A 57671-nucleotide genomic window follows, 5' to 3' on the forward strand; every position below is an offset into this window, starting at 1 on the left:
AATGGTTCCGGAAGTTGAGGAGTTAATTGTTTGCGTTTGCGGGTTACCGTTAGCAAGATAATGTACTGTATGCGAAGTGGAAGCTGCAAGGCCGGTAATGGTAAAACTTCCATTGGCAGAACCACAGGTGGATGGGTTTACTGGTATTACTGTTCCAATGGTTGGTATGGGACGTATGATGACATCGATCCTCGATCTTACACTTTCGCAGGTGGTGCCCGTATTCACCTGGCTTACATAATAAGATGTAGTGCCTGCGGTGGTGGTTAACGGAACAGGCGCCGTGGTGCTTCCGGTTCCCCCTGCAGGTACCGAATACCACAGTAAGGTATTTGTGCCTGTGGCGGTGGCAGTTAAAGGCGATGCTGTAGCGTTGAGGCAATAAGATACCTGCGCAGTAACAACCGGGGCATTCGGCCGCGGGTTTACCGTGATATTAAATGATTGCTGGGCGCTGCAAAGCCCATTGGATCCGGTTACGGTGATCACGGCGGTTACAGGGGTGCTGCCGGCATTACTTACCGGGAATGCAGGAATATTTCCCGTTCCCGAAGCCGCCAGTCCGATAGAGGTATTGCTGTTTGTCCAGGTGAACGATGCGCCTGCAGGTACACTCGAAAAAGTAAAAGGGCCTGCCTGGTCGCCGGCGCATAAGGCCGGCGATGTTGGTACAGCAACAACCGGCACAGGGTTTACGGCCAGGTTGCGTGTTACAGTAGTAGTGCCACATTCATTGCTGACAGCAAGTGTAATGGTATACGTTCCTGGAGTATTGTAAAGTATAGTTCCGGGGTTGGCGGCAGTGGAGGTGGCGGGTGTACCTCCGGGAAAACTCCACACGTAAGACGTTGCGCCATTTATATAGCAACTAACATTTGCAACCGGGTTTATAGATTGATTCTGGCAAATGGTAGTAAATGGATTGAGTGTCACATTTGGCTTGTCTTTTACTACTACCGTTCGTGTAACTATTGTTGAAGAACAAGTACCACCAGGAGTAGTTGTTATCAAACCTACTATATAAGTTCCTGGGTTTGTAAATTGAAATTGAGGATTTACAGAATTTGCATTCGTACCATTTAGATAATTATAACCTGATGTGGCCGGAGTACATCCTGCCGCAGAAGTATAAGTAACAGACCACTGATACTTATTAACCCCGCAAAATGCAGCCGGAGAAATATTAGTTGTATTTACTGTTAAAGGGGCACAACCAATATTCTGATCAATATTAAATGCTGCAATTGGAGCGGCACTAACACAAACGGTTTTAGTAATAGAATCTCTTCCACAAGTCGGATTGCCTGTCAATAACTTTATTTCATAGTTACCGGGCGTATTAAAATTTATGATTAAAGCATTAGAACCGGATATCCAAATGCTGGTATTAGCCACTCCAAAATCATTTCCCAAAGTACCTGAAGCTACCGTCCAGCCTGTTACAGGCGTGATTTTCCAAACTGATTTGCCTGGCGTACAAATTCCATTATTGATATCACTATTAGAGCCTGTAGTATTTGTAAAAGTTACATTATTAGTGACACACACCGTATCCTTCGGAGATATGGTGAACGATGGACTTGCTTTTTGTGAAACGTAAATAGGCACTACAGAAGCAGTAGATGAAGCACAAGGATTACTTGCCTGAATGGATGCAGAAAATGAATTGGGATATCCTTGACTAGTCACTCCGCAACTTGTCAAATTGAACGTATGGCTAACAGACGCGGGTGCGGGATGAGTATAGGTTAAAGGTGGAGTATTGTCATTAAATGTCACTGTGTAACCAGTGCCTGGACTATTGGTGGCAGTACCGGTTATAGGAAATGTCAATACATTTCCGGTACATATTGCGGTATTTCCTGGGTTGCCAAGCCCCACTGCCGGATTGCTTCCCAAAAAAACAAAATATTCGGTAGTATCCTTGCAACCGTTTTGGCCAGTTACAATAAATTTCATCGCGGTTGTACCTACCGGATATGTATGTTGTAACGAGAAGGGAGGTGGAGGAAAAGTGTTTGAATTATAATCAGGACTTCCATCTCCCCAAATAATCTGGTAATTAGTGTTGGTTGTATTTGTAGTCGAAAAATTATAAAAGTCGAATACATCAGAACCAAGGTTACTACATTTTTTAAAAAATTCTTTGTTGTCATAAATCCCATATCCATCGCCATTCAGTTTGGCATCTGGCAGTTGGCGGGTAGTAACTATTGCGGTAAATATATCCGTACAATTCGCAGCTGTAGTAGCTGTAAGCGTAACGGTAAAATTCTGGGGACCGTTTCCGGGTGTGCCAATAAAAAAGTGAATTGGATTAGGCGCTGTTGATGAATTCGCCGCTCCCGAGTTCGGATCTCCGAAGTTCCAGGTATATGAAGTAGCCCCGCTAGACGTGTTCGTAAATTGGACAGGAATTGTACCACATTGATTCGTCGGTGATGAAGTAAAAGACGCTATTGGATTTGGATTTTGGATAACATGGACCGTATCGTAGTGAGTAACAGGCGTACTGCTCACCGAAACGGTATAAAATCCTGCATTGTTTACTGTAAGAGTATTGGTATTGCCCCCTGTATTGGTATATGGCCCTGCCAGTGAAGACGAAAACTGCCATTGGAAATTACCGGCAGGTGGGTTGCTGGCAGTTAACACGATTTGCCCACCGGCACAGAAACTTGGTAAAGTACCCGGATAGGTAATTATTGTTTGGGCGTTGAGCGCATTACTAAACAGAAATGCAGCTATCAGCACGCGAAGTAGTTTCCACATGAGTAGTTATTTGTTGGTTTTGGTTAGAAGGGCAACCGGCGCCGGCTTTACAGCCGTGTACCGGTTAGGCCAAATATATGAAAATTCCTCAATCTAAATCTTACGGGTATCAGTAACCAACGCCGGGGCTTTTAAAATACCTCACCGTTATAATCGCGATAGCACACGCCATTACTGTGTTTATTTTTTTAGCGAACTAAAGAAGCTGACAGAAACCGCAACGTACAAGTTTAAGCAAACGTTTTTGTACCTGACTAACCGGACCAGAAGACTACCATCATTTACCATGACATCTTCGTTTACCATTACCTGCCATGATCACACATAGTTTGCCTGCATATGAAGCGGGGGAGGGATTTATATGCGGATAATTTTGTGATCCTGTTAAGCATTCAACAGTCGTTGATCTGCAAACTGAGACCGTACCAATGAATTAACAGTAAACCATCCCATCCCTCCAAATAATGTTAACTTCACCTAATTGGTTAGATTGCCTTTCAACATACAACTACTAAAAATTTATGAAGACCTTTTTATTGATCGATGACCATACCATAGTACGTTCAGGAACAAAAAATATGCTGAAAGAATTGTATCTGTCCTGCGAGGTATACGAAGCTGCCAACGACAGGGAGGCCATTGATCTCCTGGAAGAAAGGGCTTACGACCTCGTGATGATGGACATCCAGATACCCGGTGCGGATATGCCCGCGCTGATGAAGTATATCCACCTTAATTATCCCCTTACAAACGTGCTGATGTTTTCCATGAGCGCCGAAAAAATATTTGCCCTGCAATTCATCAGGGCAGGCGCGAATGGGTTTTTACCAAAAGAATCACCGCTCGGGGAGATCCACCGGGCGATCGATATGGTACTCACCGGCCGTACCTATATGAGTTCATCTTTAGCAGAAACATTGGTGAGCGCTTCGTTTTCCCAAAAACCATTGAACAGCTTTGAAAAGCTCTCAGCCAGGGAACTGGAAATAGCGGAATTGTTGCTCTCTGGAGAGGCGCTGAAAGACATCGCCAAAACATTGAACCTTCATCCTTCTACGGTAGGTACCCATAAACTCAGGATATTTGAAAAGCTGGCCATCACCAGCTTACTAGAATTAAAAGAACACGCCGCTAATCACAGGCCCGGAGAAAGCAAAATATAAGTTGATCCTTTTCCTGATGATTGTTTTCAACGGGTTGAAACTAATTATAAGATGCACTATTCAGCAAAGGGCATGCGTATTATTTTGTGCCTGGCAGGCATCATATTATTCCATTGGATATCGGTATAAGGATATCGACCCGGCACCCTTTACCCGGTTCGCTCTTGATAGAGATATCGCCATAAAAAGATTCTACCCGGTTGATCATATTAGATAAACCTATCCCATGTCTTTTTTGATCCACATCAAACCCCCTCCCATCGTCGGTTATGGAAATTAAAAGTTCGCCGCCTGAGGATCTTATTGCCACGTGTATGATCGAGGCTTCGGCATATTTAAAAATATTATTCAGTTGTTCCTGTACTATCCTGTAGATATTGATCTTAAGGTCGTCGGAAATATTCTCCTCGACGTGATACCTAAACTCTTTCTTAATGCCAGGAAGGTCAAATTTTTGAAGCAGGTCGTCGATCATTAACCGGAGATCGATATTTTTCAGGGGGGTAACAAGGTTTTTACACAATATCCTGATTTCTTCAATCGAACTGTCAATTAATTCCAACGGGTACCTGATGAGCTCTTTAACTTCAGCATTTTTGTTGGCTGCGGAACTCAGGTACAATTTCGTTCCGGCAAGTATCTGGTTGATATTGTCGTGGAGCTCGCGACCGATGCGGTTCCGTTCCTTCTCTTGCCCGAGCAGCGTAGCCAGTGTTATTTTCTTTTGTTCATTTAGTTTGCCGGCAAGCCTTTCTTCTTCAAGCCGTTTAATTTCCGAAATATCCAGGTGCATCACTACTGCTCCCGAAAATTCTTTGTGTTTCAGCGGGGTAACCATCATACGGAACCATCTTTGGGAACCACGTGCATCACAGGCATATTCAAACACAAATTCATCGAGTAAATTGTGTAGTATCCCGGTAATCCCGGCGGCCAGTTTTTTGCCGTCGGCAATATCCTGTCTTCCGGCATTTTCAGCCATGGCCACGTAATTTTCCCCGATCCCATATTCTTCACCGGTGAAACAACTGGAGTCGCCGAAGTTTTTCCACGAATCATTTATCGCCATGATGCTTCCTTCCTGGTCGAGTAACGCAATATTAGCGGGCAGTGTATTGATGATGGCAGACAGCCTTGAAGCCAGTAAAAGGTTCTCTTCATGGCTTTGCCGGATAGTGAGTTGTGCCAACACACTATCGGTTATATTTCGTAAGAAGCAGGCTGTACCTACGATACTTGCTTTTTCAAAGATGGGATAGAACGATATCTCCGACCAGGTACCCTCTACCGTATCATCTATGCCGGTAAAAGTTTCTCCCAGCAGTGCCCGGGAATAAAACCGTGTATATAATTCCTGCTGTTTGGTATCAAACAGTTCAACCAACACAGGGTCACCCGGCACGGGACGTTTACCACTCGCCTGTTCAAACATCCTGTTGAATGGTTCATTGGAAGTAATAAGGTTGAAATCATGGTCGATACTCCAGATGAGGTCCCTTGTATTATTGATCAATGCGTGGAGGTTGCTGTGTGCAAATTCCCGTTCCTGTTGTGCCTTCTTCTTTTCGGTGATATCCCTTCCGGTGATACATAACCCGCGTATTTCCCCCCCTTCCCTTACCGGTGTTATAGAGAGGTCGATCCACCTGTTGTCTTCCCGGGGGTGTTCATAGAGGGACTCATACGATACCTCTTCGCCGGAAAGTACCCGCGACATGATCTTCCTAAAAAAGTTTTTCCTGGGCTTGGCTACAAAATCAAGTACAGGATCGCCAACCTTTATTTTTTTCTCCCTGATAAAAAAAGCATAACCTTCGGCTTTATTATTGAAAGCCCTTACCATACCCTCCCTGTCAGTGAGTAAAAACCCCTCCGATGCATTCTCAAAAATTGTCCGCAGGTTATTCTCTGAAATTTCTATCTGCTGCTCCGCATTTCTCTTATCTATTTGCGCCGCCTGGCTTTTCAATGCCGCTATTATTGCAGCGGGAAGCCGTGTAAGCCGGTCTTTCAGGATATAATCGGCCGCACCAAGTTTGATGATATCAGCAGCAAACTCTTCCGACACGGTAGACGTTACAAGGATAAAAGGGATATCTGCGGAAATGCTCCGGAGCAATTCCAATGCACCCACCGAATCGAACGAAGCCAGTGAATGATCTGACAATACAATGTCGGGTTGAAAATCAAGGATCGCCAATTCAAAATCCCGTTTATTATCTGCCACCTTCATTTCAAATGACAATGCAGCTTTCTGCAGTTCCCGTTCTACCATTTCCACATCGAAACGGGTATCTTCCAAATGAAGTATTTTGATGGTGTGTTTCATAGAGGTAAATTATTTTTGGGGCCTTTGGTTCAATATCATCCAGTATAACCCAAGTTCGCCGACTGCCTTGCTGAACCCTTCAAAATCAACTGGCTTTACGATATAACTGTTGGCGCCCAGCTCATAAGCCATTTTTATATCAGGATCTTCCTTCGACGAAGTAAGCACTACCACCGGGATGTTTTTGGTTAACGCATTGGACTTAATTTGCCGCAGCACTTCCAGGCCGTCAACTTTTGGCATCTTCAGATCCAGCAACACTACGCGGGGTATTTGCCGGATGTTCCGCTCCGAAAATTCGCCGGTACCGAATAAAAAATCCAATGCTGCTGCTCCATCCCGCAGATGCAGGATATTATTGACGATCTTATTTTTTTGGAGCGCACGGATGGTGAGTTCTGCATCATTGCGGCTGTCTTCCACGAGTAATAATTCAATTTCCGGAGTTGTCATGGTGTTGATGATTTTAAGGGCGGATATTGCGGCAAGCTGAAGTAAAAGGTAGTGCGTACACCTTCTTCGCTTTCCGCCCACACTTCGCCCCTGTGTTTTTGTATGATTCGTTTTACGATTGCCAGCCCTACACCCGTGCCTGTAAAATCTTCTTCCGAATGCAGGCGTTGAAAAACGCCAAAAAGTTTATGTACATATTTCATGTCAAACCCCGCCCCGTTATCAGTGACCGAATAAACAATGTTGTTTTTTTCGACCCTGCTCATCACCGAGATCACGGACTTTTCCCGTTTGGAGGAATATTTGAACGCGTTAGACAGCAGGTTGAACATTACCTGTTGCATCAACCCCCGGTCTCCCTTAACCGGCAATAAATCTGCCAGATTTATTGCGGCTTTGAACCCGGAGTGTTGTAGGATGTCCTGCACCACATCTGCTACCAGTACATTCATATCGATCCAGGACTTTTCCACCTTTTTGCGGCCAAGGCGGGAAAAAGACAACAGATCATCGATCAGCATGCCCATCTTTCTGGCATTTCCCTGCACTTCATGCAGTAACCGTTTTCCTTCCTCATCGAGTTTGTCCTGGTAATCCTCTTCCAGTATGTTGGCATATCCATACACTGCCCGCAGCGGGGCCCTCAGGTCATGCGATACAGAATAAGAAAATGCTTCCAGTTCCTCATTACTTTTTTTCAACTCCACCGTGCGCTCTTCGATCCTTTTTTCCAATACATGGTTCAGTTCTGAGATATTGCGGTGTGCAGCTTTGAGCGGGGTAACATCAATAGTTACGGTCATTATTGCATTTACGGCATCCTGCTCGTTTTTGAGAGGAATGTAACGCGAAATCACATCATATCCCTGCCTGCTGGATTCAACAGTTACAGTTTGGCCCTCGAGGACTTTCTGAAAATGCCCGGCTAGCGGGTCGGCTATATAGGCCGGAAGTGATTGATAGATATTCTTACCCAGCAGTTGTTCTTTTGAGAACCCCAGTTTTTCCATCATATCCCCTTCGATGAGCTGATAATTAAAATTGGTATCGAGCAAACAGATCACCGATCCCGGGATACTGGAGGCAATGGTTTTGTAGATTTTTTCACTCTGTACCAGTTTCCGCTCGGCATCTTTCTGCAAGGTTATATTCCGGCAGATCTTGGACGCACCCGAAATTTGGCCTGCCTGGTTTTTAATCGGCGATATGGTCAGCGACACATCTATGAGCTGTCCATCTTTACAAAGCCGTTTTGTTTCATAATGATCAATAATGCTCCCGCCCCTTATCCTGCCTACAATAACGGCTTCCTCCTCTTCAAATCCCGGGGGTACGAGTTTCAAAATATTTTGCCCGATGATTTCCGAACTTTTGTATTTAAATATTTTTTCCGCGCCCTTGTTCCAACTGGTGATGATCCCATCCAGGGTCTTACTGATAATGGCATCATCTGAAGAATTGATAATGGAAGCAGAAAGTTCCTGCTGTTCGCCAATTTTTTTACGTTCGGTTATGTCGGAATTTATGGCAACGTACTGGTATGGCTTCCCGGCATCGTTCAAAAAAGGAACGATACTGGTATCGACCCAAAAAACAGTACCGTCTTTTGCCTTATTCTTCAATTCACCTTTCCATACTTTACCTGTAGCGATAGTATTCCAGATAGCACTGATAAACTTTTTGGAATGGTACCCGGAACTGAGGATACTGTGGTCCCGGCCTATCAGTTCTTCCCTGCTAAAGCCCGATATCTTACAAAAATTATCATTTACATATTCAATCAGCCCGGCAGCATCGGTTATCGCCATAATAGAGGATTCATCGAGGGCATATTTATAATCCGACACTTCCTTGAGGCTTTTCGACAGTTGTAATTCCGCTCGCTTCACCCCTGTAATGTTCTTATAAAAAATGGTAAGGCCATCATCAGAGGGATAAACCTTCACCGAAAACCATGTATCCATAGGCTCATAGTAACCTTCTACTTCCTGTACTTTACCACTGGACATGGCCTCATGGAATTTGTCGTAGAAGATGGTTCCATGCATGGCGGGGTGTACATCCCACATCACCAGCCCAAGGGTTTGCTCCAGTGATAAGGGATGGGTAGAGAGTGCTGCGTCATTTAAAAAAGTATAACGCCATTGATTATCTACCGATACCACCGAATCCGTGATGCGGTGAAAAACATTGGCCAATTCTTTTTCTTTCAATAAACGTTGCTTTTTCTGGCGCAATAACCGGAAAGTTGTGAATAAGAGCAGCATCCCTGAGCCTGCCAGGAAGAACAATACCCACCTGCTTAATTTTTTTATCTCCGTGTTAAACTGCGTCTTTCGTAACTCTATCAACAACTTTGTACGGGATGTTCCACTGCTGATCAATGAATCGATTGACCTGTAATTTGCCAGATGCACCGCCGACTTACGCAATCGGATAGAATCGGGTACATTGCTGCTGTAGATCCAGGCAAACTCGCGCCTGACAAGGGGAATTAAAATGCCTGCAGTACGCATATTTTCAGTATCCCTGACAATGGTTTGCAGCACATCTAATTGCTGAAATATCGCCAGACTGTCGGTATAAAACATTTTTGCCTTGTCCTCACCCCTGCTGATCTCCACCAGCCTCGGGTCGAGTACTGCTGCATTGTTAACGTCCCGCGAAAGATTCAGAAAAGCGCTGAGTACACTGTTGTGGCGGTTGGCTAGTCCGGCATATTTCAGTACTTCCTGATATGCCCTGTACGAGAATACCGCTATGGACAAAAACAGCAACACAAGAACAGCATATATCAGTTTATTTTTATTCATGCCCACAACGGACTACATAATTTTATAATGTAATGATAATACCGTATAGTTCAGGCTGCCAAAAGCAATTGTTTGTGGCAAAGCAGCAAATATTTTGCAGGTGTAGATGAGTACGGATTTATTGACCTGTTGATAAATGCAGACAAGTATTACACAATATTGCGATAAAACACTAGACTGCAAAATATTTCCTGCAATTTTAAATCACGGGCGAACCACTTTGCTGGAAATTTTTACATGAAGCCACGGCGCAAACGCCCTTTGCTTCAACGAAGAAACAGAGCAGATAATTGAAGATCGTGTAAGATTTGTTTAATCTGGGGAAGTGTGTTGCGACGAATTACACACAAGTTTGCATTAAATTGCGGTAAAGCGAAATTATATCTTTCCATTATAACCTATACGGATCAGGCTATCCTGCAGTTGTACTTCTCTGCCGACACAGGTAGCTCCGGTTACTCCTTTAACTTATCCTGCCAGGCGTCGGACAGTTCACTCATCTGTGTCTTCGCCTGCGCCAGGTAGTGGATGGGTGATGGAAGTGCCTGGTGTGGCAGCATCACTTCCCTTTACACTATTCAATACCGCAGGATCAATACTGCCCGGTTTATTGATATCGCCCCCGTTAGTAGCCTGCGTAGAATGAAGTGGGTTACCCACTCCCCCGTTTTCGGGATCGTGTGTATTGGCAGCAGGTTTTTGCGGAACCGCATGATCGTTATTGTCAGGAGTGGTATACTGTTGATGATTGCTCATATTTTTTTAATATGCTACAATGCATGTGCCACAAAATTTACCACTGACCGGACCATGGGGATTGCTGTGAATATATGGTAAGAAATGAAAATGCCAGGTAACTTCAAACAACTATCAACTGCACGCCAATAACATCACTCATTTTCCCTGATATCCACGTCAAATATCTCAGAGATCTTTTCCACGATAAGCTTCCTGGATTTTTTAAGATCGCCGGAAGTAACGATGAGCATCTTATCCCCTTTTGAAGTAATACCGAGGCTACCGGACTGGCATTCATCTGTAACCAGCTTTTCGATGAGCTGTTTGAAATATTTTAAAAAAGTTTTTGGATACAGTTTATCCGGGTCGGACAGATCTGATTGAATGATCTTGCCATCTTTCAATACGATAGTGGCAACGAAAGTTCTGAAGGGCATTGCTGGTTGAAATTTTAGGGCTGCAAATATAGCCGCCAATACCATGCTGGACTTTTGATAATAGTCAAAATCTGGTCAGGTTCATCAACCGGGCTGAAGCAGGCAGCCGGTCCATCGGCATCATTTTGCACAACTCCACACCAGATCCTGTTTATTTAAACGCTCTTTCGGCCTTACAGGCCAATACATTCGTGTTGAAAATCTGTCGAATGAAAATTGCCTGCAACATAATAGTCTTTCTGCTCATTTTACTTTTTGCCTACACCGGCGCCTCCAAATTGGCAGGGCACGATAAATTTATTTACCAGCTGAGCAGGGTTCATTTCTTTGATGGATATGTGCGGCTCACCGGTTGGCTGATACCATTGGTGGAACTGATAACGGCGCTATTGCTATGTATCCGTTTTACCCGCACCGCCGGCCTGTGGTGCAGCCTGGTACTGATGTGCAGCTTTGTAGCATATGTGGCCACCGTACTTTCGGGCACTTCACTGCCCTGCTCCTGCGGAGGGGTAATAGCAGCCATGAGCTGGCAGCAGCACCTGTATTTCAACATCCTTTTCCTGGCGCTCAATATCATTGCCCTTGCGGGCAACACGGCATACATGTATAAGGGGAGTAAGCTGAAAACCCATATAGAGTAAGCATCATTTATTCATCAAACCACTTTCGCAAGAAAGACTGACCGACATCCATTTTCTAATTTTCAAAAATTAATTATCATGAAAACTTTAAAATTCCCTGCATTCCTGCTGGCATTTGTAATCGCCATCACCAGTGCATTCGCGTTCAACACCAAACCTGCTGATACCGAAAAATTCAGCAAGACGTATTATTTCATCGGTGGCAATTCACTGGCTGACGTAAAGAACCCTTCCATGTGGATCGAAGAAGCCGAAGAATGCGGTGAAGCCGGAAACCTGCCCTGCAAAAAAGTGTTTACCAGTAATGTACGTGCCGACTTCGACACGCATATTGCAGGCTACACTTCTGTAAATGCGGCCAAACTGGACGCTAATGAAACCAGGCAATAAGGAGGTGCTTAAGAGAAAAAGGCTACCGCACGGTAGCCTTTTTTTATGAACGTTACCAGTTATTGTTGAGGGTTTTGCGGCATCCCGCTCAATGCGATCACATCACCGGGGATCGGCCTTGCATATTTAGGGCTGTTGGGAGGCAACTCGAAAAACTGCCCGTTGATATAACGCTTTGGCGTGATCCCGGCCCCTTCCAGGTTCAACCGTCGGATATCCATCCATCGTGTAAACCGGTAGACCAGCTCTTTCCTTCTTTCCACCAATATCTTAGCTAACGCATCGGCTGCATCGGTAGCAGTGATAGGAACATAGGTACCGGTTTTGTACCGGGTCACCAGCAGCGTATTGAGGTCGTTTAATGCGGCATCTTTTTCTCCTGCCCGAGCAAGGCATTCGGCACGGGTGATGTACAACTCGTCGGTGGCAACGCCGCCATACAGCCCATCCGAACTGGCATAACTTCCGCGGAAGCTGTAATATCCATCGGGCCTCAACCGGAAGAAACGTGTTTTGCGAAGATCATCCGCGTGATAGCTGGCATACAACACCGTATCGATCCGTGCCGTGGTGATCAGGATCTGCCCGTTGCTGACCAGCGACATGTAGATAGATTCGGGATTGGAATTGCTAAAAGTATAAGCCGTGCTGGCCGACACAGGAATGCTGTTGTAATTCATCAACTGGCTGCGGATGGCCAGGGCGGAATCGGCATACAATTTGGCCGCGGTATAGTTGCGCATACTAAGATAGATCCTGCTCAGCAGCCCATACGCTGCAGGCTTGCTCGGGCGGGCAGGATGCATCACAAAGACTTTCAACAAGGGGACGGATGCCTGAAGATCGCTGATGACCTGCCGGTAAGTTTCGGTAAGACTGGCCCTCACCGAACGTTCGTTGAAATCGGGCGTAAGGCGCAGCGGTATGCCCATCGTAGCATCCGATGTAGCTGCATCGTAAGGCAGGGCAAAAAGATTGGCGATACGAAAAAAGGAAGCCCCCCGCTTGAAAAGTGCCTGCCCGGCAATATCGTTCCATTCAATGACATTGTCTGGAGTTTTCGGGATATCCTGCAACGACTGTAACGCCACATTGGAGTAGTATATATTGCCATAAGGCCTGCCCCATTCGCTTTGATAAGTATTTAAAAAAATATTGACGGTACCCCAGCTATATACTCCACGTTGCGCATCGGTGAGCCACCCGTTGTAAGTGGCATCCCGTACAAAATAATTATCGGCACTGGCTTCATCAGCACCATTGTCATATCCTGTATACACATAATAATCGAGCATGGATTGGATGCTACTGAGCGATTGTGGAGTAGATAATGATTTGTCCGGTTTTTCTTCCAGTTGTTTTTCGCAGGAGAGCAGTAGCATCCCCACGGTTATCACAAAAAAGAGCTGTTTCATCTTGTAAATTTTTTCATTGATTAAAAAATTGCTTTGATTCCTACGGCGATATTAGTGGCTGCAGGATACGTGTTGTTGTATTCGGGATCTATACCAAAACTGTTGGCTTTCCAGAGTAAACCCAGGTTATTGGCATTGATGTAACACTGTACTTTATTAAGCTGGTATTGCAGGGTGATATATTGCAGCCTGATATGATCGGCCTTTGTAGCCAGTATGCTGGAGTTGGCATAAAAGTAAGACCTGGCCTCGTCGATGGGGTAACGCATGGAAGGCACCTGCGTATACAATTCATCGCCGGGGTTTTGCCAGCGGTTGGCAAAATCCGCATGGCCCGTCCTGCTCTTGTAGAGCTGACTATAGTTGATGGAGGGCCTTTGGAAATAATGACCGAATTTCCCGGTAATGCGTACCGTTACAGACAGCCTTTTGTAAGATACAGTATTGCCCATCGACCATGTTGAAGTTGGCAAAGTAGGCCCTGAATAATGCAGCTCTTCCAGCTTCGTGCCGGTTCCCGCCAGTTCATTATAGTCCTTGCTCAGCACTCCTCCAAGGTATCCCTGCGGATCGCCATTGAGTGGATCGAGGCCGCCCCATTGATACGTATACAGTCCATATACCGGCGACCCTTCGATGGCGCTTACCTGTGCGCTACCGCCTACAAAGGCCGAACTGGTTTTGTCGAACAGGTAATATTTTTTCACCTTGTCTTTATTGAAGTTAATATTGAGTTGAGACGACCAGCTGACCTTCCCGGTGATATTGCGGGTTTGCAGATCGATGTCAACACCGCGGCCGGTAATCGTCGCTACATTTTTCGTGAGCCCATCAATGGGCACACTGGTGTAGTCCACCTGGGCATAACCAAAAAGGTTGGTAGCTTTTTTATGATAATATTCTACCGAGCCGCTTATTCGGTCGTTGCGGCTGGCGAAATCCACAGCAAGATTGGTCATGGCCACTCTTTCCCAACCCAGGCTTTTGTTTTCAAACTGTACGATCTGCGAAGAAGGTTGCTGCGTGAAAGGCGAAGGGGCCTGCAAACGAAGGGTGGTTACGGCAGCCCTTGCCGGATCGGCATTTCCGCTGATACCATACGTTGTCCTTATTTTCAACCGGGGTAACCAGTTGAGTTTATAAAAATATTCGTTGCTGATATCCCATGCCAGTCCGGCGGACCATAAGGGCGTCCAGCGGTTGTTCCTGGTGGCGCCAAATAAATTAGAAGCATCGCGGCGGGCACTCGCTGAGATGGTATATTTCCTCCGGAAAGTATAAGCGGCGTTACTAAAAAACGATACATAATTATTTACCGTAGCGCCGAAGCTGCCACCACCGGGCAGGTATTCGCCGGCACCCGTAAGGAAATTAGGATAAGGATGTACATAATCCAGCGCGGGCATGGGGCCCAGCAGGTCGGGATTGTACCCTACCGTGAATTGGGAACCCGTGTTGTACTGCCTCGTCCGCCATTCCCCACCGGCCAGCACGTTTACTTCATGCGCCGCCCATCTGCGGGAATAATTCACCTGTCCCCTGAAATTTTGTGTTTCCAGTGTGGCATTACTACTGCTGAAGATCCCACCCCGCGGAAGATTGTATTGAATATTGCCATCGCTATCCAACTCCGAAAACTTATTGATATAGTTTCGGGCTTCGTAACTGCCTTCACCGGCAAGCCTGCTTCCGGTGGTTACCTGTCGCCCATATTGATATTGTGCGCTCAGGCTTAATCCTTTCATCGGTTTGTAAGTAAGGGCCAGGTTGGCAAGAATGGCCTGCTCCTTTACTACATCCTCGATGTTATCTGCATCGGTGAGCGGATAGTAACTCCAGTCGAGCAGTTTGCCTTCACCCGCCGAGTCGGCATAACTCTGCAGGTAATCGATATTCACAGGAAGTGCGTTACCGTTATCATCTTTCAACCTCGTATATACCGGCAGGCTACCTGTATTGGTAGAAAAGCTGATGCCCCTTTTTCCCGCCGCTGACCGGCTTTGCGTATAGTCGATACTGGTGTTAAGATCGAGCCGCGAAGTGAGTTTAAAGGTTTGTGCGGTCTTGAAATTATACCGGTCGTACTTTGCCGAAAGCTGATCGGCATTGTGATCCCAGCCACCTCCTATGATCCATTGCATATTTTTGGTACCGCCACTGAGCGAGATCGCCTGCTGAAGGTTGACGCCTTTTTCGTACACATAATTCATGTACTCATCCGTAAGGTTATTGGCCGCGAGGGCATGGATACGGTTGTCGGCTTCGGCCGCAGAAATTTTTCCCTGGTCACGCAAATTCAATAACTCTATCACCGGCGATACGGCTTTCCACGGTGAGCCCGTAAGCTGTGCCTGGTAATAACCATTGTCGTACAAAAACTTTTCTACACCGATGAAATCGCCGGAGCTGATATTGCTGATGCTGCGAAGCTTTGGTTTATCGGCGATGCTCATATTGCTGGTAAACTCTGTTCTCATCGGCTGGTTATACCGGCCCCTCTTAGTGGTGATCACTATCACGCCATTGCCTGCCCGCGTACCCCATATAGAAGCGGCCGCGGCATCTTTTAGCACGGTGATACTTTCCACATCATTCGGATTGATATTATTGAGATCGCCTTCGTACGGAAAATCGTCGAGCACGATGAGCGGCGATGCCGGACCGTTGATGGTGCTTAGGCCACGGATGATGAACCGTGGCTGGCCAAGGCCTGAAGTCTGCCGGTCTACATACAGTCCATTAGTGATAGATTCCAGCCGGCTGAGAACAGTAGTGCCTACCTGTTGATTGAGCAATTTGTTGTCGACGGTTGTGAACGAACCCGTAGCCCTTTCTTTGGCGATCTTTTGATAGCCGGTATTCACGATCACTTCCTCCAATGCTTTGGCCGCGGCTGTCATATCTATCACCAATGGCTGCGGTATAGATACATCTATAGCTATCCGCATGGGTTGATAACCAGGTGCGATAATGATCAGCGTATCTGTGGCTGCTACCGGGATAGAAAAGTTTCCACCGATGGCCTGCACCTGGCTGCCTGGGTTGGTGGTAGTTTGTACAGATACGTTTCCGGACACACCGGTAACACGGCCTTTGAACAGCGTGGTTTGCGCAGCAGCGTTGCCCGCGTAGAGCAACAGTAAACTATAAAAGACGAATATTTTTTTCATAACAGGTTTAGTTTGGTAAATGGTGAATGAATAAAGTTGGCGCAGGATCATTGATGATCTCGGCGGATAGTTTCAGATACCGGGCAATATCTTCCCTGAACAAACGAAGCATTTCCTTTTCGGTGATGGGCGGGGTGATGAGCTCGTAACAAAACTCACCGGTAATGGGTATGCCCTCCCATTTAAACCGTAGTGTTTCCGGGGCATAATTATACGCACGCATCAATAGATCCTCTACGGACTTATTGGTAAGCAGCACCCGCGTAATGCCACCTGTACTATCAGTGGATCGCTGATTGGTGCTACCAATGCCATAGATATAATTACTGAATGTTGACCGGGCAATCAGTTGCTTGCCATCGCCGCCGTTACCGTTTGTAAAAAGTGGTTCCTGCTTATTAAATTGAACCAGTTCATCTTTTTCTGAAAAACTGATACGCCCGGAACGTAAAAAGTTAGCCAGCCTTTCCGCTGTAACCGAACTTCCCCCGGTAATGGCCATGACGTTGAAATTGCTGTCTACCCAGGCAAAGTGCGGCACAGCACTGTGCGGAAAAAGCGATTGCAATTCCGTATTCCCCAACACCATGGGTATGGTAAGCTTTAGCTGAAGGCGGGCCAGGAGTTTGTCCAGTCTTTCTTTTGTATCCGTCAGCGAATTGACGGCTACCACCGACAGTTGCCCGGGGAAACATTGCTTCAGCGAATCGAGCATGCTGATCTCACGGATGCAGGGCGCACAGGTAGTGGCCCACATGTCGATCAGCAATAGCCTGCTTTTAAAATCATATAACTTCGCGGTAGTTTTTTTATAATTGGTGATGTTCCTGAGCACCACATTGGGAACCTTGTCCCCTACTTTCAATCCGGGCGTTTGTCTTGCCATGCTCATATAGGGGCATAGCAGTAGCAGCAGCCATAAAAATCGTTTCATCGCAGTAGTTTTTGTAAGTGAATAAAATTTGAACACCTCAGAAAGCCGAAGGATCTTCTATTGGTGGCTGTGCAGAATGAAGAATTAATAATTAATAATTAATAATTGGGTAGGGGAAACTTCATCTTAAATAATGTTGCCTAAATAAAAGAGTTTCAACCCTTCCACCATTCTTAATTCTTAATTCTTAATTGTCTAAGTGGGTTGTTTGGGTTGCCGTGCATCCAGCACATTATCCTTCGCATCCATCCATGACCTGCATTTCTGCAGCGTAGTGGTATGAAGGAATTCCCGCACTTCATCTGCCTTTGAATCCTTCGCCTGCTTTTTGTACAACGCATTTACTTCATCCACGATAATGATGGCCACAAGCGGGTGCTGCACTATGCGGCGTGCGTAGCGGTAAAGCAGATCGTGGTAATGTGGTGAGAGTTGGTTCATGTGTGCGTGATAAGTTACGGGTGATGGGTTGCGGGTTAATATTGTCAGCGGCCACCTTCGCTTTTACATTCTTAATTCTTAATTGACTGTTTAGTTTGCTTGTGGGTTGGTATGCGGTGTGGCGAGGAAAGCAAGGCTTCGTTTGTAATGGTTGCATTTGCGGAGTACGCGGCTTTTGAGCCAGATGCGCAATACGTTGGGCGGCATGAGCACATTGGTTTCGTAGTATTCTTCAAATACTTCTATCACCAGGCGTTCGGCCACGCGTTGGCTTTTGGTCATCAGCCGGGCATACCGGCATAGTAAGGCATCGTACTGTACGGCAAGGGCCGTTACTTCTGTCATTTTCATAAAGCGTGGTTTTATAAATTAATTGGGATGTATGGTGTAGCAGGAACACGTCCGGATGGATGGTTCGGGTACTCGGGAGTCTTTTGGAGTGGAAGCGGCATCACCGGGCGACACCTGCTTTTTATATCCTGCACAGATGTGCGGGAGCACTACTTACCAGTTAGAAAAAAGGCAATAGCATAACACAAAGAAGGCAGGCCACGCCCAACACGTGGCCATCCTTATTGTCGTCTCTGTGCATTCAATTTACCAGATTTCAGAACGAGACTCAAAGCGGATGCAGCGAAGTATTTCATTGCGCAGACGCAGATTGTATACAATGCAGTTGATTAAAAAAACAATTGCGTCACAATATAATTAATATTTTGGATAACGGTATTTATGTACCGTGTAAATTTTCAAAAATAAAGTCACCTTGATTAGTCACAATTCAAGGAAACGATGACTAAGGAAGAATTACAATTATTGAAAGTGCAATTCGGTGAAAATCTTCAAAAGATCAGGGAAAGTAAAAAATTATCTCTTTTGAAATTATCGTATAACTGTGATTTGGATGAGAGTAATATTTCGAAGATAGAGCATGGGAAGAAGAATATAACGTTGGCTACGATTGTGGAGCTGGCGCGGGGATTGGAGGTACCACCGAAGAGGTTGCTGGATTTTTGAATGCCGTTGTTGCCGTTATCTCCGCTACGATAAGGGCTCCAACCCCCAAAGGGATATAATCCTATTACCCACATGCATCAGCATGGCAAAATAAATAGACTAACATTACATTGCCCTGGGTATGGCTAATACCTAATCAATACTTAAAAGCAAAACTTTCAATAACTCTTCTATTGAATAAAATGGAGTCTGTTCCGCAAATCCAAAAGTATTTTTCCGAGTACTCACAAAATATTCGTTAGTTATTCCATTGATGACATTAATAGTTTGAGCACTTTGGTCAGTGGTTTGTAAGTGGATATTTGTTCTTTCTATTAGCCATTCCATTGATTCATCGCTCAATAACCGAACTACCCCGATGTTGAGATTACTCGCATATGTAAACGCAGCAGCCTGCAAACTTGAAGTTGAAAAGAAAAGGCATTTACAATTAGCTCTGGCCACCTGCTCTTTTTTGGCATAGAATTCTTCCAAATTATCAATTGAAACAGGAGAATCATAATCTTTACATTCAATTAAAATTATCAAATTGGGACTAACCGCCCCTGGTCTATATGATTCTATTGCAAGATCAAAAATTATATCTTTTTCCCTGTCTTTCGAAAAATAACTCTTCTTTTTAAATATAAATGAGTGTGTGGGGGAAACAAAAAGTTCCTCATTCATCATGGCCTGCAATAAAACGTTGTATACCCTTTCTTCAAACAAATCACCCTTTTTAGTAGAATTCATCTTATTGCTATAATTTTGATTGTATGACAGTTGAAGGATTAGTAAAGATAAATTCAAATGATATTGAAAATAAAGCTACAAAGCTTTTACTACATTTCCATCCGTCTTACTTTAAACATTACCTTTCCACTCCACTCCTTTCAATTGTAGATTTTTTAAAAGAAAAACATAAAATAATTTTTGATTTTGATACTAGCTTGGGTTTCAATAATGATAACTACAAATTACTTGGCGCTTTTAATCCTGCAAAAAGAATTATACTGATAGACGTTTCTTTGAAAGACGATTTGGCAAAATTTAATTTTACACTTGCCCACGAATTAGGGCATCTGGCTCTCCATCGTAACTTGAAAATCAAATATGATGAAACGGATGAGGATATCCCTACAGAAACCGCAACAGCCCCTTTCTTTAAAAGAGATCTCAAAAGTGATATCGACTGGATGGAATGGCAAGCAAATACTTACGCCTCTTGCCTTTTATTGCCAACTGAAATCTTAAAAACTGCATTAGTGAGTTGTCAAAAACAGCTGGGCATCTCTCGTACGGGGGCCATTTTTGTGGACAACCAACCTTGCAATCAACAATCATTTTTCCAGTTAATCAATTTGCTGAGTTTGAAATTCGGGGTTTCGAAATCGGTAGTTGAATACCGGCTGCTTAAATTAAAATTGATTGATGATAGGAGGCAAGGGTACCAGTCTTTAAATGAAGTATTGCGAAATTCTAAATATTCATAAGGCATTCAAAAAAGTAGTTTGTTGTTAAGGTTTATCTGTGTGGTCAATAATCTTTGCTACTCATTAAACAAACTCGGAGCAAGTAACTGATTCCAATTAGCTTTTAGTCATATTGCCCTCAAATAAACGAAGCGAGTCTTTAAACATATTTTTTAGAAATAGGCAATTAGTCAAAGTTTACTTCCCCTTAAGTCTTTTTCTAAGTTTGAGATTCATCTCATCGATAAAGGTCTCATTACGCAATTGATTCACTATATTCATAAATTGATTTTCGAACTCTTCGTAATCGAAATCTGCCTTTGCCAAATCATAAAAGTCCACGTCAACAATGGCAAATACAGCCTCATAGAAATTTTCTAGCTTTTTGACAATCTCCGTAGGAAGAAAAAGTGAATGTTCAATCAAGGCGCCCCGGAATAAATCTGTTGCGTCATCCAAATCTTCTTCAACTTCCTCTATCATTTCATCATCGTAAACTTGAATTTCTTTTACAGCAGCAATATTTTCATCAATAACATCTAGCATTTCATAAGCAGCCACAACCAGAGGTTGAAAGTGATCTAGTTGATATTTATAAATGTGATTTTCATTTTCAAGAGTACGCGAATTTCTGTAAACCTTATAACTAACAAGTGCAGCAAATAATGCTACGAATGCCGAAATACAAGAGATTACAACTGATACATCGATTTTCATATTTTTTTATTTGATGAGTTGTAAACCGTAAGTAATTTAATGGAAAAGCTACAATTGCAAATATTTCGCCAACGTTGGTGTAAAATACATCATTGCCCAATCTGACCAGTATGGATACCGCCACCCAATACAGTATGACTTTCGTTCAAACAACCCCTCTCATGCGTAAACTCTCAAACCCCGAAGGGGTTAAATATATATTACCTACGGGCCGCAGCCCGTGGCAATTTCAATCTGTGCTGTCCATCCCCCTTTACACCTTCTTCACAAACTCCGATTTCAGCGCCATCGCACCAAACCCATCGATCTTGCAATCAATATTATGATCGCTATCTACCAGGCGGATGTTCTTTACTTTAGTGCCTGCTTTGATGCTCTGGGAAGCGCCCTTCACCGGTAAATTTTTGATAGTGATCACCGTATCGCCATTGGCAAGGATATGGCCATTGGCATCTTTTACCACAAACCCTTCTTCTTCCGCTACTTCAGTTTGCAGAGACCATTCGTGGCCACATTCGGGGCATACCAGCAATTCATCCATCTCGTAAGTATACGTGGATTTACACAAGGGACAGGGAGGAAGAAGATTCATGTGAAATGAGTTTAAGTGTTAAAAGGCCGCAAAGATAAAGTTCTTTTTAAATATACGTGGCATATCTAGCCGCCGAGAAACAGAGTGGCTTTTTTTTGCCGGGAAGACGGGAAGAAGTCAAGTAAATTATCCTGGCCTCTTCCCGTCTTCCCGGCAAACTTTTCCTCCCACTATTACAAAAGAAATAATTCGTGCATTCGTGGCATATCTAGCTACTGCTGCCCAGAAACAGAGTGGCTTTTTTTTTTGCCGGGAAGACGGGAAGAAGTCAAGTAAATTACCCTGGCTTCTTCCCGTCTTCCCAGCAAACTTTTCCTCCCACTATTACAAAAGAAATAATTCGTGCATTCGTGGCATATCTAGCTACTGCTGCCCAGAAACAGAGTGGCTTTTTTTGCCGGGAAGATGGGAAGAAGTCAAGTAAACTATCCTGACTTCTTCCCGTCTTCCCGGCAACTTTTCCTCCCTCATTGCAAAAGAACTAATTCGTGCATTCGTGGCATACCTAGCCGCTGCCGCCGAGAAACGCCGTTGATCCGGAAACAACATGTCTAATTTTTAATTTTCAACTACCCTGCCAACCCCTTCTTCACCGCTTCCATCACCATCCCCGCCCTTGTTTGTACTTTGAGTTTCCGGAACACATTCTCCCTCAGCGTTTGCACCGAACGCAACGATATTTTCATTTCTGAAGCGATAAATTCATACGTATCATCGCTGCAAGCCAGTTTGGTAAATTGTTTTTCCTGTTCGGTAAAATTGTGAAAGTCTTTATCCAGCTGTATCAACCGTTTAAAGTTGACCGTTTGATCGGACTGGTAGTAGCCTTTTTTTGCGATGGATAACAGGGCCTGTTCCAGTTCGTTTTGATGGGTTTCTTTGAGCAGGTAGGCACAGCAACCTGCATGGATCATATTTACTACGTCCTGGTCGGAAGCCTGCATGGTAACGGCCGCTACTTTAATGGCGGGATAATGTTCCTGCAACCAGAGGGCGGTTTCCACACCGTTTATACCCGGCATCTTGATATCGAGCAAAATAATATCGGGCAAACGTTTCAGGAGCGGAAGCTGCTGTTGCAGCGCTTCCCCGCTATTTACTTCCAACGTGACTTTAAATCCGGGAAAGGTTTCGATGAGGGCGGTGAGGGCTCCGGTAAAAAGCAGGTGATCGTCTACAACGCCAATTTCGCAGGTCATGGTAACAATTGTTTGATGGGTAAAATGAGTTGGATGGAAGTGCCTTCCGAATCAGAACGGATGGATATATTGCCACCAAGGGTTTGCATCCGGTGGCGCATGATACCCAGCCCGAGCCCTTTGCTGTGGGCATGTGTATTGAAACCGATGCCATCGTCGTTGAGGCGAAGATGGATGATACGTTCATTGTATTTGATATGTATGAGCAGCTTTTTGGCTTTTGCATGCTTGAGTACATTCTGGATGGCTTCCTGCATGACACGGTACAGGATGAATTGCTGTGCCGGCACAATGGGCAGTGAATGGCTGGTACGCCGGAGAATGATGCTGAGTTCGCCCGCGGCATTTATCCTGTCGGTTTCAGTAGCCAATTCCTGGTAAAGATCGAACTGCGACAGCCAGTCGGGATCCAGGAATTTGGCCATGTTGCGGATCTCCACCATCGCTTTTGAAATGGCTTCTCCCGCAGCGGCGATCGCCGGGACAGGAGTGGCCACCGCCCTTTCCGCCACGCCGAGAAACATCTTGGAAGTACTGAGCAACTGCCCTACATTATCATGCAGCTCGTTGGCGATCCTTTCGAGCGTAGCCGATTGTACATCAATGCGGGTCTGCATCAGCTCTTTTTCAAAATTCTGGGAGAGCTGCTGGTTGGCCGCCAGCAGCCTGTTCTTTTTCATACGGCTGTACACGGCCTGTATGATCACAAACAGCGAAAAAGCCAGCACGAGTATACCTGCCCCGGCTACGTACGAGGGGAAGGAATTTGTTCCGGCCTGTAACGTGACGAAATAAATGCGATGCATATGAATAAATAATGGATGATGATGGCAAGTGATTGAAACGTATGAAAAATACGGGTGGTGTTGGGATAACTCCAATACAACGGATCGATGACAGTAAGCAGGTTGATGAAAAACACCGAATGAAAACAAACTGCTGCAGCACAAAGCCAGATGGCATAATCCTTCTGCAGGTTGTGAAGGGATTCCTTGTGCTGCAGGTTTAAAAAATATACTGCAGAAAATAAAAGCATGGCTCCGCTGAAACATAAAAAAGAACGGCTATGGAAAATGCTCCAGTTATAAATAAAAAAAAGTTCGGCAAGGCTATAACAAAGAACGCCGATGCCTGTAGTGAAAATGATATACCGTATGCCGGGTACCCTGTAAAAAACAGTATAAAAAACGAGGAACCACACCAACATATCTATCAATGAATAAAGATTATAAAATACATTGGGCTGTATATGCCACCAGTGCCAGCAATATTCGGTAAGCAGTTGTTCATTGATGATGCTGATGATATTGAGAGCGAGTAATATCCATAAAATAACCGGCCCGTTTTTCCGCAGAAAAACAAAGCCGGTTAAAACTGTAAGTAGTCCAAATATCAATATTGCAGTAAACATATCTTAATCACCTACATCGTGATTACAATAAGGCGGGCAGATCTTACTGTAATTGAAATACGCATCTTCTATATCCGTTTCAGCTTCGGTTGGCACAATAATGACGGTGTCGGTATTGGCGCTGAACCTGCCCTGCGGGTCATCCTCGCTGTACCTGGCCATGTAAACCCTCACCCCATCGAGTTGATGGGTTTGTTCCAATGCCAGGATAGCATCGATGAAATCGCGATCGAGCCAGGCACTTTTGAGAGCGCCCGGCGGAAGCCCCTGCCTGTAATTGTTAATGTAAACTTTTGCCTTGTCGGCTGAAATTTTTGAGCTCATTGGTTTAAGTTTTTAGTGAGCTCTAAATTGCTGCGGATCACGTGGATAAAGTTCGTGTAAATTTTCGTTTGTACCACGTGGAGTTGTGCAGGAAAATGTGAGAAAAAAAACGTATGGAGAATGTATGATTTATGATGTATGATCTGTGATATCTAGTAATTCGTGAAGATTATCATTATGGGAACTAACTTCGCCCCGGAAGAAATCATACATCATACATCATACATCATACATTAGGGATCCGAAAAGGGATATGGTGCGCTGGTGCAATGGCTCACAGAAGAATTGCTGAAGTCTGGCGTAAAAATTATTTACGATACGAAAGTGAAGCCTGTCGACTGGTACAACCACCAGGTTCAGGTAAGTACGGATAACGGGATGCACCTGGAAGCATCCAAAATACTGATCACCCTTCCGGTCAGTTTGTTATCGGGCAACAAACATGAAAACAGCATCCGCTTCACGCCTGCCCTCCCCTCTTACCGGCAGGCAGCAGACAACATAGGTTTTGGAAACGTGGTAAAATTGTTTGTTGGTTTGCAGAAAAATGCAGGCCCGAAGATGCGGGCTTCCTCATCGGTCATCATCCATAACACAGAAGAAGAAATACTGGCGAAAGCACTGCGCTCCTTTAATACCCCGGAATGTTTTGAAGCCCCTGTTTACCGGCTTACTTCAGCAAAGTCAACGTTAAGGGATTCAACGCTTCCCATCTTATCCTTGTACAACAACTTCAGGATGGGTACTTCTTCCATAACATATTCTTTCATGTCGTCGGGAAGCAGGTCCTTATCCCAAAGTTCGATGAGGTATTCCAGTGTTTTTACGTGGAGATTGGCGGCGGTGATAACAGGTGTATTCATGATGTGGTGTGGGATGTAAAAATAGTACGAAGCAGAATAACGAACATTATAAAATATTGATAAAATGTTGCAGGATATAATGTTTAACAACCCGGGAGTGAAGTTTAAAAAAGCCGAAGCAGGAACCTGTACGTACCGGGGGAAAGTGTAGATGAACAGTAGACACCATTACTTCTGCACACATTGTTGCCGCATGAAACAAAAATTTTACCTTGTATCCAATTTGTCCCCCATACCAGTAAATTTGAAACAAACACCGATAGCAGATCCCGCCATAGCAGCCGTAAGTAACATTCCCCTGATAGATACATTACTTGAAGTGGTGTGCCACAGCACCGGTATGGGCTTTGCCGCCGTAGCCAAGGTAACGGAAGACAGGTGGATGGCCTGTTGCGTACGCGACGAGATATCGTTCGGCCTGGGGCCTGGTGGAGAACTGCCGGTGAAGACCACCATCTGTGATGAGATAAGACAGAGCCGTGAACCGGTGGTGATAGACCATGTGGCAAAAGATGCGCAGTTTGCCATGCATCATACTCCCGCGATGTATGGGTTGCAGAGTTACATTTCGTTCCCCATTATACTTCGCAACGGGGAGTTCTTCGGCACGCTCTGCGCCATCGACCCCAATCCCCATGTTGTAAAAACGGATGAAACAATGGGGCTCTTCCGTCTCTTCAGCGACCTTATCTCCTTTCACCTGAGTGCCGGGGAAGAACTGCAGGTAGCCGAAAGCTTGCTGCAGAACGAACAGAAACAATCGCGGATGCGGGAACAGTTCATTGCCATACTCGGGCACGACCTGCGCAACCCGGTTACGGCCATCTCTACCAGCGCTCAATTCCTGCTGCAACTTTCGCCGGATGAACACGTTACCAGGATGGCTTCATTGATCCACAACAGTACCAAACGCATCAATATACTCATCGATAACATGCTCGATTTCGCCATGGGCCACCTGGGCGACGGCATCGTGCTCAATGCCACTTCCAATACCAGCCTGCGCAAACACTGCTGCAGGTGATAGCAGAAATAGAAGTATCGAAGCCGGAGCAACTCATACAGACACAATTTGACTTATCGCTGCCTGTATATTGCGATGCCAACAGGGTGGCGCAATTGTTTTCTAACCTGCTGCGCAACGCGGTATCTTATGGCAAACCCGGCGAGCCGGTAATAGTGAAAGCCATTACCACCAACGATACGTTCACTCTTTCTGTGATCAATAAGGGCGAGCCGATACCTGCGGAAAAAATGGCGAAATTATTTCAGCCGTTTTCGCGTAGCGAAGAAAACAAGGGGCAGCAAGGCCTGGGGCTGGGGCTTTACATTGCCGCAGAAATAGCCAAGGCGCATGGCGGTACTTTGACGAGTTCCTCTGACAACAAATCCACGAAGTTTACATTGGAAATGCCTGTGCGATGAAATCCTAAAGAGCATCTCCTTATCTATATCACCGAGTAAGTTCATGGGTAGTTTCTATCGTCCTCATTTTTTGAAATTTCCACCGGGATGAACCTTTTTTTTGAAACCCACAATACTTCATTGTCACATGAACAAAGAGCTGAATACATAGTTTAGAAGCTGTACATTCACCCTACACCCGTTTGGGCTGATAATATAAAATGATCGCCCCGCCTGCAAAGGGTTTGGTTTTTACAAGTTGAAGGTTGATCGTTTCGGTGATATCTCTAAACAGCGGCAATCCGCTCCCGGTCACAACGGGATGTATGCAGAGCTGGTATTCGTCTATCAGGTTAAGTTTGGTAAGGGCCACGATCAAACCGGGACTGCCCACCAGTATGTCCTTCCCGGGCTGCCGGCGTAGAGCGGATACTTCTTCTGCGGGATCCTGATCTGCCAGGCGGGCGCTTTTCCAGCCGGTATTTTGCAGGGTGCGGGAAAAAACGATCTTTGGGATCTTGTCGATCGCTATGGCAAATTCTTCCATGGACGGCTCGGCGGTTGGATCTTTCAAAACAGATTTCCAGTACTCCATCAATTGAAAAGTTTTTCTGCCATATAAAATAACACCTGCATCATTCAAAAGACCGGTATAATGCTTATGTATTGCTTCATCAGGAATACCGGCGGTATGGTCGCAGAAACCATCGACTGTCATGTTGATCGCCGCGATTAGTTTACGCATATTTTCTTTATTTTTAAATAAATATCAACTGGCTGTACCCGGGTTGTGAAGATAAGGCTTCCGGCAATAACCCATATGATCTTCCCCTGGAATAACCCTTGTATTTCAATTCTTAATTCTTAATTAATATGATGTTATTGCTGCTGCTGATCTTCATCATCATTCCTCTTATTATCATACTCTGGATATCGTACCTTACCGGTAAACAAGTGCACAGATCGTTGCTGAAGAAAGAATCGCCTTATGCCGGCCTCATAGCGGTGGCGATCAGCGTAGTATTGTTTGGATTACTCACGATCAGCGGCTGGTATATTTTTACGCATTCGGTGGAGTTGAGGCGATAGAGGGGAAATACATAAAAAATAAGAAAGTGCGGGAACATCATGAGTTGCCATGCTTATAATGTTGTAACACTTTCTTATTTTTTATTCAACATTTCTTATTCCTTATTTCTTGACCCAACCATTTTAACCGCCCCACCCGTTTATCATGCAAAACAACTTTGTATGATAAAATTTTTACTGCCGGTCTTCCTGTGCATGACCGTTATGAGCAAGGCGCAAACCAATTCATCTTTCGACGTACACTTCGATACCGATAAATTCACCCTTACCATGGATGCCACCACAAGCCTCGATAGTTTTGTAAAAGCAAATCCCAAGGGCATCAAAATGAAGCTGTACGGGCATTGCGACGTGATGGCGGGATATGAATACAACGATGTATTGTCGCTGAAAAGAACGCATGCGGTAAAAAATTACCTGGTAAAAAAAGGGGTTTCCCCGGAGGCTATCACGGAAGAAAAAGGATTCGGCAAGCGCCGTCCGCTCAACCGCAACCGTGGCGAAAATGAGATGTATCTCAATCGCCGGGTAGAAATTGTAACGGGTGATGATGAGTTGATGGAGAAAGAACCCCTTGTAAAAACACTCACCCAGGAACTGGACGATACGAAAAATACTGTTGGCAAAAACATCGTTTTGAAGAACATGAATTTTTATGGTGGCACACATGTGATCGTTCCGCAATCGCTACCCGTACTGCTCGAACTGCTCGATTACATGAAGAAAAATCCCGCACTCGAAATAGCGGTAGAAGGACATATCTGTTGCCAGGAAGGTGAGGGCGATGGACTGGATATCGGTACACATACAAGAGATCTTTCGGTAAACAGGGCGAGGGAAATTTGTACTTATCTGAATCAGAATGGAATTGCTTCTTCGAGGTTACGCTTCAAAGGTTTTGGCCATCAGCAGCCACTAACGCCTTATCCGGAAAAAACGGAGGAAGAAAGGACCGGCAACAGGCGGGTGGAGATAAAGATCCTGAGGAAATAGTTCGAATTTCCGTTGCCCCGGCCTGCATACGGGGCAATGGAAATTCGACCCAAGGGAATAAATTCATTTGCCCGAACGCTCCGCCAACGACAGTTGGCACAATCTATGCAAGACTATACGTATACAAACGCTTAGAAACGTATGTATTTTTTTATTAAACGAATATACGGTAGACGTTTGTAGAACATTTTGCACAGAAATAATTTGCTAACATATATTTTATATCATCTTAAAAATTAACAACCATGAACAAGTCAAAAGTTATAAAAGGATTGGTGATCGGGGCAGCAGCAGGAGCAATCGTATACACATTGTTTGCGACCAAAAAAGGAAAAAAATTCAGGAAAATGATGGCTGAAAAAGGCGGAGACTGGAGCGAAGTGGTGAAGACCAAATTCAACGAATTGGGTGAAACGCTCAAACAACAATATGGCAAGGCAAAAAGTACCGGCAGCGACATACTGGAAAAAGGAAAACGTAACGCCGAAGAAGTTAAACATGACGCCAAATACGCCATGTAAAGATTGATCCTTTTACTTTCCCCCGCAGCAGCAATGCGCCGGGGGAAAGTAATTTTAGCCTACTCTACTACCTATTAATTCTCCCTTATGTCCATCACTACCACCGAAGAACTCCAACTGGCCATGACCGGGCTCAATGCTAAGCGCATCAGCCAGGAGCAGGAATTTAAAACAAAACTTCAGGATGCGAAGGATTGGATAAAACCAAAGAATATACTCAAACGTGGGGTTTCCAATATGATGCACTCCGATTCAAAAGGCGAAATGCTGCTGAAAGCCGGTGCAGGCGTAGGTGTGGTAGCCCTCACAGGAAAACTCCTTGCAAAAAATTTCAAGAAGATCGGTGGATTTTTCCTTAAGAAAACCGTTCGGAGATTTCTACCGTTTTAAATCTATGATATATGATATATGATGTATGATGTATGATATATGATATATGATCTGCAATGGATGATTGTATAAATATTAACTCGTTAAAGTGATCGATATTATAGATTACTTCAACCACGAAGACATCTCACATCATACATCATACATTTCATTTAGTTTTTTTATTGCTTTCCCTATATCTGCTCCTTTCCCCAACACCGGTTTAAAAATATCACCCATTTCTTTTACTCTTTCCACTGCCGTATGAATGTTGAAATCCGTCATCTTCATCCCTTTTTTTACCTCATCCCAATGCAAGGGCATCGACACTGTGGCGCCGGGTTTCGGCCGGACGGAATATGCAGCTACGAGCGTCGCCTGCGGACGGTTTTGTAGAAAATCGATATAAAGCTTTCCCCGCCGGTTGGAAGTAAGCCGTTCGATACTGGTAAATTTTGGCAATTGTTCCTGTACCAGATGGGCGATCAGCTTGCCGAACTCTTTCGAAATTTCGTAGTCATATTTTTTAGCCAACGGAACGTAAATGTGCAATCCGGTGGAGCCGGAAGTTTTACAATAACAATCCACTCCCGCACCTGCGAGGATGTCGCGGGTGACATTGGCTGTCTCGATCACCTGATCAAAATGATTTTTATCCGGATCAAGATCTATGATGCACCAATCCGGATTGGAAGGCTTTTTATACGTACTGCTCCAGGGATTCATTTCGATACAACCGAGATTGGCCATATACAATAATGCCGCTTCATCATTGCAAAGCATGAAATTCTTATCGACCCCTTCGCTGCTGTAAGGAAATGTATTGATCCATGATGGCACTTTGCCGGTAACATCTTTCTGGTAAAAACTCTTGCCGTTGATGCCATTGGGAAAACGGTTGAGCGACTGCGGCCTGTCTTTAAGATATGGTAAAATATACGGCGCCATCTGGTAATAATAATTGATGAGATCGCGTTTGGTGATCTTTTCTTTTGGCCAGAATATTTTGTGAAGGTTGGAAAATTTCAATTCGTGCCCTTTCACTTTTCGCACCTGCGTTTCATCAGATGGATTCAGGAGCGTATGGCCGGATGTTTTGGGCGCCACTTTTTTCAATGCTTTCGAAACTGCCGCAGATCTTATCACGGTCGCGGGCGCTTTTACCGTTTTATCACGGTGTACAGCAGTAGCTGCTTTATCAGTCCGCATGCCCTCAAACGAAGGATGCCGCATCACGCCATCACTGGTAATTTCACGGTAAGAAACCTCACACACGAGTTTTGGCTTCAGCCATGTAGCCTGCGCTTTTGGTGGTGTTGGCCTGAAACGGGATGATTTATTTACATCGGGCACTTCCTCAAACGGCGATGTTTTTACGATCAGCGGGCTGAATAATTTCATCATATCCTTCTGCACCTTTTCAGTAAAGCCGGTGCCGATCTTGCCGGTGTAGACCAGTTTTTTATTTTCAAACAAACCCACAAGTAATGAGCTGAATTGTTTGGCCGTACCTTCATTCCGGGTGAAGCCCCCGATCACTACTTCATGGCGCAACTGTGTTTTTATCTTCAGCCAATCGGCAGAACGTGCGCCGGGGAAATATTCCGAGTCTGCTTTTTTGGCCATGATGCCTTCCAGCCCCAGTTTTTCCGCTGCCGCAAAAAATTCTGTTCCGGAGCTTTCCACATCTGCGCTCAGCAAAATATTTCCGGAAGCTGGTAAAATCGATTTTAATATTTTTCGTCTATCCGTAAATGGTAGATGGCAAAGATCTTTGCCATTGTACCATGGAAGATCGAATACATAATACAGAAGTTGTCCATCGGCTTCGCTGCGCCAGTTTTGCAGCAAACCAAAATTGGCCATCCCTTTTTCATCCGCCACAATCACTTCGCCATCCAGTACCGCATTGAGGTTCATTTTTTTCAACTCATCATAAATAGGATAAAATTTTTCATCGAATGATTTGTTATTCCGCGAAAGCAGGGAAACCTTTTTTTTGTAACAATGTGCTACGGCGCGATAGCCGTCCCATTTGATCTCGTACAACCAGCCGGGGGTATCGAATGGCTGATCGGTGAGCGTAGCGAGCATGGGGGAAATGAATTTGGGAGCCGGGGAAGGTTTTCCTTTTTTTAGCAACCCGGAAATATCAGTTGTACGTTTTGATGCAGTCACTATGGGGATACCCGGGATATTTTTTTTTCTCGTAGATGTTGCCATGTAAGAGGATGGTTAAATATTGTGCCAATTGTGCGCTGGAGCATGACTGTAACATGTTAGCCAATTTTGTTCAGGACAAACCTTTTTCTTTTTTCAAGCTTCAACACTTCATCGGGCTTGTAGAGTGTTTTCCCTTTTTTATCCGCTAAACCCAGTGCAAGATTGAGTTGGCGGCTGAGATTGTCGGCTTTGATGTTGCGGGGTTTTACTGCCTGGTAATGGTTGAGGTGAATGGTTATTGCCTGATCGATCACTTTCTTTTCTTCTTCATATTTTTTGAGCTTTCGATAGATGATCATCAGGCGGTTAAGCGCGGGCAAAGCCGTAGATGGGGTGCGGAGGAGTTTTTTATAGACTATAACAGCCTGTTTTAAATCGCCTGCTTTTTCAAGCACACGGGCTGCGGTGATGGTTGCGGTATTTGAAAGGGCAATCTTCATGATAAATGAGGGGCAAAAGTTGAACCACAGCATCAGCGCGCCCCGACGGCCCAGCGCAAGGCACGTCCTTGCGCTGGGCGGGGTAAATCTTTCAATAAATATACTCCGCTGTGTTTCGCCATGACGCTGCGTAGCTGTGGCAAAATTTGTTAATTTTTCAAAATTTTATTTGCTTAAATGAAAAAGCTCCTTACCTTCGCTTAACGGTGTTAGATTATTTACACCTCTTAATTTATTCATCATGGCCAGCAAGGAAAGAATACAGCGATTAAAAGAAGAGACGAGGATCAGCATCCTTGATGCTGCCTTTAAGATAGTGAAGAATGAAGGCTGGCAGTCGTTGAGCATGCGCAAGATCGCCGATGAGATTGAGTATACCGCCCCCATCATATATGAATATTACGCCAATAAGGAAGCCATCCTGCAGGAACTGACCAGGAAAGGTTACCGGGTACTTACGGCCGAACTGGCCGAGGCACGCGATACACAGGCTATACCGGAAAAACAACTGGAAGCTATGTGGCTGGCGTACTGGGACTTTGCATTTGCCCATAAGGAATATTATCAGCTGATGTTTGGTGTGGAAATGAACTGTTGTGTGATGAAGACCGAATGTCCGGAAATGCAGTCACCGGCAAAAATGATCACGGATGTGATACAAAAGATACTGCAGGTTCCGCTGGATAATGACGCGGTTTGCACCAAATATTACACGTTCTGGTCGGTGGTACACGGACTCATCTCTATCAATATCGTTCGCCAGGGAGTGAGTGACGAGATCAACCAACAGATCCTGAAAGACGCTATCAATGGCATCATACGTTCTATGAAAGACTAGAACATTTTTTTTGCCCAATTACTTAACACCATTAAATGATTTTACTGATTTAAAAAACGCTAAAGACCTCCGGGGTTTCTCAAAACCCCGGAGTGTCTTAAACTAAAAGACTTCTTACCCCAAAAGATGCCCGGAGGGTTTGAAAACCTACGGAGACTGTCGAAAATCAATATTTTTTTTACCCATTCGCTTAACATCGTTCAACAATTTAATAACGTTTATGAAACAATTACTTTCCATCAAAACTTTACTCCCCGCGCTACTTTTGTTCCTGGCGGGATGCTCTGCTAAAAAACCTGAAACCGCCGCTGCCCCGCCCCCGGAGGCTTTTCCGGTAGTGCAGATCAGCCAGGCTTCGACCACTACCTATTCTGATTACCCCGCTTCCATTGAAGGCACCACCGATGTGGAAATTCGTCCGCAGGTAGAGGGTTTCCTTGAACAGGTATTGGTAAACGAAGGTGCCTATGTAACTGCCGGTCAACCACTTTTCAGGATCAACGACCGGCTTTACCGCGAGCAGCTGAACAGCGCCAACTCAAGCCTCTCGGCATACAACGCGGCTATCACCAATGCACAACTCGAGATCGATAAACTGACTCCGCTGGTACAAAATAAAGTGGTGGCAGAAATACAATTGAAAATGGCGCAGGCAGCTTACAAAGCCGCCGTGGCCAATGCCCAGCAGGCAAAAGCAGCGGTATCGGCCGCCAATATCAATCTTGGTTATACGATCGTTCGTGCACCGGTAAGCGGTTACATCGGGCGCCTGTTGAAAAAACAGGGAAGCCTGGTATCGCGTGCCGAACCTGCTCCGCTCACTACCCTTTCGGATGTACATGAAGTACATGTTTATTTCGCCCTCGGCGAAACTGATTTCATTGGTTTCAAAGAACATTACAAAGGCAACAGCATCGAAGAAAAAATAAAGAGCCTTCCCCCTGTATCGTTGATATTGGCCGACAACAGCATTCATCCGCAGCAGGGAAAAATAGATATCGTGGATGGTCAATTTGACCGTACCACCGGCGCTATCACTGTAAGGGCAAGTTTCCCAAACCCGCAAGGTTTGTTGCGCTCCGGCAATACCGGCAAGATCCGTCTTGGCCTGCAACATCCCGATGCATTGCTTGTTCCGCAGGCGGCTACGGTAGAAGTGCAGGATAAAATTTATGTATACCTCGTATCCGACAGCAACAAAGTGAACAGGAGCCCCATCACGATCATCGGCAAAACGGGCACCGATTACCTGGTAAGCTCGGGCGTGAAAGTGAATGACAAAATTGTGCAGAACGGGCTCGATCACCTCCAGGATGGCATGGTGATCACACCAGCCAAACCTGTGACTAGTGTGGCTTTGAAGAATTAATTTTTATTTATCTCTAACTAACATTTTTATGTTCAAGAAATTCATAGAACGGCCAGTCATGGCCACCGTGATCTCCATCCTGCTCGTTATACTGGGCCTGATCGGACTCAAATCTTTACCCCTTCAGCAGTTTCCCGATATCGCCCCACCGGCTGTGCAGGTGACGGCTTTTTACCCGGGTGCGAATGCTGAAACCGTACTCCGCTCCGTTGCACCATCACTCGAAGAATCGATCAACGGTGTGGAAGACATGAGCTACATGAGCTCAACCGCCAGTAATGACGGTTCGCTGGTGATCACCGTCTATTTCAAACTCGGTACCAATGCCGACCAGGCCGCGGTGAATGTGCAAAACCGTGTAGCGCAGGCCACGAGCCAGCTTCCGGCCGAAGTAGTGCAGGCAGGTGTTACCACATCGAAGCAACAAAACAGCCTGTTGGTAGTAGTTGATCTTTATGCGGAAGACGAAAAGACGTATGACCAGACTTTCCTGGCGAACTATGCGCAGATCAACATCATCCCGGAGATCAAAAGGATAAAGGGTGTGGGACAATCGATCATCTTTGGTGGTAACAAGGATTACTCGATGAGGGTGTGGCTGAACCCTGCGCAGATGAGTGCTTACAATCTCGTGCCGCAGGAAGTGATGGCGGCCATACAAGACAAGAACCTTGAAGCGGCTCCCGGTAAACTCGGCGAAAGCAGCAAAGAATCTTTTGAATATATCATCAAGTACAAAGGAAAACTGAACCAGCCCGGAGATTACGAAAACATCGTGATCCGTGCCAATCCTGATGGCTCGATGCTTCGGCTGAAAGATGTGGCCCGTGTGGAATTCGGAGCGTATACATACGGAAACTATACGCGTACAAACGGAAAACCCGGCGTTAATATCGCTTCGTTTCAATTGGCAGGCTCCAATTCCAACGAGATACAGATCGCTATCGCGGAACTGATGAAAAAAGTTTCCAAAAATTTTCCGAAGGGCATCAGTTATACCACTATTTATGATACCAAGATCCCGCTCGACGAATCGATCGCACAGGTGAAACACACGCTGATAGAAGCTTTCATACTCGTGTTCATCGTGGTGTTCATCTTCCTGCAGGATTTCAGATCGACATTGGTACCGGCCATCGCCGTACCAGTTTCTATCATCGGTACTTTCTTTTTCATGCAGCTGTTCGGGTTGTCCATCAACCTCTTCACTTTGTTCGCGTTAGTACTCGCTATCGGTATCGTGGTAGATGATGCCATCGTGGTGGTGGAGGCCGTACATGCCAAAATGGAGCACCGGCACCTGCCGGCAAAAGCCGCTACCCTTTCGGCGATGCGGGAAATTACCGGCGCTATCATTTCCATTACCCTGGTGATGAGTGCAGTGTTCTTACCAGTGGGTTTCATGAGTGGTTCAACCGGTGTATTCTATCGCCAGTTCGCATTCACACTTGCCATCGCCATTGTGATATCCGCTGTAAATGCACTTACGCTTAGTCCTGCTTTATGTGCCTTATTCCTGAAAGATGTTCATACAAGTGATCCATCCATTCCTGCAAAAAAACTGACCTTCAAAGAAAAATTCTTTGCAGGATTCAATTCCGGTTTTTCAAAGCTTACCAATAAATATATTGGCAGCCTGCGTTTTCTTGCCCGTTACAAATGGGTGGCGATCACCAGCCTGGTGCTCATCATCGCATCTACTTTTTACCTGGTGCAAAAAACAAAAACAGGTTTTATTCCATCAGAAGATCTCAACTTCTTCGCCATCGCGTTATCCATGCCTCCGGGTTCATCATTGGAACGCACTACCGAAGTCATCAAGGAAGGAGAAAAAGTACTGAGCAGCATCGAAGCAAAAAGAGCGGTGATGGGATTGTCAGGTTTCAACATCCTTACACAATCTTCCAATCCCTCTGCTGCTGTGGCATTCGTGTCGTTCAAGCCTTCGGCTGAAAGAGGAAAGATCAAAGACATAAACGTAATGATGAATGATACGCGGCAGAAACTGGCGCAGATCAAAGGAGGAAATTTCTTCGTGTTCACGTTCCCGACAGTTCCGGGTTTCAGCAATGTGGATGGTTTGGACCTGGTGTTGCAGGACCGCACCGGCAACGGAACGCTGAACAGGTTTGCAGAAGTATCTACCAGTTTCATCGGTGAACTGATGAAACGTAAGGAGATCGCATTTGCCTTCACTTCTTTCAAAGCGGATTACCCGCAGCTCGAACTGGAAGTGGATGATGAAAAAGCCGAACAACTGGGCGTTAAAGTAAAAGATGTGCTGCAATCATTGCAGGCTTATTTCGGTAGTGCGCAGGCATCCGATTTCAATCGATTTGGTAAATATTATCGTGTGATGGTGCAGGCCGATCCCAAAGACAGGGCGAATGCGGACGCGATCAATGGTATCTCCGTGAAGAACCGTACCGGAGAAATGGTGCCGATCAGCACACTGGTAAAACTGAACCGTGTGTACGGACCAGAAACCGTATCGAGGTATAACCTGTTCAATTCGATCGGTATCAACGCTATCCCAAAACCCGGTTACAGCACCGGTGATGCAATAAGAGCTGTAGAAGAAGTGGCGAAAACCAGCCTGCCAAACGGTTACACGCAGGAGTTCACGGGTCTTACAAAAGAAGAGATCTCGTCGGGTGGACAATCAGCAGTGATCTTCGGGCTTTGCCTGCTCTTCGTTTACTTCCTGCTGGCAGCGCAATACGAAAGTTACATCCTACCAATGGCTGTAGTACTGTCTATCCCTGCCGGTATCCTGGGTGTATTCTCTGCTATCGGTTTGGCTGGTATCGAAAACAACATTTATGTACAGGTAGCGCTGGTAATGCTGATAGGGCTGCTCGCCAAAAATGCCATCCTGATCGTAGAGTTTGCGGTGCAAAGAAGGCATGCGGGCAAAACGCTGATCGCCTCTGCATTGGAAGCCGCGAAGCTTCGCCTGCGCCCGATCATCATGACATCACTCGCGTTCATCGTGGGTATGATACCGATGATGCGTGCCACCGGGCCGTCTGCCCAAGGTAACCATTCGATCAGTATCGCCGCAGCAGGCGGAATGATCGCCGGAGTAATTCTCGGTTTGTTCATCATACCGATCCTATTCATCATTTTCCAGTACATACAGGAAAAGATCACCGGCAAACCAAAAGCTATCCAACAATCTGCACACACACTTTCTGTGGTACCGCAGCTTGAACTGAATTAATAATGCCGTCTTCGACAAGCTCAGACTGACAGCAACTGTCGTGTTGGGCTTGTCGAAACATGGATAAGAAAAGGGCCTGCACAGATGACTTCATCTTAATAGCCCGATACGTTTAATAACAAGGAGTTTTAAATAAAAGACCATGAACACAAAATTCAAATTATATGCTTTCATCGTGCTGGTATTGTACGCCTGCAAGATCACAAAGGATATCAACATAACGGAAGCACCCGTAGCGGAAAGTTTCAGGGATGTGTCTACCTCCGACACTACCAGCATCGCTGATGTACAGTGGAAAGATTTCTTCACCGATCCGGTATTACAAAGCCTGATTGACAGCGCGCTGATCAAAAATTTTGATATGCAACTGGCGTTAAAAAATATCGGGCAGGCGCAGCTTGCGGTCAGCCAGGTAAAGTGGGATTATATTCCGGCCGCTTCGCTCAACATAACGGCAGGGTCTAACCGCCCTTCGGATAACAGCCTGAACGGACTGAGCCTGAGCCAGTTTCTGAAGAAATCACACATTGAAGATTTCAACGCGAATGTGTCGCTTTCATGGGAAGCGGATATCTGGGGAAAGATCCGCAACAAACAGAAGAGCGCGCTGGCGCAATACCTGCAGACTGGTGAAGCAAAAAAAGCGATCCAGACCAATATCATCGCACAGGTATCTCAAGGATATTATAACCTCCTGATGCTGGATGCACAGCTCGCTATCGCGAAGAAAAACCTGGCACTCACCGACAGTACTTTGTTCATCACAAAATTACAATTCGGTTCAGGGCAGGTGACTTCACTGGCGGTGCAACAGGTGACTGCACAGGAACAAAATGCTGCGCAACTGGTACCACAATTTGAACAGGACAGGATCTTACAGGAAAATGCCCTGAGCATCCTCACCGGCAAATTGCCCGCGGCCATCAATACATCCACTTCATTGGATGCTATCCACCTCCCTGCTTCCCTGAATGCCGGTATACCTACGGCAATGGTTAAACGCAGACCGGATATCCGCAGACGCGAACTCGATCTTACGATCGCCAACGCAAACGTGGGCATTTCGCAGGCAAGCATGTACCCTTCCCTTACCATCACTGCCGCCGGCGGATTGAATTCCTTTAAAGCGAGCAACTGGTTCAACATTCCGGCTTCGCTGTTTGGTGCAGTAGCCGGTGGAATATCGCAGCCTTTGCTGCAACACAAACAGTTGAAAACACAACTGGAAACTGCCAAAATAGAAAGAGAGAAAACAGTGCTCGAATTCAGGCAGGCTGTGTTGCTGGCCGTTGGCGAAGTATCCAATGCATTGGCAAAACTGGATAAGATTAAAGTGCAGAAAGGGATAGCGGCGAAGAGGGTGGCTACTTTGCAGCAGGCGACCTCGAATGCAGGATTACTGTTTCAAAACGGCATGGCAAATTACCTGGAAGTGATCACAGCGCAAAGCAATGTATTGCAGGGCGAAATTGAACTGGCCATGTTGAAACGTGCGGAATTGGGCGCAGCGGTTGAGTTGTATCGTTCGCTGGGTGGTGGGCAGTAAACACGGATTACACGAATGAAAACGGATTACACGAATTCGGGGAGATAGGTGCGAAAAACAAGAGAGGAATATTACATCTCCATATAAAATAACGGCCGCTTCGGAAGAAGTGGCCGTTTGATTTTTTTTCCGCAGATGAGCGCAGATGGATAGCACGCAGCGGAAAAACTTCTCCTCGATGAACCTTAGCGGTCGCCTTCGGCAAGCCCGGTTTGACGATATAAATAATAATAAACTCTCAGTATCTTTGTTTCGTTACTAAAACTTATGGCAACACATCCAAATTACAAACAGGAACTGGCGCCGGTGATTGCTGCCAGCTGGTTTACACTCGATCCGGGCACTTACGTTTATACCAGTGCAGAAAAGGTCAACGACCCCGAAAAGCATCTTTTGGTGGTGAGGGATGGCATTGAGATCACCGTGGTCACTGATATTTCCAACCTGCCGATGGAAGGCAATTACAAAGAAAATAAGGAACGCTGGAAACTGCTGAATATCCGCTGCGGCAGCCCGTTTTATTGTGTTGGTTTCATCGCATACATCACCGATACGCTGGCCGTAGCCGGAATTGATATTGTGATCACGTCCAGCTTTTCGAACGACCTGATACTTGTTATGGATAAAGATCTTGAAAGAGCGATCATGTTGTTGAAAGAAGCTGGGTTCGGGCACAGAAGTGAATGAGGAAACATGAAACCCCGGCAGTTTACACCCTGCCTTTATTTATTAATGTCGGGTATAAATTGGAAATAAGTTCAAAGGTTCCAAAATTTCTTCCATTAAAAACAACTCTTGAACCTTTGAACTTCCTGAACCTTTGAACTTTTTAATTACACTGGTATTGATAAGTATAATTGGTGCTTGAATTTCACAGGGTCATTTTCAACCCGGTAATTCCTTCGTTCCCAAATGTGTATTCGTATGTGTTGATGTCCCCGCCGGAGAAAAGTGACTTGATGGCATTTTTGGTACGGTAGATGTTTATGTTTTGGGTCTTCTGGATCAGATCCAGATAATCTCCTTGCTGTGCAGGTTTATCAGCATAGTATTCGATGTTGGTAACATTATTTCCCTGTGTAAGCATTACCATATTTCCGTTCTCCCATTTAAGGATGTTGACGATCGGCTGCGAGCCGTTAGAATATGTAGTAGTAGCTTTAATAAGCTGTGTACCGCTATATTCATATGTATCGTTGTACCATTGAGTACCATCGGCGTTTGTTTCAGTCTTTACATTGGTCGTAAGTCCATTGGCACCATTAGTAATGATCTTCTTCTGCGAAAAAGCGCCATTGAAGGTTTCGTTCGATACTACATTGTTGCCACTGTAAGCATAGGTGATGCTCGTTTTACCGGAAATATAACTACTTACTTTTCCTTCTGCGTTGTAAGTAAAGTTGATCGGATCAGTTCCAGGTGCAGAAACGGTGATGATACGGCAGGTTTGCGATGGCGCCTCCTCTTTTTTACAGCTACTGACTAAGCTTGCTGCGGCGAGCAATATTACTGGTACGGATAAAAACTTTTGTGTTCTCATTAGTTTGTTCTTTTTGTGTTGATTGATTAATATTTATTTGATGATTATAAAATGATGGTAAAAAATATAAAAGACCTTATCGTTAAAGCCGTGTACTCTTCAATGCGGTTTAAATGATTTAGTGAAGCAAAACTAAAACCCACTCTTCGCAAAAAGCCTTTCTGTTGTGCGTATGACAGGCCTTAATAAACAATCGGTAAGAAAGAATTAAGAATTAAGAATTAAGCGAAGAATGATGCGGACAGGGGAATCGCAGATTTTAAAAAAGATAAAAGGATTTCGCTGATTACTTTTTTACTTCGTAAAAAATGAAAATGCAGTTTGCAAGATCTTGCACTGATCTTATAAAATGCATTTCAATTTTGCTTCAGCAAAATAATCTGTGAAATCCTTTTATCTTTTTTAAAATCTGCGATTATTTTTCGTTTCGATCTTCACAAATTCATAATTATCAATTGAGGCTTTTATCTGTAAAATAATCATACCTCTTCGTGCTTCCATCTTTCAGGTTGACGATGATGAGCAGGTTAATCTCCCCGGAACTCAGGTCTTTATTGTTTCTGCCATAAATGTAAAGTCTATTTTTTTTGTATTGCCAATCCGTCCATTGACTTAATTCCGTATCATATTTCCACGCTACATATCCATCGGGTGAAACACAGCTGATGATGATTGACCCCTCGTTACCTATCTGGCTTTTGGAAACCACGAGGTAACTGTTCGAATTTTCAGGATGCAGTAATTGTCCGGTTTGTTTATTAAGCAGGAACCCCCCATCGAGATAATAACCTGCCGCGATTATTTGTTTTACGTTCTTTTTATCAATATATACCTGGCCATACCTGCTGCTGTCGCTTCTGGCGGTGAGCAACTGGCGGCGTTCATCTTCACCATAAGAAGAGTTGATATAAACCCTGTCGTTAAGCGCATTAAATTCATCCGTAGAATACAATCCAAACCATTCCCGATTCAGTGTATCCTGGTTGAGCTTCATCTGGCTGAAATGCATATCATACCTTTCCAGGCTTTTTATCCGCGAAGCGAGCTCAGCTTTTTCAGTATCCTCTTTTATTGCTGTAAATGGTTTTGCCAGTAATGTTTTAGCATCGAGTATCCATGGAGTACCATCTGTAGCAGTGAATTTTACGGAGCTCTCTGCAGTTACAAAATCATAATACCTTCTTTCAGCAGGAAATTTCCCGGACAATGCTGCGTTGCTTTTTTCCAGCGATTTGATATCTGCCAGCTTTTTCAATGTGAACGCATCATACAACATCAACTCATTGGCAAAGATCCACACCTGCGAGCCATTGGTGCCCAACACTTCTATCGGGTATTGTGTAATACGTGAAGGAAGATCGATTTCTTCCGCTCCTATTTTTTTACCGGTGATGGCATCATTCGTTTGTAAATAATATTCATCGCTCACCGATTTATGAATAAAGCCACCGGATTGTGAATACGAAGTCGTTTTTGAAAATTTCACGAGGCTGAACAATAGCTTTTTGCCGTCTTTTTCAATATAAACCACCGGCGGCAGGGCGCTGCGTTCGTCATATTTCGACAGGCAGCCCCTGATCCCAAAGAGGAACAGGGCGATAAAACCACCGATCACAACAAATCCTCCTACAAAAAAACGGGATAAACGGCTCATACTATTCAATTGAAATGGAAAATTAGAAATTTCCTCTTTCACAACAGGCGGCTTTTGAGCATATGACGGTTTTGGTTAAACGAACGGCTGAGTTGACATCTCCTGAGGTGTCAACTCAGTAGATGTCAACTGTTATTCCACAACTTTTCAGTACTTTGCCAGTACTAATATTGCAAGCTTTATGGATATACAGTTCAATAAAAATGAAGATGCCATGAAAATGGCGTGGAGCCAGGTACGGCAAAAACTCGAAAAGATTTATGAAGGTGGCGGCGCCAAAGCCGCTCTGAAACAAAAAGAGAAAAACAAACTCACGGCGCGGCAACGGATCGCTTACCTGTGCGACCCCAATACCCCTTTTACCGAGATTGGCGCTTTTGCCGGTTACGAAATGTATGAGGAATATGGTGGTTGCCCGGCCGGCGGCACAGTGAGCGGCATCGGCTATGTAAGTGGCAGGCAGTGCATCATCGTGGCCAATGACCAAACGGTGAAAGCAGGTGCATGGTTTCCCATCACAGGAAAGAAGAACCTGCGTATGCAGGAGATCGCGATGGAAAATAAATTGCCGGTGATCTACATTGTAGACAGTGCGGGCGTTTTCCTGCCCATGCAGGATGAGATATTTCCCGACAAAGAACATTTCGGGCGCATTTTTCGCAACAATGCAAAAATGAGTGCGATGGGCATCACGCAGATTGCCGCTGTTACGGGTGCCTGCGTTGCCGGAGGTGCATATCTGCCGATCATGAGCGATGAAACATTGATGGTGGAAGGAGCAGGCTCTATCTTTTTGGCCGGGCCATACCTTGTGAAAGCCGCTATTGGTGAGGATATTGATGCGGAAACGTTGGGTGGCGCTGCAACGCATAATGAATTATCGGGTATTGCCGATTACAAATTCAAAACGGAAGAAGAATGCCTTGACCAGGTGAAAAAGATCATCAGCAGGCTTGGAAAGCCAACCCTGGCAGGCTTTGACAGAGTAACACCTGTAGAACCAAAACCAGCGAAAGACCAGTTGTTCGGCATCATGAGTGAAGGCAATACAAAACCTTACGACATGCTGCAAATGATCGATTGCCTCACGGATGCCGACAGCTTTGACGAATTCAAAAAAGATTATGGCAAAACGATCGTATGCGGCTATGCCCGCATAGATGGATGGGCTGTGGGCATCGTGGCCAATCAGCGATTGATCGTAAAAAGTAAAAAAGGCGAAATGCAGTTGGGCGGTGTGATCTACAACGATAGTGCTGATAAAGCCGCACGTTTTATCATGAATTGCAACCAGAAAAAAATCCCGCTGGTATTCCTGCAGGACGTGACCGGTTTCATGGTGGGCAGCCGAAGCGAACACAGCGGCATCATCAAAGATGGAGCAAAGCTGGTGAACGCGGTGGCAAATTCCGTGGTACCTAAGATCACCATCATCATAGGAAACTCATATGGGGCGGGCAATTACGCCATGTGTGGCAAAGCGTATGACCCAAGGTTCATATACGCCTGGCCTACGGCCAAAATTGCGGTGATGGGTGGCGAACAGGCAGCCAGGACCATGCTGCAGATTGAAGTAGGCGCCATGAAAGCCAAAGGAAAGGAAGTGACGGCTGAAGAAGAAAAAGCATTTTTAGAAAAGATCACCGATAAATACACAAAACAGACCAAACCGGAATATGCCGCTGCACGGTTATGGGTAGACGCAATTATTGATCCCGCTGAAACAAGAAGTGTTATTTCGGAAGGGATAAAAGCTGCGGACCATAATGCGGATATAGCGGAGTTTAAGACGGGCGTGTTCCAGGTTTAGGGAAGCTGCGGGTGACGGGTTGTGGGTTGACAGATCGTTTGTGAAGAGTTTGGAAGGTTGTTTATGTGTAGTCATTCTTTGATTAAGGACGTTTTTTTTTACCGCAGAGAACAAGAGGGAGCAGAGTTTTCGCAGAGCCTGCAAATATTTCTCTGCGAAAACTCCGCTCCCTCTTGTTCTCTGCGGTAAAGAGACGTTCGGTAATTACAAACCAACAAAAGACAAACAAAATTTCTGCAGAAAACTCCGCCAACAATCATTTCACCCGTCACCCGCAACCCGTAACTTCGCACAATGAACACTTCAACCATCACCATCTACACCGATGGCTCTTCGCGTGGAAACCCCGGCCCCGGCGGCTATGGAACGATACTGATGTATGGGCCACACCGCAAGGAATTATCGCAGGGCTACCAACATACCACCAACAACCGTATGGAACTGATGGCCGTTATAGCAGGCCTGGAAGCCATTACAAAAAAAGGAATTCCCGTTACTATTTATTCTGATAGCCAATATGTGGTAAGAGCTGTTGAAGAAGGATGGCTAAAAACATGGATAAAAACCAATTTCAAAGGCGGTAAAAAGAATCCTGATCTGTGGAGGCGTTTTCACAACATATCACAACAATTCACCATCAGGATGATCTGGGTAAAAGGCCATGCCGATAACCCCTACAACAATCGTTGCGATGAATTGGCTACCGCTGCTGCGGATGGTAAAGATCTTATCCCGGATGTGGGGTACGAGGAAGCATTGGGAAGCTTGTAGGTCAATAGTGAATGGTCAATAGTCAAATCTATGACGTGTTTACTGAGTGGCTGATTTTTTAGACCACCATGCCAGATAAATAAAATCCCGCCAGTGGCGGGATTTTATAATTCGTGTAATTCGCTAAAATTCGTGTAATAAAAACTATGCAATCACTTTCCTCGGTGTAGTTGTCTTCTTAAACATCAACACATAACTACCAAACAGCACAGCGCTGTAAAAAAGATCAGTCGGTATCCTCGTCTTCAGAAATTCCAGTCCAAGTGCCATGCAACGGATATAACCGCTGAAAGAACGTTCGTACATATTGAATGTATCGAAAATGAACGTATTGCTATTGCTCAAAAAATAAAACAGGAGGCTTGAACCGATAGAAAAACCGGCTACGCTGAGTACACTGATCTTTTTCATATAGAAACCCAAAAGTGTTACAAACAACAGGCAAACATAATTACCGATTTGTCCAACACCATAAAAGCCGATACCGACCCCACTAAGATCAAGCAGAAGATCCGCCACGAACATTGCCAGCAAAGGCATGAGGAACGCGAGTTTTTTATCTGATACTACCGCACCGCTGAATAAAGCGATCGCTATAATAGGTGTAAGGCTGAAAGAATTATGGTAGGTTGCCAGTTTGAGTACCGCTGCCAACAGGATCATAACTGCTCCTATGATGATATTTGATTTTGTCTGGTTCATGAAAATCGTTCTTTTGGCAAAACTAAGTATTTTTTTACTTATTGCCCTGCGGGTATTTTGCCTTATTTTGTAAGATGGCTTCTCACAACGATACAGGCAAACGGGGCGAACAACTGGCAGCAACCTGGTTCCTCAACCATGCATATACGATCCTGGAACAAAACTGGCGGCACAAACACTGGGAAGTCGATATCATTGCACACAAAGAGAACATCCTGCATTTTATTGAAGTGAAATGCCGGAGCACAAAAAAATTCGGCCATCCCGAAGAAAGTGTCAACAGCAAAAAGATCAGGCACCTGATCGACGCCTCCGCGGAATATCTATACCTTAACCCCCAATGGCAAAGGATTCAGTTTGATGTACTGTCCATCACATTACACAAAGAGGAAGAGCCGGATTATTTTTTGATCGAAGACATCTACGAATAATTAAAACTTAAAGATTAAAAATTAATTATCACAGGGTAGATAAAAGCGATAAAAATAATCGCAGATTTCATAAAGATGAGATGATTTCGCAATTTTTTTCACTACGTGAAAATAAAATGCAGTTTAGAAAATTCCAACTTCATTAATAAGTCATCGTTTTTATAAACTGCATTTCCGATTTTTTGCTTGCAAAAAATAATCTGCGCAATCCTTTCATCTTTATGAAATCTGCGATTATTTTTATCGCTTCCATCTCCGCCTCATTCTTAATTTTTAATTCTTAATTGTCTCAAACCTTACGATCATCTTCTCCACCATCTTATAGGTAGCCGGGCAGTAATCTATATTTTGTTTATGAATGTATGCATAATCCGTCCATTTTCTTTTTGAAAGGTGCGGAAAACCGGCACAGTCTGCGGGACGTATGGCGTAGATCGAACATTTGTTATCCTGCAGGTTGAGGAACTGGCAAGGCTCTGTCTTGTTGATGAGGTCTTTATTGCGGTCTTTGCGCAGCCATTGTTTGCGGAATTCATCCGGAGTTTGCCCGAAGTGGTTGGAGATCCTTTTCAGATCGGCAGGCGTAAATGTGGGCGTCATTTTTTTGCAGCAGTTGGCACAACTGAGGCAGTCCACTTCCTGCCATACTTCCTGCGCTACTACCGGTGTGACCTTGTCAATAGCCGGAGGCGGTGTTTTTTCAGTCTTATTGAGAAAACGCCGAAACGCGGTTCTGTTCTGCGAGAGCTTTTTTCTGAAAGTCCTGAAATTTACCGGCAACATAAGTAGAAGTATTTTCTGAAAATAAATATTTATGCAGCGAAAATAATGTTTAATTAAATTGTAAGGCAATAAGCAAACTATTTTATGTGGGAAGCGTACAAAAAGGGGTTCAAGGCATGGCTGCAGCTGGAGAGGTCGCTATCGGATAATTCGGTAGAAGCATACCTGCATGATATTGAAAAGCTGACGGAATATATGTTGCTGCACAGCAACCTCAAGAAACCCGAAGAACTGGTAATGCAGGACCTGGAAAAATTCCTGAAATGGATTGCGGAGCTTGGAATGACGCAGACTTCGCAGGCAAGGATCATTTCGGGACTAAGGAGTTTTTATAAATACTGCCTGATAGAACAGATCAGCAGCACCGATCCCACTACTTTGCTGGAGGCTCCCAAACTTACCCGCAAACTCCCCGATACACTGGCTTTTGAAGAGATAGAACAGATCATCGCGGCCATCGACCTCAGCAAAGAAGGCGGCGAGCGAAACCGTGCGATACTCGAAACCATGTACAGCTGCGGGTTACGCGTAAGTGAAGTGGTAAACCTGAAGATCAGTAACCTGTTCCTTGATGTGGGTTTTATAAAAGTAACGGGTAAAGGCGATAAAGAAAGACTGGTGCCTATTGGCAGCGATGCGATCAAGTTCATCAACATCTACCGGAAAACGATCCGTTCGCATTTTACCATCAAACCCGGCGAAGAAGATATTTTATTTCTCAACCGCCGTGGCAGCAGGCTCAGCCGTGTATTCATTTTCCTGATGCTGAAAGATCTCGTTGCGAAAGCCGGTATCAAAAAAAATATTTCGCCGCATACTTTCCGCCATTCTTTTGCCACACACCTGGTGGAAGGCGGTGCCGATCTCCGGGCTGTGCAGGAAATGCTGGGGCATCAAAGCATTACCACCACAGAGATCTACACACATCTCGACCGGGAATTTTTAAGGACAACCTTGCATCAGTTTCACCCGGCATTTAAGAGTTGAAGGTTGAAGGTTAAAAAACTTTCAACTTTCAACTTTCAACCTTCAACTCTTCAACTCTTCTTCTTCGGAGTTACTGGTCGCACGATCATCATTCCGGCAGTTACCCTAACATCCCCTTGCACTTCAGTCATCCGTTGTAATCTTGTGACATAATTTTCATTGGTGTTCAGCACGATCGTATTTGCCTGGTACCCCGGTGCACTTATCTGAAGACTTTTATCGTTGCCGGAAACAAGGAAACTGAAACCACCATCTTTTCCGGAAGTATACACTTTTCCGGAACCGGCAATAAATATGCTTGCACCCGGAATCGGGTTACCGCCGTTGTCCAATACTTTACCTGAAATAGCCCGCTTTGGCTGTACTACCGCAATCTCCCCTACTTCGCGGATGGGCTGCGGCTGCTGTGTTGAGGGCATGATGGCCACTTTACCTATTTTTTGCGCTTTGGACTCGGCTGATTTCCCAAAGAAAACAAGCAGTAACGCGATGTAATTCCAGTACCATTTTTTCTTTACAGGTGTCACAGGGGCTTCCATCGCACGGTTGAGTTGTTCGGGATAAGCCCGTCCGCACACGGATCCGTTTTTAAGGTGGGCAAAATAATTCAGCACCTGTGCATCGCTCATTACGCTGAAATCGATGACCTGTTTGGTACAGGCATTACAAAACCGGCCTTTTTCGGTCGGTTGCATATTGTCCCAGTTTTCGTGGCAGGGAGTCGGGATGGAGATCTGTATCGGTTGCATGGTAGTAATTTTTTTACCGGATGCAGCACCTGGGGGGATTACATAAATGTTTATTACACGAATTTTATTCCGCTTGCAGCGGAATGTATTACACGAATTGCACGAATTAGCGAAGATCTGAGCTGGTCTTCGCTCCGGACATCCCCAACTAAAAATCCTGCAAAAGCAGGATCAGGAAATTCGTGTAATTAGTGTAATTCGCTTTAATTCGTGTAATAAAATTATTTCTCGAGTAACACATCTTCCTGCTGAGGATAGATCGGTGTGACAGGTGTAAGCGCCACCCGCTTGCGATAATTTTTGAAGAGGCTTTGCCATCTCAGGTTCAATACACCCAGGATGCCTTCTTTTACGATGCCTTTATTCATTTTGCTGGCACCGAGTTTCCTGTCCTTGAAAGTGATAGGCACTTCGATGATCCTGAAGCCAAGCTTCCAGGCGGCAAATTTCATTTCTATCTGGAAGGCATATCCTACAAAACTGATAGCATCGAGATTAATCGTTTCCAGCACATTCCGGCGGTAACAAACAAAACCGGCAGTGGGGTCTTTTACCGGCATCCAGGTGATGATGCGGGTGTATAAGGAGGCTCCCTTCGACAAAGCGATACGGTTGGCCGGCCAGTTTTCGACAGCGCCTGATTTTACATAACGGGACCCTACGGCTACATCCCCCTGCGAAACGCAGGCTTCATAAAGCCTGTCGAGATCATTGGGATTGTGCGAAAAATCCGCATCCATTTCAAATATATATTTATACCCTTTTGAAAGCGCCCATTTAAACCCATGTATATAAGCCGTTCCCAATCCAAGTTTGCCTTTTCTTTCTTCGAGAAAAAGTAATCCCGGGTATTTGGGAAAAAGAGATTTGATAATATCCGCGGTACCATCAGGCGATCCGTCATCAATGATGAGGATGTGATAGTTTGAGTTGAGGCCAATTACAGCAGCAATGATCGCTTCAATATTTTCCTTCTCATTGTAAGTAGGTATAATAACAACTTTTTCCAAATACCAATTAATTGAATGCCAAAAATACAATATAAAAGAAAAGTGGCTGATTTTATTTAAAAAATCAGCCATTTATTTATTTATTCTTTAACAACGCCCGGTTGAAGAGTTCCGTGAGCTTTTTCTTGGTATGCATCGGAAAATCCCCCTTCATCATCCAGTCGTAATACTGCGGTTCGTTCTTCAAAGTATCTATCACCGACTTGCCCTTGTATTTCCCGAAGTTGAATACTTCTACCCCTTTATCATCAAAGCTGAAACGGCGGGCATAATCCACTATCTTTTCCTCCCCGATGGTAGCAAGGATGCTGTCAACGGTATTACCTAGTTTTTCGTAACGTTCTACCTGGGCTTCAAATACTTCGATGGTAGCCTTGATATCCACTTCTGCACTATGGGCGTTCTCCAGTTCCTTGTTGCAAAAGAACTTATAGGCCGCGGAAAGTGTACGCGGCTCCATCGTATAAAATATATGCTGTACATCTACCATGCGGCGATCGGTAAGGTCAACATCGAGCTCGGCACGGAGGAATTCTTCCATCAATAACGGAATATCAAAACGATTGCTGTTGTACCCGCCCAGATCGCAATTTTCGAGAAACTGTTTGATCTCGTTACTGGCCTGTTTGAAAGTCGGGGCATCTTTTACCATTTCGTTGGTAATACCGTGAATGTCGATCACCACCTGCGGGATATTCATCTGCGGGTTGATGAGTTTTCTTTTTACCTGGCGGCTGCCATCGGGTAAAATTTTTACGATAGCTATTTCTACTATCCTGTCTGTTGAAAGATTGATTCCGGTGGCTTCGAGGTCGATAAAGGCAATTGGCCGAGATAATTGTAGCATTAGCTAGATAAATGTTAAGTTTTAAGAGTCCAGGGCAATATTTTCCTGAAAAAAAAGTTTAACAAATGTAGTTATTCTTTACAAGTTATCATTTACCGGTTATAATATATCTTTGTATCTTATTCCAATAAAAAAAATATGAAAAAATTAGTATTGTGTTTAGTCGTTCTATTTGCCGTAGCAGTAACAGTCAGCAGCTGTGGTGCCAGCAGGAAAACCGGCTGCCCTATGAACGTAAGGTAATTATTGACCGTTAAATTGATCTCACATGAATTGGAAGACTCTGCAGGACGAGCAGGGATTAGAAGCCATTAAAGCGGCTTCAGCAACTATTCCCCAGGTAATTTTCAAGCACAGTACCCGTTGCAGCATCAGCAGCATGGCCAAGAACAGGCTCGATCGCAGTGATGCGCCCGAAGGTGTGGAATTCAATTACCTCGATCTGATCGCATACAGGTCACTTTCCAATAAGGTCGCGGAAGATTTTGCCGTTCATCATGAATCCCCACAGATATTGCTGATCAAAAATGGCGAATGCGTATATGATGAAAGCCATAGCGGTATTTCTATGGATGAAATCGAAGAGCAGGTAAAAGGGTGAGTGAATGGGTGAATGCCCCCCGGATGAACAGCTTTTGGACTGATCTCAATTTTTTTCTCCTCATTATTTCGATAATAATTTTACTTCTTCCGCGAAGCGCTCCCCTATTGGTAATTCCGTAACTCCTGCCATGATTTTTTTGGCTGAAATATGACTGATCTTTCGCACAGAAACGATGTACTTCCGGTGGATCCTGATAAATTCTTTTGCGGGTAATTTTTCCAGCAACGATTTCATACTCATCAATGTCAATACAGGTTTTTCACTGGCACGGTGTATCCGCACATAATCATCCACACTTTCTACAAAAACGATCTCTTCCAGCAAGATCTTTACGAGTTTGTAATCCGAACGCACAAAGATCGCATCAGTATTATTTTTTGCCCTGCCCTTTTGAAGCTTAAGGTATTCGATCGCTTTCATCATGCCTTTTTCAAAACGTTCGTAGCTGAACGGTTTAAGTAAATAATCTATGGCATCGAGTGCAAAACCTTCCACCGCATGTTCGCTGAATGCAGTGGTAAAGATCACCAAAGGTTTTACAGCAAGGCTATCGTAAAGATCTGTGCCGATCATATCCGGCATCTGTATATCCATGAAGAGAAGATCGATACCCGGGGTAGTTTCCAGGTATTTCTTTGCTTTGCCGGCATCAGTAAATGTCTTCACCAGCCGGCACCCGGAAGTGCGTTCCACATAATTACCCAGGAGTTGAAGCGCCAGTGGCTCGTCATCAACCGCTATACATTGCATCATACGAGGTCGAGTAAAAGGTGAATGTAAAAAGTATCGTTGTCTTGCCTGATCTTCAGCTGATGTTTGTTTTTATACAAAAGATCAAGCCTCCGTTGTGCATTTGTCAGCCCCGTTCCTGCGGAGATATCTGCCTGATGGCCCTGGTGAATATTGTTCTTCACCAGCAGATCGAGTTTGCCATTTACCATCTTCAACCTTATCTCAATCTGCGAAGCGTGCGCCGTACTCACTCCGTGCTTGAATGCATTTTCAATGAAAGTGATCAGCAACAAAGGAGCAACCTGGCAGCCACTGGTAGCGCCGCTGATATCCATCACCACCGTCACTTTATCTGTAAGGCGTATCTTTTGCAGCTCCACAAAATCTTTCACATAAGCGATCTCTTTTTCGAGCGGCACCACATCCAGGGCGGCATCGGTCACCACATACCGCATCATATCCGAAAGTTTCAGGATGGCATTACCGGTATATTCACTTTTGGTAACTGCCAGCGTGTAAATATTATTAAGGGTATTGAATAAAAAATGCGGATTGATCTGCGACCTTAAAAATGCCAGCTCGGTCGTGAGTTGTTCGTTCTCGATCGCACGGTTGAGCCTCTCCGCATTCCGCCATTGGCGCATGATGTAGATACAGCTACTCAAAAGAAACACGACAAGAAAAAGAAATAGCGCAATCAGGTCGGGACTGCGGCGCCTGAACTCAATAACATTGTTACCACGATGTATAAGATGTACTTTTTCAGGAACGAATAAAACCAGCAGCAAAAGACAAATGGTGATCAACGTAAAGAACCAGTATTTTTTTCTGGAAAATAATTTTGGCATCAGCCAGTAAGCGTTGAGGTAAAAATAGATAAACAACAATCCATTCAGTAATAAAATGCCCCTGGACAGGAACGGATTCAGATGCACTTCCCTTACAGGCATTGGTGGCACCGGGGGAAAAGCAGGCATCGCAGGATAAGTCATGGCTGGCAGCTTAGGCATAAAAATAAACGGGAGGCTAAAAAAAAGCACCCAGCCGGAAATATGCAGTAAGATCAGCGGCAGTTTGGATTGCCGTACGTTTTGTAAAGCAGTTATCATATTAATGGAGGTTCGAAATTACTGTTGCAAACCAAAAAGTTTTGTTATAGTATTTTCATTTTGATCACAAAAAATACAAGGGAGACAAAATTGTCTCCCCGGTAACCATAATTCCGGTCAGTGCAAAAGACTTGAAACCCAACCGACTTCCTCGTTTGGAAAAACAGGAATTTTCTTTAAAAATATTTTTTCTTCGCAAACCATATACTGCGGTAAGAGAACGTGAAATTAAGGTTGAGGTAACTTTCGTTCAACAGGTTGAGGCTGTTGCTTTTTCTTTGCCCAGCTTCGATGGAGGTGTAAATGCCCAATCCGCTTTGCAATGTTTTACCAAAACCTGCACTGAACCCATAATCAAAGAGGTTTTGGCCGTACACCTGCAGGTATGTTTTTCCTGCATACAATCCTAACTGGAACATATGATGCTCAAATGTTTCCCCGAAATAATTCTTTTGTTTGTTGGAGTTTTGAAAACCTATGGAGAGGCGATTGCTGTTGACCAGTTTATAATTCACTCCTTTATGTTTCAACTCATCCCAGTTTTGAAATTGCCCGTTGACCGTAAAAGTGTATTGATTATTTTTTGTGAATGCCAAACCAGCATTAAAAACGGAAGGCAGACTGAACCGTGAGTTTGTCAGTTCATCTTCTTTCAGTAGTTCGGCAGAACTGTTGTAGAGCTGATTGATAGTTTCTGCCAGCAAAGATGTTTTAGGTGAATACGTAGCACCAGTCACCATTTTCCATTTTTTATTCAGCTGGCGTTGATCCTGCATACTGAAATTGAGGTAATAATTCCGGAGGTATACATTTTTTTTTGTAGTGAGTACTTCTGCATCCGTATTATCCACCAAAGTCTCCGATTGATTGAGCGAACCGAACAGGAACGATGTTGTGACACCGAGAGATGTGTGTTTATTCACCTGCACGCCATTGGCCCAGTAAAACTGGTTAACGCCGCCTGTACCTTCATAGTATGCGGATAAATATTCATCCGTTCCTTCTACATTTTTTTTTGCTTTGTAGCTGTAATTAGCCGAACTGAAAGGCTGCAACCCTACAGACGAAGCCCATTTTTTATTTATCCTGAAACCGATGTTAGTTCTTTTTACCGCTATATCGGCAGTGGTATTGTAAGGTGCTTTCAGGCCTGCCCCCTGGTAAATTATTCCTTTCCAGCGCAACGATAATTCCATGATGAAAAATTTATCATCCAATGCAGTCAATGATGCCGCATTAGAATTATTGATGGTGCCGGGTTCCCGCATGGCGATGGAAGCATTGCCCATGCCGCTGTATTTATTATTATAACTGCCTTCGATGTCCCCGATACCGAGAACGGAATAAGGCGATGTGTTGTTTTGCGAATAACATGTAATGCAAGACAGCATGCTGACGATCACCAAAACAATTTTACTGGAATGAGGCATAATATATTTTTAACTGGATTTTGTTAGAAGGATGTTGCTGGTCGCCGATCACGAAACGGTCGAATGTATTATCACCGCTCTCAGGCAACAACAGCAGGCCATTGCTGTTTATCTCACTTACTTCTATCTGCGAAAGCAGGTAACTGGTAACATCGTATGTGTATGCCGTAGTTTTTCCGTAAACCTTATCGATGTATAAATCGCCGGTTTGTAATTCCGCACTACCGCTCGAATTATAATTGAAGAGATAATCACCGATCGCGTTATTCGAGGTAAAACCGGCCATGCTTGCAGTGGCTGGTAATGGAAATATTTGATCAAAACTATTCTGATCGGGATGAATGACCAACTGCGCTTTCATTATTTTCACGAAGCCAGGCAGTTGAAGCAACGAACGCAGGTAAGGGAAACGTATTTTGATCATGGAGCCTGTAATGTACTGCCCGTAAGCCTTGTGCCCTGTGCTGGCCGAAGGGAATGTCCTGTTGGCCAATCCTATCCCGTTCAATGCAGTGCCGGTACGATCCACTGAAACATTGTAAAACTGCTTTGAGTTGCGATAGAGTGCAAAATCTATAAAATCTTTTTGAGCAAATACTCCGGGTTTTGTGTAATGCAACCGAAGCTTAACGCTGTCGGTAAATCCGAGTATTACATTGCTGGCACCATTGCCCGTGATGGCGAGACCTTTGAGATAATCCTCAAACAATTCGGCCGTACCCAATTGTGAGGCATTGGAGAGTATCTTGTTATACAGATCCGTTCCTAGAACATCTGAAAGCCTTACGCCTACTGTATCCGACGCGTTTGGCCTTACCACAATATCCTTAAACCCCAATACATCTGTATTGTAACCGACCGTGCTGGTATTGTAAAAAGTGGTTTCTCCGGAAGGAAAGCTGAGCAATTGATTCAGGCGATGAACTCTTATATGGAAAGGCGAAAGTGTATCTCCATAGTAAGTGCCATTTAATGGCAATATGAGTTCAAGAGAATCATATACCGAGCCTGTAGCAATAGTAGTGGAAGAAGGAAGGCCAATGGAAAAATAGGAAGATGCGGAAACTTTCCCGAATTGCGGATCATTGGTAACACCGCAAAGGAAAGTCCCATTGGCTGTTGTTGTGAATGAATCTACATAAATCGTGGATATCTCTATAGTACTGCTATCGAGGTACACCAGTTTTGTTGCGCTGTTGTCTACAAAGTTTTCTCCAAAACCGACATAAGATTTATCGCATGAAAACATTGCCAGCATTGTAACAGAAACCAGCCAGATCATTTTTTTATTACTGAAAAATATTTGCATATTTATTTTTTGTACAGCAATATTATCATGCGTGAAGGCTCATGATTTGTTAATACGGATTAATAATGCTGCAAGGTCGACGAACGGAAGGAATATACCGACAAATGTCGTATCGGTTGACTACCGCGGGTTGACTACCGGAGGTTGACTACCGAAGGTTGACTACCGAAGGTTGACTACCCACTTCATCGATAAAATGATTGCATTGGTAGATGCTAATTCCCTGTAAATACTTTTTAACGATTCGGGTTTCATGCACCTTGATATTTTCGGGCAAACATTAAAAGTTATGATGCATTTAAAGAGAACAATCATGGGTGCGATGGTACTTTGCATTTCTATCAGCGCCTGCACCAAAGAGACCACTACCACAGATATTACCGGTAACTGGAAACGCCGTTCAGATTTTGAAGGTATTTCACGCAGTGAAGCGGCTTCATTTGTAGTGGGAGATAAAGCGTATGTCGCCACCGGTTATGATGGAACATCCCGCTTGAATGACGTATGGGAATATGATGCCGTGCAGAATTTCTGGGTACAAAAAGCGAGCCTGCCAGGTACCGCAAGAAGCTCTGCTGTTGGGTTTGCGATAGATGGCAAAGGATATATCGGTACAGGCTACGATGGTATCAATAAATTAAAAGACTTCTGGCAATACGATCCTGTGGGCAATAGCTGGTTGCAGAAAGCTGATTTTTCCGGTTCGGCCAGGTACGACGCCATTGGCTTTGGTATTACTACAAAAGGATATATTGGCACCGGTTACGACGGTAATTACCTGAAAGACCTCTGGCAATACGATCCCAGCGGTAACACTTGGACGCAGCAGGTAAGCATGGGTGGAAGCAAACGTACTGCTTCTACAGTTTTTGTTTATAATAACAAAGCATATATCTGCACCGGCAGCAATAATGGAACTACCACGAGCGTGAACGATCTCTGGGTATATGATCCGTCGGCAGCCACCGCCTGGACGGAAAAAAGAAAGATCAGCAATGTGAGTGATGACGATTACGACGATGATTATGCAATAGAAAGATTCAACGCGGTATCATTCGTAATGAACAACAAAGCTTACGTATGCACCGGTGAGAACGGATCTTTAATGGCCACCACCTGGGAATATGATTTTGATACCGACACCTGGACTCAGAAGACGGCCTATGAAGGAGTTGCACGCACAGGCGCTGCCGCTTTCTCCATCAACAACCGCGGTTACCTGCTCACGGGTAGAACAAGCTCTGCACAGTTTGACGACATCATGGAATTTTTCCCATTAGAAGAACAAACAGATAACGATTAGTATGAAAAGATCTTTCATCTTCAGTATTGCTGCAGCAATGTTAATTGCTGCATGCAATACTTCTTCAGCAGATAAAAAAAAGACTGAAGCTGCTGTCATCACCAGTGCCAGCTACCGCGTTGAGAATGGCTGGGCATACAGGATACTGGTAAATGACAAACTGTATATACAACAGGATTTTATTCCCGCAATCAGTGGCCACAGGGCTTTTCCCAGCAAAAGCTCCGCTGAAAATATTGCAGGATTGGTAGTGAAAAAAATGCAGCGACATGAAAAGCCATTCATCACTCCCGAAGAACTGTTGAAGGCAGGCGCTATTTCAAACAAATAAAAAAACGCCTTTTAAAAATATGGCTCTATCAACCTGTTAAATGATTCCCGATAGCTCTCTCCTATCGGGATATTTTTCTTGCCGATCAGCACTTCACTCTTGCTGATACAATCGATATTACTGAGTGAAATGACATAAGAGCGGTGAACCCTGATGAATTCGTCTTCGGGAAGCCGGCCTGTAAAGGTTTTAAGATTCTGCAGCGTCACGATGGGCTTGGTTTTATTATTAAGATGCACCAGCGTGTAATCCCGCATACCTTCGCAGTAAATGATGTCCTT

At 44.7% G+C, this 57671-nt stretch carries 56 protein-coding genes and 1 pseudogene (1 of these 57 running past the window's edge); 24 read left to right on the forward strand and 33 right to left on the reverse strand.

The window, feature by feature from the left end; translation table 11 throughout:
* On the reverse strand, nt 1-2772 hold a 2772-nt coding region (locus EGI32_RS01535; RefSeq protein ID WP_255153594.1), incomplete at its 3' end, for a PKD domain-containing protein.
* Between the two features lie 521 nt (nt 2773-3293).
* Between EGI32_RS01535 and EGI32_RS01540 the strand changes: the two genes are divergently transcribed.
* A complete protein-coding gene (locus EGI32_RS01540; protein ID WP_255153595.1) occupies nt 3294-3935 on the forward strand; it encodes a response regulator transcription factor in 642 nt (213 codons plus the stop codon).
* Nucleotides 3936-4035: 100 nt separating this feature from the next.
* On the opposite strand, the gene EGI32_RS01545 is transcribed toward EGI32_RS01540, so the two are convergent.
* The 5 genes from EGI32_RS01545 to EGI32_RS01565 all read right to left on the reverse strand — a co-directional run bounded on the left by EGI32_RS01545 (nt 4036) and on the right by EGI32_RS01565 (nt 10705).
* Nucleotides 4036-6264, reverse strand: a complete 2229-nt coding sequence (locus tag EGI32_RS01545; protein WP_255153596.1) for a PAS domain S-box protein — start codon at nt 6262-6264, stop codon at nt 4036-4038.
* Between the two features lie 9 nt (nt 6265-6273).
* The gene (locus tag EGI32_RS01550) at nt 6274-6717 is read right to left on the reverse strand and encodes a response regulator (RefSeq protein WP_255153597.1); all 444 of its coding nucleotides are present in this window, start codon (nt 6715-6717) and stop codon (nt 6274-6276) included.
* A complete protein-coding gene (locus tag EGI32_RS01555) occupies nt 6714-9530 on the reverse strand; it encodes a PAS domain S-box protein (protein ID WP_255153598.1) in 2817 nt (938 codons plus the stop codon). The genes EGI32_RS01550 and EGI32_RS01555 overlap by 4 nt, the downstream gene beginning before the upstream one ends.
* Before the next feature lie 492 nt (nt 9531-10022).
* Nucleotides 10023-10286, reverse strand: coding sequence for a hypothetical protein (locus EGI32_RS01560; RefSeq protein ID WP_255153599.1), 264 nt, complete (start codon nt 10284-10286; stop codon nt 10023-10025).
* Nucleotides 10287-10420: 134 nt separating this feature from the next.
* Nucleotides 10421-10705: a hypothetical protein gene (locus EGI32_RS01565; RefSeq protein WP_255153600.1), complete on the reverse strand. Its 285-nt coding sequence runs from the start codon at nt 10703-10705 to the stop codon at nt 10421-10423.
* 209 nt (nt 10706-10914) lie between these two features.
* On the opposite strand from EGI32_RS01565, the gene EGI32_RS01570 reads away from it, so the two are divergent.
* Together EGI32_RS01570 and EGI32_RS01575 are read left to right on the forward strand one after the other, a co-directional pair.
* The gene (locus EGI32_RS01570; RefSeq protein WP_255153601.1) at nt 10915-11349 is read left to right on the forward strand and encodes a MauE/DoxX family redox-associated membrane protein; all 435 of its coding nucleotides are present in this window, start codon (nt 10915-10917) and stop codon (nt 11347-11349) included.
* 78 nt (nt 11350-11427) lie between these two features.
* Nucleotides 11428-11739 carry a DUF6520 family protein gene (locus tag EGI32_RS01575; protein ID WP_255153602.1) on the forward strand — a complete coding sequence of 104 codons (312 nt, stop codon included), beginning with the start codon at nt 11428-11430 and terminating at the stop codon, nt 11737-11739.
* Nucleotides 11740-11798: 59 nt separating this feature from the next.
* On the opposite strand, the gene EGI32_RS01580 is transcribed toward EGI32_RS01575, so the two are convergent.
* The 5 genes from EGI32_RS01580 to EGI32_RS01600 all read right to left on the reverse strand — a co-directional run bounded on the left by EGI32_RS01580 (nt 11799) and on the right by EGI32_RS01600 (nt 18050).
* Nucleotides 11799-13154: a RagB/SusD family nutrient uptake outer membrane protein gene (locus EGI32_RS01580; RefSeq protein ID WP_255153603.1), complete on the reverse strand. Its 1356-nt coding sequence runs from the start codon at nt 13152-13154 to the stop codon at nt 11799-11801.
* Between the two features lie 20 nt (nt 13155-13174).
* Nucleotides 13175-16324, reverse strand: coding sequence for a SusC/RagA family TonB-linked outer membrane protein (locus EGI32_RS01585; protein WP_255153604.1), 3150 nt, complete (start codon nt 16322-16324; stop codon nt 13175-13177).
* Nucleotides 16325-16331: 7 nt separating this feature from the next.
* A complete protein-coding gene (locus EGI32_RS01590) occupies nt 16332-17258 on the reverse strand; it encodes a TlpA disulfide reductase family protein (RefSeq protein WP_255153605.1) in 927 nt (308 codons plus the stop codon).
* Nucleotides 17259-17453: 195 nt separating this feature from the next.
* Nucleotides 17454-17699 (reverse strand): hypothetical protein, encoded by a 246-nt coding sequence (locus tag EGI32_RS01595; protein WP_255153606.1) that lies wholly within the window; start codon nt 17697-17699, stop codon nt 17454-17456.
* A gap of 90 nt (nt 17700-17789) precedes the next feature.
* Nucleotides 17790-18050, reverse strand: coding sequence for a hypothetical protein (locus tag EGI32_RS01600; protein ID WP_255153607.1), 261 nt, complete (start codon nt 18048-18050; stop codon nt 17790-17792).
* Between the two features lie 441 nt (nt 18051-18491).
* Between EGI32_RS01600 and EGI32_RS01605 the strand changes: the two genes are divergently transcribed.
* Nucleotides 18492-18716, forward strand: coding sequence for a helix-turn-helix domain-containing protein (locus EGI32_RS01605; protein ID WP_255153608.1), 225 nt, complete (start codon nt 18492-18494; stop codon nt 18714-18716).
* 132 nt (nt 18717-18848) lie between these two features.
* Here the strand turns inward: EGI32_RS01605 and EGI32_RS01610 are convergent, their stop codons facing one another.
* On the reverse strand, nt 18849-19448 hold the full coding sequence (locus EGI32_RS01610) for a restriction endonuclease (RefSeq protein ID WP_255153609.1): 600 nt from the start codon (nt 19446-19448) through the stop codon (nt 18849-18851).
* A 23-nt stretch (nt 19449-19471) separates the two neighbouring features.
* Here EGI32_RS01610 and EGI32_RS01615 point away from each other — a divergent pair, with 23 nt between their 5' ends.
* Nucleotides 19472-20188, forward strand: coding sequence for an ImmA/IrrE family metallo-endopeptidase (locus EGI32_RS01615; protein ID WP_255153610.1), 717 nt, complete (start codon nt 19472-19474; stop codon nt 20186-20188).
* A gap of 177 nt (nt 20189-20365) precedes the next feature.
* Here the strand turns inward: EGI32_RS01615 and EGI32_RS01620 are convergent, their stop codons facing one another.
* The 6 genes from EGI32_RS01620 to EGI32_RS01645 all read right to left on the reverse strand — a co-directional run bounded on the left by EGI32_RS01620 (nt 20366) and on the right by EGI32_RS01645 (nt 24410).
* Nucleotides 20366-20884 (reverse strand): hypothetical protein, encoded by a 519-nt coding sequence (locus EGI32_RS01620; protein ID WP_255153611.1) that lies wholly within the window; start codon nt 20882-20884, stop codon nt 20366-20368.
* 253 nt (nt 20885-21137) lie between these two features.
* Nucleotides 21138-21476 (reverse strand): zinc ribbon domain-containing protein YjdM, encoded by a 339-nt coding sequence (locus tag EGI32_RS01625; RefSeq protein WP_255153612.1) that lies wholly within the window; start codon nt 21474-21476, stop codon nt 21138-21140.
* 569 nt (nt 21477-22045) lie between these two features.
* Nucleotides 22046-22675 carry a response regulator transcription factor gene (locus tag EGI32_RS01630; RefSeq protein WP_255153613.1) on the reverse strand — a complete coding sequence of 210 codons (630 nt, stop codon included), beginning with the start codon at nt 22673-22675 and terminating at the stop codon, nt 22046-22048.
* A complete protein-coding gene (locus EGI32_RS01635; RefSeq protein ID WP_255153614.1) occupies nt 22672-23481 on the reverse strand; it encodes a sensor histidine kinase in 810 nt (269 codons plus the stop codon). Before EGI32_RS01635 ends, EGI32_RS01630 begins: the two co-directional genes overlap by 4 nt.
* A complete protein-coding gene (locus EGI32_RS01640) occupies nt 23421-24086 on the reverse strand; it encodes a hypothetical protein (RefSeq protein WP_255153615.1) in 666 nt (221 codons plus the stop codon). The genes EGI32_RS01635 and EGI32_RS01640 overlap by 61 nt, the downstream gene beginning before the upstream one ends.
* 3 nt (nt 24087-24089) lie before the next feature.
* Nucleotides 24090-24410: a hypothetical protein gene (locus tag EGI32_RS01645; RefSeq protein WP_255153616.1), complete on the reverse strand. Its 321-nt coding sequence runs from the start codon at nt 24408-24410 to the stop codon at nt 24090-24092.
* Nucleotides 24411-24665: 255 nt separating this feature from the next.
* Between EGI32_RS01645 and EGI32_RS01650 the strand changes: the two are divergent.
* The 3 genes and pseudogenes from EGI32_RS01650 to EGI32_RS01660 form a co-directional block, all read left to right on the forward strand.
* Nucleotides 24666-25292: pseudogene (locus EGI32_RS01650) on the forward strand (FAD-dependent oxidoreductase); the annotation flags it as partial.
* Nucleotides 25293-25517: 225 nt separating this feature from the next.
* Complete coding sequence (locus tag EGI32_RS01655; RefSeq protein ID WP_255153617.1) at nt 25518-26297, forward strand: GAF domain-containing protein; 780 nt, start codon at nt 25518-25520, stop codon at nt 26295-26297.
* Nucleotides 26294-26698, forward strand: coding sequence for a HAMP domain-containing sensor histidine kinase (locus EGI32_RS01660; RefSeq protein ID WP_255153618.1), 405 nt, complete (start codon nt 26294-26296; stop codon nt 26696-26698). The genes EGI32_RS01655 and EGI32_RS01660 overlap by 4 nt, the downstream gene beginning before the upstream one ends.
* Before the next feature lie 172 nt (nt 26699-26870).
* Here EGI32_RS01660 and EGI32_RS01665 read toward each other — a convergent pair whose 3' ends face one another.
* Nucleotides 26871-27422: a dihydrofolate reductase family protein gene (locus tag EGI32_RS01665; RefSeq protein WP_255153619.1), complete on the reverse strand. Its 552-nt coding sequence runs from the start codon at nt 27420-27422 to the stop codon at nt 26871-26873.
* Nucleotides 27423-27550: 128 nt separating this feature from the next.
* Between EGI32_RS01665 and EGI32_RS01670 the strand changes: the two genes are divergently transcribed.
* The 4 genes from EGI32_RS01670 to EGI32_RS01685 all read left to right on the forward strand — a co-directional run bounded on the left by EGI32_RS01670 (nt 27551) and on the right by EGI32_RS01685 (nt 29670).
* Nucleotides 27551-27766 carry a hypothetical protein gene (locus EGI32_RS01670; protein ID WP_255153620.1) on the forward strand — a complete coding sequence of 72 codons (216 nt, stop codon included), beginning with the start codon at nt 27551-27553 and terminating at the stop codon, nt 27764-27766.
* A gap of 162 nt (nt 27767-27928) precedes the next feature.
* Nucleotides 27929-28759, forward strand: coding sequence for an OmpA family protein (locus EGI32_RS01675; protein ID WP_255153621.1), 831 nt, complete (start codon nt 27929-27931; stop codon nt 28757-28759).
* Between the two features lie 245 nt (nt 28760-29004).
* Nucleotides 29005-29280 carry a YtxH domain-containing protein gene (locus EGI32_RS01680; RefSeq protein ID WP_255153622.1) on the forward strand — a complete coding sequence of 92 codons (276 nt, stop codon included), beginning with the start codon at nt 29005-29007 and terminating at the stop codon, nt 29278-29280.
* Nucleotides 29281-29367: 87 nt separating this feature from the next.
* Entirely contained in the window at nt 29368-29670 is a 303-nt protein-coding gene (locus tag EGI32_RS01685; protein WP_255153623.1) for a hypothetical protein, read from the forward strand.
* Nucleotides 29671-29802: 132 nt separating this feature from the next.
* Here EGI32_RS01685 and ligD read toward each other — a convergent pair whose 3' ends face one another.
* Together ligD and EGI32_RS01695 are read right to left on the reverse strand one after the other, a co-directional pair.
* The gene (gene ligD, locus EGI32_RS01690; RefSeq protein WP_255153624.1) at nt 29803-31872 is read right to left on the reverse strand and encodes a DNA ligase D; all 2070 of its coding nucleotides are present in this window, start codon (nt 31870-31872) and stop codon (nt 29803-29805) included.
* Between the two features lie 56 nt (nt 31873-31928).
* The gene (locus EGI32_RS01695) at nt 31929-32312 is read right to left on the reverse strand and encodes a hypothetical protein (protein WP_255153625.1); all 384 of its coding nucleotides are present in this window, start codon (nt 32310-32312) and stop codon (nt 31929-31931) included.
* Nucleotides 32313-32553: 241 nt separating this feature from the next.
* Between EGI32_RS01695 and EGI32_RS01700 the strand changes: the two genes are divergently transcribed.
* From EGI32_RS01700 to EGI32_RS01720, 5 genes are all read left to right on the forward strand, one after another.
* Nucleotides 32554-33150 carry a TetR/AcrR family transcriptional regulator gene (locus EGI32_RS01700; RefSeq protein WP_255153626.1) on the forward strand — a complete coding sequence of 199 codons (597 nt, stop codon included), beginning with the start codon at nt 32554-32556 and terminating at the stop codon, nt 33148-33150.
* 220 nt (nt 33151-33370) lie between these two features.
* Nucleotides 33371-34519, forward strand: coding sequence for an efflux RND transporter periplasmic adaptor subunit (locus tag EGI32_RS01705; RefSeq protein WP_255153627.1), 1149 nt, complete (start codon nt 33371-33373; stop codon nt 34517-34519).
* Nucleotides 34520-34547: 28 nt separating this feature from the next.
* Nucleotides 34548-37742: an efflux RND transporter permease subunit gene (locus EGI32_RS01710; protein WP_255153628.1), complete on the forward strand. Its 3195-nt coding sequence runs from the start codon at nt 34548-34550 to the stop codon at nt 37740-37742.
* Between the two features lie 142 nt (nt 37743-37884).
* A complete protein-coding gene (locus EGI32_RS01715) occupies nt 37885-39288 on the forward strand; it encodes an efflux transporter outer membrane subunit (protein WP_255153629.1) in 1404 nt (467 codons plus the stop codon).
* Nucleotides 39289-39555: 267 nt separating this feature from the next.
* On the forward strand, nt 39556-39975 hold the full coding sequence (locus EGI32_RS01720) for an ACT domain-containing protein (RefSeq protein ID WP_255153630.1): 420 nt from the start codon (nt 39556-39558) through the stop codon (nt 39973-39975).
* A gap of 184 nt (nt 39976-40159) precedes the next feature.
* On the opposite strand, the gene EGI32_RS01725 is transcribed toward EGI32_RS01720, so the two are convergent.
* Both EGI32_RS01725 and EGI32_RS01730 read right to left on the reverse strand, forming a co-directional pair.
* Nucleotides 40160-40828, reverse strand: a complete 669-nt coding sequence (locus EGI32_RS01725; protein WP_255153631.1) for a hypothetical protein — start codon at nt 40826-40828, stop codon at nt 40160-40162.
* Nucleotides 40829-41279: 451 nt separating this feature from the next.
* Nucleotides 41280-42482 carry a PA2928 family protein gene (locus EGI32_RS01730; protein WP_255153632.1) on the reverse strand — a complete coding sequence of 401 codons (1203 nt, stop codon included), beginning with the start codon at nt 42480-42482 and terminating at the stop codon, nt 41280-41282.
* A 181-nt stretch (nt 42483-42663) separates the two neighbouring features.
* Between EGI32_RS01730 and EGI32_RS01735 the strand changes: the two genes are divergently transcribed.
* On the forward strand, nt 42664-44292 hold the full coding sequence (locus EGI32_RS01735; protein ID WP_255153633.1) for an acyl-CoA carboxylase subunit beta: 1629 nt from the start codon (nt 42664-42666) through the stop codon (nt 44290-44292).
* A gap of 294 nt (nt 44293-44586) precedes the next feature.
* On the forward strand, nt 44587-45063 hold the full coding sequence (gene rnhA / locus EGI32_RS01740) for a ribonuclease HI (RefSeq protein WP_255153634.1): 477 nt from the start codon (nt 44587-44589) through the stop codon (nt 45061-45063).
* Between the two features lie 144 nt (nt 45064-45207).
* On the opposite strand, the gene EGI32_RS01745 is transcribed toward rnhA, so the two are convergent.
* A complete protein-coding gene (locus EGI32_RS01745) occupies nt 45208-45765 on the reverse strand; it encodes a DUF6580 family putative transport protein (RefSeq protein ID WP_255153635.1) in 558 nt (185 codons plus the stop codon).
* Between the two features lie 74 nt (nt 45766-45839).
* On the opposite strand from EGI32_RS01745, the gene EGI32_RS01750 reads away from it, so the two are divergent.
* On the forward strand, nt 45840-46196 hold the full coding sequence (locus tag EGI32_RS01750; protein ID WP_255153636.1) for a YraN family protein: 357 nt from the start codon (nt 45840-45842) through the stop codon (nt 46194-46196).
* A 273-nt stretch (nt 46197-46469) separates the two neighbouring features.
* Here EGI32_RS01750 and EGI32_RS01755 read toward each other — a convergent pair whose 3' ends face one another.
* The gene (locus EGI32_RS01755; RefSeq protein WP_255153637.1) at nt 46470-46979 is read right to left on the reverse strand and encodes a YkgJ family cysteine cluster protein; all 510 of its coding nucleotides are present in this window, start codon (nt 46977-46979) and stop codon (nt 46470-46472) included.
* 84 nt (nt 46980-47063) lie between these two features.
* On the opposite strand from EGI32_RS01755, the gene xerD reads away from it, so the two are divergent.
* Entirely contained in the window at nt 47064-47966 is a 903-nt protein-coding gene (gene xerD / locus EGI32_RS01760) for a site-specific tyrosine recombinase XerD (RefSeq protein ID WP_255153638.1), read from the forward strand.
* 50 nt (nt 47967-48016) lie between these two features.
* Here xerD and EGI32_RS01765 read toward each other — a convergent pair whose 3' ends face one another.
* From EGI32_RS01765 to EGI32_RS01775, 3 genes are all read right to left on the reverse strand, one after another.
* Nucleotides 48017-48715 carry a carboxypeptidase-like regulatory domain-containing protein gene (locus EGI32_RS01765; RefSeq protein ID WP_255153639.1) on the reverse strand — a complete coding sequence of 233 codons (699 nt, stop codon included), beginning with the start codon at nt 48713-48715 and terminating at the stop codon, nt 48017-48019.
* Between the two features lie 221 nt (nt 48716-48936).
* Entirely contained in the window at nt 48937-49725 is a 789-nt protein-coding gene (locus EGI32_RS01770) for a polyprenol monophosphomannose synthase (RefSeq protein WP_255153640.1), read from the reverse strand.
* 76 nt (nt 49726-49801) lie between these two features.
* A complete protein-coding gene (locus EGI32_RS01775) occupies nt 49802-50572 on the reverse strand; it encodes a 3'-5' exonuclease (RefSeq protein WP_255153641.1) in 771 nt (256 codons plus the stop codon).
* A gap of 268 nt (nt 50573-50840) precedes the next feature.
* On the opposite strand from EGI32_RS01775, the gene ytxJ reads away from it, so the two are divergent.
* The gene (ytxJ, locus tag EGI32_RS01780) at nt 50841-51173 is read left to right on the forward strand and encodes a bacillithiol system redox-active protein YtxJ (protein WP_255153642.1); all 333 of its coding nucleotides are present in this window, start codon (nt 50841-50843) and stop codon (nt 51171-51173) included.
* Nucleotides 51174-51236: 63 nt separating this feature from the next.
* On the opposite strand, the gene EGI32_RS01785 is transcribed toward ytxJ, so the two are convergent.
* The 4 genes from EGI32_RS01785 to EGI32_RS01800 form a co-directional block, all read right to left on the reverse strand.
* Nucleotides 51237-51929 carry a LytTR family DNA-binding domain-containing protein gene (locus EGI32_RS01785; RefSeq protein ID WP_255153643.1) on the reverse strand — a complete coding sequence of 231 codons (693 nt, stop codon included), beginning with the start codon at nt 51927-51929 and terminating at the stop codon, nt 51237-51239.
* Nucleotides 51926-53017, reverse strand: a complete 1092-nt coding sequence (locus EGI32_RS01790; RefSeq protein ID WP_255153644.1) for a sensor histidine kinase — start codon at nt 53015-53017, stop codon at nt 51926-51928. The genes EGI32_RS01785 and EGI32_RS01790 overlap by 4 nt, the downstream gene beginning before the upstream one ends.
* A gap of 176 nt (nt 53018-53193) precedes the next feature.
* Nucleotides 53194-54447, reverse strand: a complete 1254-nt coding sequence (locus EGI32_RS01795) for a hypothetical protein (RefSeq protein WP_255153645.1) — start codon at nt 54445-54447, stop codon at nt 53194-53196.
* Nucleotides 54431-55756: a DUF4270 family protein gene (locus EGI32_RS01800; protein WP_255153646.1), complete on the reverse strand. Its 1326-nt coding sequence runs from the start codon at nt 55754-55756 to the stop codon at nt 54431-54433. The genes EGI32_RS01795 and EGI32_RS01800 overlap by 17 nt, the downstream gene beginning before the upstream one ends.
* Before the next feature lie 289 nt (nt 55757-56045).
* On the opposite strand from EGI32_RS01800, the gene EGI32_RS01805 reads away from it, so the two are divergent.
* A complete protein-coding gene (locus EGI32_RS01805) occupies nt 56046-57059 on the forward strand; it encodes a kelch repeat-containing protein (RefSeq protein ID WP_255153647.1) in 1014 nt (337 codons plus the stop codon).
* Between the two features lies 1 nt (nt 57060).
* Nucleotides 57061-57390: a DUF4907 domain-containing protein gene (locus EGI32_RS01810; RefSeq protein ID WP_255153648.1), complete on the forward strand. Its 330-nt coding sequence runs from the start codon at nt 57061-57063 to the stop codon at nt 57388-57390.
* Nucleotides 57391-57401: 11 nt separating this feature from the next.
* Here EGI32_RS01810 and EGI32_RS01815 read toward each other — a convergent pair whose 3' ends face one another.
* A protein-coding gene (locus EGI32_RS01815) for a LytTR family DNA-binding domain-containing protein (RefSeq protein WP_255153649.1) crosses the window boundary here: on the reverse strand, nt 57402-57671 show its 3' portion. The gene runs 87 nt beyond the window's last position; only the last 270 of its 357 coding nucleotides appear in the window; the start codon falls outside the window, past its right edge — the gene reads right to left on this strand; its stop codon occupies nt 57402-57404.

The organism is Ferruginibacter sp. HRS2-29 (assembly GCF_024343615.1).
Taxonomy (GTDB): domain Bacteria; phylum Bacteroidota; class Bacteroidia; order Chitinophagales; family Chitinophagaceae; genus Ferruginibacter.

Excerpts from the sequence above, each read along its gene's own strand:
- EGI32_RS01555 (WP_255153598.1), bottom strand. The coding sequence starts at position 9,530 with ATGAATAAAAATAAACTGATATATGCTGTTCTTGTGTTGCTGTTTTTG.
- EGI32_RS01645 (WP_255153616.1), bottom strand. The coding sequence starts at position 24,410 with ATGAGCTCAAAAATTTCAGCCGACAAGGCAAAAGTTTACATTAACAAT.
- EGI32_RS01765 (WP_255153639.1), bottom strand. The coding sequence starts at position 48,715 with ATGCAACCGATACAGATCTCCATCCCGACTCCCTGCCACGAAAACTGG.
- EGI32_RS01545 (WP_255153596.1), bottom strand. The coding sequence starts at position 6,264 with ATGAAACACACCATCAAAATACTTCATTTGGAAGATACCCGTTTCGAT.
- EGI32_RS01675 (WP_255153621.1), top strand. The coding sequence starts at position 27,929 with ATGATAAAATTTTTACTGCCGGTCTTCCTGTGCATGACCGTTATGAGC.
- EGI32_RS01755 (WP_255153637.1), bottom strand. The coding sequence starts at position 46,979 with ATGTTGCCGGTAAATTTCAGGACTTTCAGAAAAAAGCTCTCGCAGAAC.
- EGI32_RS01700 (WP_255153626.1), top strand. The coding sequence starts at position 32,554 with ATGGCCAGCAAGGAAAGAATACAGCGATTAAAAGAAGAGACGAGGATC.
- EGI32_RS01680 (WP_255153622.1), top strand. The coding sequence starts at position 29,005 with ATGAACAAGTCAAAAGTTATAAAAGGATTGGTGATCGGGGCAGCAGCA.
- EGI32_RS01615 (WP_255153610.1), top strand. The coding sequence starts at position 19,472 with ATGACAGTTGAAGGATTAGTAAAGATAAATTCAAATGATATTGAAAAT.
- EGI32_RS01795 (WP_255153645.1), bottom strand. The coding sequence starts at position 54,447 with ATGCCTCATTCCAGTAAAATTGTTTTGGTGATCGTCAGCATGCTGTCT.
- EGI32_RS01785 (WP_255153643.1), bottom strand. The coding sequence starts at position 51,929 with ATGATGCAATGTATAGCGGTTGATGACGAGCCACTGGCGCTTCAACTC.
- EGI32_RS01580 (WP_255153603.1), bottom strand. The coding sequence starts at position 13,154 with ATGAAACAGCTCTTTTTTGTGATAACCGTGGGGATGCTACTGCTCTCC.
- EGI32_RS01715 (WP_255153629.1), top strand. The coding sequence starts at position 37,885 with ATGAACACAAAATTCAAATTATATGCTTTCATCGTGCTGGTATTGTAC.
- EGI32_RS01695 (WP_255153625.1), bottom strand. The coding sequence starts at position 32,312 with ATGAAGATTGCCCTTTCAAATACCGCAACCATCACCGCAGCCCGTGTG.
- EGI32_RS01625 (WP_255153612.1), bottom strand. The coding sequence starts at position 21,476 with ATGAATCTTCTTCCTCCCTGTCCCTTGTGTAAATCCACGTATACTTAC.
- EGI32_RS01705 (WP_255153627.1), top strand. The coding sequence starts at position 33,371 with ATGAAACAATTACTTTCCATCAAAACTTTACTCCCCGCGCTACTTTTG.
- EGI32_RS01735 (WP_255153633.1), top strand. The coding sequence starts at position 42,664 with ATGGATATACAGTTCAATAAAAATGAAGATGCCATGAAAATGGCGTGG.
- EGI32_RS01605 (WP_255153608.1), top strand. The coding sequence starts at position 18,492 with ATGACTAAGGAAGAATTACAATTATTGAAAGTGCAATTCGGTGAAAAT.
- EGI32_RS01745 (WP_255153635.1), bottom strand. The coding sequence starts at position 45,765 with ATGAACCAGACAAAATCAAATATCATCATAGGAGCAGTTATGATCCTG.
- EGI32_RS01550 (WP_255153597.1), bottom strand. The coding sequence starts at position 6,717 with ATGACAACTCCGGAAATTGAATTATTACTCGTGGAAGACAGCCGCAAT.
- ytxJ (WP_255153642.1), top strand. The coding sequence starts at position 50,841 with ATGAATTGGAAGACTCTGCAGGACGAGCAGGGATTAGAAGCCATTAAA.
- EGI32_RS01540 (WP_255153595.1), top strand. The coding sequence starts at position 3,294 with ATGAAGACCTTTTTATTGATCGATGACCATACCATAGTACGTTCAGGA.
- EGI32_RS01685 (WP_255153623.1), top strand. The coding sequence starts at position 29,368 with ATGTCCATCACTACCACCGAAGAACTCCAACTGGCCATGACCGGGCTC.
- ligD (WP_255153624.1), bottom strand. The coding sequence starts at position 31,872 with ATGGCAACATCTACGAGAAAAAAAAATATCCCGGGTATCCCCATAGTG.
- EGI32_RS01730 (WP_255153632.1), bottom strand. The coding sequence starts at position 42,482 with ATGAGCCGTTTATCCCGTTTTTTTGTAGGAGGATTTGTTGTGATCGGT.
- EGI32_RS01565 (WP_255153600.1), bottom strand. The coding sequence starts at position 10,705 with ATGCCCTTCAGAACTTTCGTTGCCACTATCGTATTGAAAGATGGCAAG.
- EGI32_RS01590 (WP_255153605.1), bottom strand. The coding sequence starts at position 17,258 with ATGAAACGATTTTTATGGCTGCTGCTACTGCTATGCCCCTATATGAGC.
- rnhA (WP_255153634.1), top strand. The coding sequence starts at position 44,587 with ATGAACACTTCAACCATCACCATCTACACCGATGGCTCTTCGCGTGGA.
- EGI32_RS01610 (WP_255153609.1), bottom strand. The coding sequence starts at position 19,448 with ATGAATTCTACTAAAAAGGGTGATTTGTTTGAAGAAAGGGTATACAAC.
- EGI32_RS01720 (WP_255153630.1), top strand. The coding sequence starts at position 39,556 with ATGGCAACACATCCAAATTACAAACAGGAACTGGCGCCGGTGATTGCT.
- EGI32_RS01810 (WP_255153648.1), top strand. The coding sequence starts at position 57,061 with ATGAAAAGATCTTTCATCTTCAGTATTGCTGCAGCAATGTTAATTGCT.
- EGI32_RS01750 (WP_255153636.1), top strand. The coding sequence starts at position 45,840 with ATGGCTTCTCACAACGATACAGGCAAACGGGGCGAACAACTGGCAGCA.
- EGI32_RS01805 (WP_255153647.1), top strand. The coding sequence starts at position 56,046 with ATGATGCATTTAAAGAGAACAATCATGGGTGCGATGGTACTTTGCATT.
- EGI32_RS01725 (WP_255153631.1), bottom strand. The coding sequence starts at position 40,828 with ATGAGAACACAAAAGTTTTTATCCGTACCAGTAATATTGCTCGCCGCA.
- EGI32_RS01790 (WP_255153644.1), bottom strand. The coding sequence starts at position 53,017 with ATGATAACTGCTTTACAAAACGTACGGCAATCCAAACTGCCGCTGATC.
- EGI32_RS01775 (WP_255153641.1), bottom strand. The coding sequence starts at position 50,572 with ATGCTACAATTATCTCGGCCAATTGCCTTTATCGACCTCGAAGCCACC.
- EGI32_RS01710 (WP_255153628.1), top strand. The coding sequence starts at position 34,548 with ATGTTCAAGAAATTCATAGAACGGCCAGTCATGGCCACCGTGATCTCC.
- EGI32_RS01575 (WP_255153602.1), top strand. The coding sequence starts at position 11,428 with ATGAAAACTTTAAAATTCCCTGCATTCCTGCTGGCATTTGTAATCGCC.
- EGI32_RS01585 (WP_255153604.1), bottom strand. The coding sequence starts at position 16,324 with ATGAAAAAAATATTCGTCTTTTATAGTTTACTGTTGCTCTACGCGGGC.
- xerD (WP_255153638.1), top strand. The coding sequence starts at position 47,064 with ATGTGGGAAGCGTACAAAAAGGGGTTCAAGGCATGGCTGCAGCTGGAG.
- EGI32_RS01600 (WP_255153607.1), bottom strand. The coding sequence starts at position 18,050 with ATGAAAATGACAGAAGTAACGGCCCTTGCCGTACAGTACGATGCCTTA.
- EGI32_RS01620 (WP_255153611.1), bottom strand. The coding sequence starts at position 20,884 with ATGAAAATCGATGTATCAGTTGTAATCTCTTGTATTTCGGCATTCGTA.
- EGI32_RS01560 (WP_255153599.1), bottom strand. The coding sequence starts at position 10,286 with ATGAGCAATCATCAACAGTATACCACTCCTGACAATAACGATCATGCG.
- EGI32_RS01800 (WP_255153646.1), bottom strand. The coding sequence starts at position 55,756 with ATGCAAATATTTTTCAGTAATAAAAAAATGATCTGGCTGGTTTCTGTT.
- EGI32_RS01630 (WP_255153613.1), bottom strand. The coding sequence starts at position 22,675 with ATGACCTGCGAAATTGGCGTTGTAGACGATCACCTGCTTTTTACCGGA.
- EGI32_RS01670 (WP_255153620.1), top strand. The coding sequence starts at position 27,551 with ATGATGTTATTGCTGCTGCTGATCTTCATCATCATTCCTCTTATTATC.
- EGI32_RS01595 (WP_255153606.1), bottom strand. The coding sequence starts at position 17,699 with ATGAACCAACTCTCACCACATTACCACGATCTGCTTTACCGCTACGCA.
- EGI32_RS01665 (WP_255153619.1), bottom strand. The coding sequence starts at position 27,422 with ATGCGTAAACTAATCGCGGCGATCAACATGACAGTCGATGGTTTCTGC.
- EGI32_RS01635 (WP_255153614.1), bottom strand. The coding sequence starts at position 23,481 with ATGCATCGCATTTATTTCGTCACGTTACAGGCCGGAACAAATTCCTTC.
- EGI32_RS01640 (WP_255153615.1), bottom strand. The coding sequence starts at position 24,086 with ATGTTTACTGCAATATTGATATTTGGACTACTTACAGTTTTAACCGGC.
- EGI32_RS01570 (WP_255153601.1), top strand. The coding sequence starts at position 10,915 with ATGAAAATTGCCTGCAACATAATAGTCTTTCTGCTCATTTTACTTTTT.